This window comes from Pseudomonas cichorii, assembly GCF_019719005.1.
Classification (GTDB): domain Bacteria; phylum Pseudomonadota; class Gammaproteobacteria; order Pseudomonadales; family Pseudomonadaceae; genus Aquipseudomonas; species Aquipseudomonas cichorii_E.
Genome location: NZ_JAIGPJ010000034.1, coordinates 1 through 57,671 on the forward strand (window position 1 = coordinate 1; position 57,671 = coordinate 57,671).

At 56.4% G+C, this 57,671-nt stretch carries 49 protein-coding genes, 1 tRNA gene and 1 pseudogene; 23 read left to right on the plus strand and 28 right to left on the minus strand.

What is annotated here, in order from left to right:
- The 8 genes and pseudogenes from K5D32_RS20545 to K5D32_RS20580 all read left to right on the plus strand — a co-directional run.
- Positions 1 to 372: pseudogene (locus K5D32_RS20545) on the plus strand (type VI secretion system tip protein VgrG); the annotation flags it as partial.
- Complete coding sequence (locus tag K5D32_RS20550) at positions 362 to 1,105, plus strand: DUF4123 domain-containing protein (RefSeq protein WP_221601621.1); 744 nt, start codon at positions 362 to 364, stop codon at positions 1,103 to 1,105. The pseudogene K5D32_RS20545 and the gene K5D32_RS20550, both read left to right, overlap by 11 nt.
- Positions 1,102 to 6,006: an RHS repeat-associated core domain-containing protein gene (locus tag K5D32_RS20555; RefSeq protein ID WP_221601623.1), complete on the plus strand. Its 4,905-nt coding sequence runs from the start codon at positions 1,102 to 1,104 to the stop codon at positions 6,004 to 6,006. Before K5D32_RS20550 ends, K5D32_RS20555 begins: the two co-directional genes overlap by 4 nt.
- 1 nt (position 6,007) lies before the next feature.
- The gene (locus K5D32_RS20560; protein WP_221601625.1) at positions 6,008 to 6,352 is read left to right on the plus strand and encodes a hypothetical protein; all 345 of its coding nucleotides are present in this window, start codon (positions 6,008 to 6,010) and stop codon (positions 6,350 to 6,352) included.
- Positions 6,353 to 6,436: 84 nt separating this feature from the next.
- On the plus strand, positions 6,437 to 6,709 hold the full coding sequence (locus K5D32_RS20565) for a hypothetical protein (protein WP_221601627.1): 273 nt from the start codon (positions 6,437 to 6,439) through the stop codon (positions 6,707 to 6,709).
- Between the two features lie 465 nt (positions 6,710 to 7,174).
- Positions 7,175 to 7,645: a hypothetical protein gene (locus tag K5D32_RS20570; protein WP_221601629.1), complete on the plus strand. Its 471-nt coding sequence runs from the start codon at positions 7,175 to 7,177 to the stop codon at positions 7,643 to 7,645.
- A gap of 27 nt (positions 7,646 to 7,672) precedes the next feature.
- Complete coding sequence (locus K5D32_RS20575; RefSeq protein WP_221601631.1) at positions 7,673 to 8,143, plus strand: hypothetical protein; 471 nt, start codon at positions 7,673 to 7,675, stop codon at positions 8,141 to 8,143.
- A gap of 104 nt (positions 8,144 to 8,247) precedes the next feature.
- The gene (locus K5D32_RS20580) at positions 8,248 to 8,718 is read left to right on the plus strand and encodes a hypothetical protein (protein WP_221601633.1); all 471 of its coding nucleotides are present in this window, start codon (positions 8,248 to 8,250) and stop codon (positions 8,716 to 8,718) included.
- 715 nt (positions 8,719 to 9,433) lie between these two features.
- On the opposite strand, the gene K5D32_RS20585 is transcribed toward K5D32_RS20580, so the two are convergent.
- The 7 genes from K5D32_RS20585 to K5D32_RS20615 form a co-directional block, all read right to left on the minus strand.
- Positions 9,434 to 10,453 carry an ABC transporter substrate-binding protein gene (locus K5D32_RS20585; RefSeq protein ID WP_221601635.1) on the minus strand — a complete coding sequence of 340 codons (1,020 nt, stop codon included), beginning with the start codon at positions 10,451 to 10,453 and terminating at the stop codon, positions 9,434 to 9,436.
- A gap of 52 nt (positions 10,454 to 10,505) precedes the next feature.
- Positions 10,506 to 11,372 (minus strand): ABC transporter permease, encoded by an 867-nt coding sequence (locus K5D32_RS20590; RefSeq protein ID WP_216704654.1) that lies wholly within the window; start codon positions 11,370 to 11,372, stop codon positions 10,506 to 10,508.
- Positions 11,373 to 11,412: 40 nt separating this feature from the next.
- Positions 11,413 to 12,297, minus strand: a complete 885-nt coding sequence (locus tag K5D32_RS20595) for an ABC transporter ATP-binding protein (protein WP_253950537.1) — start codon at positions 12,295 to 12,297, stop codon at positions 11,413 to 11,415.
- 16 nt (positions 12,298 to 12,313) lie between these two features.
- Positions 12,314 to 13,210, minus strand: coding sequence for a TauD/TfdA family dioxygenase (locus K5D32_RS20600; protein ID WP_221601637.1), 897 nt, complete (start codon positions 13,208 to 13,210; stop codon positions 12,314 to 12,316).
- Positions 13,211 to 13,404: 194 nt separating this feature from the next.
- Positions 13,405 to 14,187 carry a MetQ/NlpA family ABC transporter substrate-binding protein gene (locus tag K5D32_RS20605; protein ID WP_216704652.1) on the minus strand — a complete coding sequence of 261 codons (783 nt, stop codon included), beginning with the start codon at positions 14,185 to 14,187 and terminating at the stop codon, positions 13,405 to 13,407.
- 221 nt (positions 14,188 to 14,408) lie between these two features.
- Complete coding sequence (locus tag K5D32_RS20610) at positions 14,409 to 15,341, minus strand: sigma 54-interacting transcriptional regulator (RefSeq protein WP_221575498.1); 933 nt, start codon at positions 15,339 to 15,341, stop codon at positions 14,409 to 14,411.
- Between the two features lie 97 nt (positions 15,342 to 15,438).
- Positions 15,439 to 16,020: an alpha/beta hydrolase gene (locus K5D32_RS20615; RefSeq protein ID WP_025258063.1), complete on the minus strand. Its 582-nt coding sequence runs from the start codon at positions 16,018 to 16,020 to the stop codon at positions 15,439 to 15,441.
- A 398-nt stretch (positions 16,021 to 16,418) separates the two neighbouring features.
- On the opposite strand from K5D32_RS20615, the gene K5D32_RS20620 reads away from it, so the two are divergent.
- Together K5D32_RS20620 and K5D32_RS20625 are read left to right on the plus strand one after the other, a co-directional pair.
- The gene (locus K5D32_RS20620; RefSeq protein ID WP_221601639.1) at positions 16,419 to 17,411 is read left to right on the plus strand and encodes an AraC family transcriptional regulator; all 993 of its coding nucleotides are present in this window, start codon (positions 16,419 to 16,421) and stop codon (positions 17,409 to 17,411) included.
- 242 nt (positions 17,412 to 17,653) lie between these two features.
- On the plus strand, positions 17,654 to 18,331 hold the full coding sequence (locus tag K5D32_RS20625) for an Abi family protein (RefSeq protein WP_221601641.1): 678 nt from the start codon (positions 17,654 to 17,656) through the stop codon (positions 18,329 to 18,331).
- A 7-nt stretch (positions 18,332 to 18,338) separates the two neighbouring features.
- Here K5D32_RS20625 and K5D32_RS20630 read toward each other — a convergent pair whose 3' ends face one another.
- Positions 18,339 to 19,049 (minus strand): Crp/Fnr family transcriptional regulator, encoded by a 711-nt coding sequence (locus tag K5D32_RS20630; protein WP_221575496.1) that lies wholly within the window; start codon positions 19,047 to 19,049, stop codon positions 18,339 to 18,341.
- A gap of 84 nt (positions 19,050 to 19,133) precedes the next feature.
- Between K5D32_RS20630 and K5D32_RS20635 the strand changes: the two genes are divergently transcribed.
- Positions 19,134 to 19,658: a DUF962 domain-containing protein gene (locus tag K5D32_RS20635; RefSeq protein ID WP_221594612.1), complete on the plus strand. Its 525-nt coding sequence runs from the start codon at positions 19,134 to 19,136 to the stop codon at positions 19,656 to 19,658.
- 48 nt (positions 19,659 to 19,706) lie between these two features.
- Here K5D32_RS20635 and K5D32_RS20640 read toward each other — a convergent pair whose 3' ends face one another.
- The 6 genes from K5D32_RS20640 to dibA form a co-directional block, all read right to left on the minus strand.
- Positions 19,707 to 20,693, minus strand: coding sequence for a sulfate/molybdate ABC transporter ATP-binding protein (locus K5D32_RS20640; protein WP_221575494.1), 987 nt, complete (start codon positions 20,691 to 20,693; stop codon positions 19,707 to 19,709).
- Between the two features lie 3 nt (positions 20,694 to 20,696).
- Positions 20,697 to 21,569: a sulfate ABC transporter permease subunit CysW gene (gene cysW / locus K5D32_RS20645; protein ID WP_117182584.1), complete on the minus strand. Its 873-nt coding sequence runs from the start codon at positions 21,567 to 21,569 to the stop codon at positions 20,697 to 20,699.
- A 10-nt stretch (positions 21,570 to 21,579) separates the two neighbouring features.
- Positions 21,580 to 22,401, minus strand: coding sequence for a sulfate ABC transporter permease subunit CysT (gene cysT, locus K5D32_RS20650; RefSeq protein WP_025258057.1), 822 nt, complete (start codon positions 22,399 to 22,401; stop codon positions 21,580 to 21,582).
- Positions 22,402 to 22,506: 105 nt separating this feature from the next.
- Entirely contained in the window at positions 22,507 to 23,514 is a 1,008-nt protein-coding gene (locus K5D32_RS20655) for a sulfate ABC transporter substrate-binding protein (RefSeq protein ID WP_025258056.1), read from the minus strand.
- A gap of 146 nt (positions 23,515 to 23,660) precedes the next feature.
- A complete protein-coding gene (oscA, locus tag K5D32_RS20660) occupies positions 23,661 to 23,843 on the minus strand; it encodes a sulfur starvation response protein OscA (protein ID WP_025258055.1) in 183 nt (60 codons plus the stop codon).
- A 207-nt stretch (positions 23,844 to 24,050) separates the two neighbouring features.
- Positions 24,051 to 25,985 (minus strand): phosphodiesterase DibA, encoded by a 1,935-nt coding sequence (dibA, locus tag K5D32_RS20665; protein WP_221601643.1) that lies wholly within the window; start codon positions 25,983 to 25,985, stop codon positions 24,051 to 24,053.
- 157 nt (positions 25,986 to 26,142) lie between these two features.
- Between dibA and desA the strand changes: the two genes are divergently transcribed.
- Both desA and K5D32_RS20675 read left to right on the plus strand, forming a co-directional pair.
- Positions 26,143 to 27,327, plus strand: coding sequence for a delta-9 fatty acid desaturase DesA (desA, locus tag K5D32_RS20670; RefSeq protein ID WP_025258053.1), 1,185 nt, complete (start codon positions 26,143 to 26,145; stop codon positions 27,325 to 27,327).
- Between the two features lie 136 nt (positions 27,328 to 27,463).
- Positions 27,464 to 28,465 (plus strand): sensor domain-containing diguanylate cyclase, encoded by a 1,002-nt coding sequence (locus tag K5D32_RS20675; protein WP_025258052.1) that lies wholly within the window; start codon positions 27,464 to 27,466, stop codon positions 28,463 to 28,465.
- Positions 28,466 to 28,498: 33 nt separating this feature from the next.
- Here the strand turns inward: K5D32_RS20675 and K5D32_RS20680 are convergent, their stop codons facing one another.
- The 4 genes from K5D32_RS20680 to K5D32_RS20695 all read right to left on the minus strand — a co-directional run bounded on the left by K5D32_RS20680 (position 28,499) and on the right by K5D32_RS20695 (position 33,451).
- Positions 28,499 to 29,884 carry a response regulator gene (locus K5D32_RS20680; RefSeq protein ID WP_221601645.1) on the minus strand — a complete coding sequence of 462 codons (1,386 nt, stop codon included), beginning with the start codon at positions 29,882 to 29,884 and terminating at the stop codon, positions 28,499 to 28,501.
- A 160-nt stretch (positions 29,885 to 30,044) separates the two neighbouring features.
- Positions 30,045 to 31,325: a 4-aminobutyrate--2-oxoglutarate transaminase gene (gene gabT / locus K5D32_RS20685; RefSeq protein ID WP_025258050.1), complete on the minus strand. Its 1,281-nt coding sequence runs from the start codon at positions 31,323 to 31,325 to the stop codon at positions 30,045 to 30,047.
- Between the two features lie 120 nt (positions 31,326 to 31,445).
- Positions 31,446 to 32,888, minus strand: coding sequence for an NADP-dependent succinate-semialdehyde dehydrogenase (gabD, locus tag K5D32_RS20690; protein WP_216704643.1), 1,443 nt, complete (start codon positions 32,886 to 32,888; stop codon positions 31,446 to 31,448).
- 242 nt (positions 32,889 to 33,130) lie between these two features.
- A complete protein-coding gene (locus tag K5D32_RS20695; RefSeq protein WP_409372886.1) occupies positions 33,131 to 33,451 on the minus strand; it encodes a RebB family R body protein in 321 nt (106 codons plus the stop codon).
- Between the two features lie 171 nt (positions 33,452 to 33,622).
- On the opposite strand from K5D32_RS20695, the gene K5D32_RS20700 reads away from it, so the two are divergent.
- Positions 33,623 to 33,699, plus strand: a tRNA-Arg gene (locus K5D32_RS20700).
- Positions 33,700 to 33,856: 157 nt separating this feature from the next.
- On the opposite strand, the gene K5D32_RS20705 is transcribed toward K5D32_RS20700, so the two are convergent.
- From K5D32_RS20705 to K5D32_RS20735, 7 genes are all read right to left on the minus strand, one after another.
- Positions 33,857 to 35,509 carry a hypothetical protein gene (locus K5D32_RS20705; protein ID WP_221601649.1) on the minus strand — a complete coding sequence of 551 codons (1,653 nt, stop codon included), beginning with the start codon at positions 35,507 to 35,509 and terminating at the stop codon, positions 33,857 to 33,859.
- A 66-nt stretch (positions 35,510 to 35,575) separates the two neighbouring features.
- Entirely contained in the window at positions 35,576 to 36,577 is a 1,002-nt protein-coding gene (locus K5D32_RS20710) for a glycosyltransferase family A protein (protein ID WP_221601651.1), read from the minus strand.
- Complete coding sequence (locus K5D32_RS20715) at positions 36,570 to 37,448, minus strand: hypothetical protein (RefSeq protein ID WP_221601653.1); 879 nt, start codon at positions 37,446 to 37,448, stop codon at positions 36,570 to 36,572. The genes K5D32_RS20710 and K5D32_RS20715 overlap by 8 nt, the downstream gene beginning before the upstream one ends.
- A 278-nt stretch (positions 37,449 to 37,726) precedes the next feature.
- Positions 37,727 to 39,487 (minus strand): ABC transporter ATP-binding protein, encoded by a 1,761-nt coding sequence (locus tag K5D32_RS20720; RefSeq protein ID WP_221601655.1) that lies wholly within the window; start codon positions 39,485 to 39,487, stop codon positions 37,727 to 37,729.
- A 4-nt stretch (positions 39,488 to 39,491) separates the two neighbouring features.
- Positions 39,492 to 40,616: a DegT/DnrJ/EryC1/StrS aminotransferase family protein gene (locus K5D32_RS20725; RefSeq protein WP_221601657.1), complete on the minus strand. Its 1,125-nt coding sequence runs from the start codon at positions 40,614 to 40,616 to the stop codon at positions 39,492 to 39,494.
- Entirely contained in the window at positions 40,613 to 41,077 is a 465-nt protein-coding gene (locus K5D32_RS20730; protein WP_025258042.1) for an acyltransferase, read from the minus strand. Before K5D32_RS20730 ends, K5D32_RS20725 begins: the two co-directional genes overlap by 4 nt.
- Entirely contained in the window at positions 41,070 to 41,474 is a 405-nt protein-coding gene (locus K5D32_RS20735) for an FdtA/QdtA family cupin domain-containing protein (RefSeq protein WP_260407481.1), read from the minus strand. The genes K5D32_RS20730 and K5D32_RS20735 overlap by 8 nt, the downstream gene beginning before the upstream one ends.
- A 397-nt stretch (positions 41,475 to 41,871) precedes the next feature.
- Here K5D32_RS20735 and K5D32_RS20740 point away from each other — a divergent pair, with 397 nt between their 5' ends.
- A complete protein-coding gene (locus K5D32_RS20740; protein ID WP_221575482.1) occupies positions 41,872 to 42,153 on the plus strand; it encodes a hypothetical protein in 282 nt (93 codons plus the stop codon).
- Between the two features lie 13 nt (positions 42,154 to 42,166).
- On the opposite strand, the gene K5D32_RS20745 is transcribed toward K5D32_RS20740, so the two are convergent.
- Entirely contained in the window at positions 42,167 to 43,750 is a 1,584-nt protein-coding gene (locus tag K5D32_RS20745) for a methyl-accepting chemotaxis protein (protein ID WP_221575481.1), read from the minus strand.
- 1,156 nt (positions 43,751 to 44,906) lie between these two features.
- Here K5D32_RS20745 and K5D32_RS20750 point away from each other — a divergent pair.
- From K5D32_RS20750 to K5D32_RS20785, 8 genes are all read left to right on the plus strand, one after another.
- Complete coding sequence (locus tag K5D32_RS20750; protein WP_221601661.1) at positions 44,907 to 45,734, plus strand: energy transducer TonB; 828 nt, start codon at positions 44,907 to 44,909, stop codon at positions 45,732 to 45,734.
- Between the two features lie 71 nt (positions 45,735 to 45,805).
- A complete protein-coding gene (locus K5D32_RS20755; RefSeq protein WP_038399729.1) occupies positions 45,806 to 46,492 on the plus strand; it encodes a MotA/TolQ/ExbB proton channel family protein in 687 nt (228 codons plus the stop codon).
- Entirely contained in the window at positions 46,492 to 46,893 is a 402-nt protein-coding gene (locus K5D32_RS20760; protein ID WP_198728112.1) for a biopolymer transporter ExbD, read from the plus strand. Before K5D32_RS20755 ends, K5D32_RS20760 begins: the two co-directional genes overlap by 1 nt.
- Positions 46,894 to 47,084: 191 nt before the next feature.
- The gene (locus tag K5D32_RS20765; protein WP_221601663.1) at positions 47,085 to 49,808 is read left to right on the plus strand and encodes a TonB-dependent receptor; all 2,724 of its coding nucleotides are present in this window, start codon (positions 47,085 to 47,087) and stop codon (positions 49,806 to 49,808) included.
- 147 nt (positions 49,809 to 49,955) lie between these two features.
- Positions 49,956 to 51,839, plus strand: coding sequence for an extracellular solute-binding protein (locus K5D32_RS20770; protein WP_221601665.1), 1,884 nt, complete (start codon positions 49,956 to 49,958; stop codon positions 51,837 to 51,839).
- A gap of 1 nt (position 51,840) precedes the next feature.
- Positions 51,841 to 52,908 carry a microcin C ABC transporter permease YejB gene (locus K5D32_RS20775; protein ID WP_221601667.1) on the plus strand — a complete coding sequence of 356 codons (1,068 nt, stop codon included), beginning with the start codon at positions 51,841 to 51,843 and terminating at the stop codon, positions 52,906 to 52,908.
- Positions 52,908 to 53,930 (plus strand): ABC transporter permease, encoded by a 1,023-nt coding sequence (locus K5D32_RS20780; RefSeq protein ID WP_221594619.1) that lies wholly within the window; start codon positions 52,908 to 52,910, stop codon positions 53,928 to 53,930. The genes K5D32_RS20775 and K5D32_RS20780 overlap by 1 nt, the downstream gene beginning before the upstream one ends.
- 1 nt (position 53,931) lies before the next feature.
- Complete coding sequence (locus K5D32_RS20785; RefSeq protein WP_221601669.1) at positions 53,932 to 55,515, plus strand: ABC transporter ATP-binding protein; 1,584 nt, start codon at positions 53,932 to 53,934, stop codon at positions 55,513 to 55,515.
- Positions 55,516 to 55,518: 3 nt separating this feature from the next.
- Here the strand turns inward: K5D32_RS20785 and K5D32_RS20790 are convergent, their stop codons facing one another.
- A complete protein-coding gene (locus K5D32_RS20790; RefSeq protein WP_221575475.1) occupies positions 55,519 to 57,015 on the minus strand; it encodes a methyl-accepting chemotaxis protein in 1,497 nt (498 codons plus the stop codon).
- A gap of 147 nt (positions 57,016 to 57,162) precedes the next feature.
- On the minus strand, positions 57,163 to 57,651 hold the full coding sequence (locus tag K5D32_RS20795) for an Lrp/AsnC family transcriptional regulator (protein ID WP_002555947.1): 489 nt from the start codon (positions 57,649 to 57,651) through the stop codon (positions 57,163 to 57,165).
- Positions 57,652 to 57,671: the final 20 nt, after the last annotated feature.

Sequence of the window (57,671 nt, forward strand, 5' to 3'; positions counted from 1 at the left end):
ACTGTTGCGACCAACCAGCACGTCAAGATCGGGACGGGGCAGTTCATTGAGGCCGGGCAGGAGATTCACCTCGACAGCGGCATCAAGATCGTCCTGGAAGCCGGTAGCGAGCTGACGTTCAAGGCGGGTGGCAGCTTCGTCAAAATCGACGCCAGTGGCGTGACAATCAGCGGGCCGGTGGTCAACGTCAATACCGGCGGCAGCCCGGGCGTCGGGTCTGGCATAGCGGCTTTGCTGCCCGGATTGTTGAAACAGGCCGATGCCGCCAGAGCCGGTGCAGTGCTGACACCCGCGCAAATCAATACGCTTAAACGCAACGCGCCGTTCTGTGAAGAATGCGAGAAGTGCAAGGACGGTGCCTGTGCAATCTGATCTTTTGAGCCCATCGGCATGGCTGGCAGAACAGCCGCTGCAACCAGGCGAGCGCCTGTACCTGATCATCAGTGCGGCCAGCGACGCCGAGCCCCTCAAGGCCTTCTACCAGCAAAGCCATGCGCCGCAGCTGATCCCGATCTGGAGCGGCACACCTTACGCCGACTGGCAGCCCGTGATGCCCTACCTTGTCGAGCTGAAACCCGATGCTGGCTTCATGCAATGGATCGCCGAAACCGACGCTCAGGATTGGGGCTGGCTCGCCGTATCGCGCTCGGAACCCGATACCGTATTCGAACACCTGCGCAGCCTGACCCAAGTGAAAATGCCCGACGAAACCGAGGTGTTTTTCCGGTTCTGGGATGGGCGGCATATCTATCCGATCCTGAAAGGGCTGGGTGATTCGGCGGGTGAACTGATGCCGATGTTCGAGCGCTATCTGATCAATGGCCGCAGTCTGGAAGTCGCGCCAAGGTCGGTGCCGAAAGCGAAGGACTGGCCGTGGTGGGAAGTGCCTCAGACACTGCTGGATGGCCTGATGGCTGAAAACCCGTCAACCATCATCGACAACATGATGCAGTGGTTGCTGGATGAACATGCCGAACTGTACTTCTCGTTCCCCGAATCCAACCTGCGAGAAAAAGTGGCGCGCTTCGTGAAGCGCACGCCGCTCAAGGAAGAAAACTTTACCGGGCTGTTGAAGGCTCATCTGGAAAATGAGGTGGCGGCATGAGCGTTTTGATGGGCGGATTCACCGGAGCCCTCACGGCCAAACAGCCTGATGCTCAGGCCATCATCAACGACTTCAAGAAATGCCTGGCCGATTACCGCGAACATGCCGAAGCCTGGTATGGCGGCGTGCTGGATGCCGAACAGCAGTTCAAGGTGGGCGACGAGGTCGACACCGCGGACAAGGACAGCAAACAGCCAAACACCCTGTATGCCAACTGCCCGGCCAACGGCAAACTGAAGCTTGTACACAGCTTCGAATCAGCGCGCTTTGTGCCGATTGGCAATACGCCGGTGCGTCTGGTGCCTGTGGAAGATGGAGTGGTCTACGGCAAAAACGAAGTGGGCCAGGCGATCGATCTGAAAATCGGCCCGAGCGGGATTCTGGAAGTCCCCGGCCTCAAGCCTAATCAGCAATACAAGATCACCTTTTTCCCGAACCCTACCCGTGCGCAGATCGACAGCCTGTTCAACTCTTATCAAGGCGTTATCGGTGATCTGAGCGGCTGGCTGCAAACCGAATGGAGCACCGACTTTCTGCCGCTGTGGCAAGCGCATAGCAGCGCGTCCATGGCCGGCAAGGCGATGCAACAACTGGAGTCTGCCTGGAAAGGCTTCCTCAAGGCGATCATGGGCCTGTGGGGCGATATCAAGGGTCTGTACGACCTGGTTGCTCATCCCCGCGAGAACTACGAAAAGCTCAAGAAGTTCTTCACCGAGGAAGAGATCAAGAAGATCTATAACGCCTCCAAGGGAGCGATTCAGACGGCCCTGCTGATCGCCAGCGACGAACCACTGATGTGGATCTACGTCGCGGCAATCGTGGCCTGGGTCAAGATGCTGCCGCCACAGACCTGCACGGAAGTGCTGGCGGAACTGACCACCGAAGTGCTGCTGAACATCCTGATCGGTATCGTCCTCACGGGCGGTATCGGCCTGGCTGTACGGGTCAGCGCCAAAGGCCTCAATGCTGCCAAAAACAGCGGCAAGGTCATGAAGCTGATCGAAGACTTCACGTCCATGCTGATGAAGATCAGCAAGAAGAACGCGACCGGCCACGCGGAAACCGCCAAGCCCCTGCTGCTCAATGGCAACTCGCCAATGAACCCGGCGCGCAAGACCAGCGTTGAAATCGCCGCGCCCAAACCTGCAGAAACCGCGACGGCCCCCAAGCGCAAAGCACCCGTTTCAGGCGGTGAAGTCGAAACCGATGCGCAGATTCATGCACGCGGCAAGAAAGAAAATGCAACGCGCATGGAACAGGCGGAAAAGACCGACGACGCTGCCAAGCAATCAGAAACGCCTGCCAAGCAGCCCGCCCAGTGCGCAGACAAGACCTGCACCAACGGCGAACCGGTATCGATGGTGACCGGCGAAGAACTGCTGACCCTGACCGATGGCGAGCTCGGTGGTTTGCTGCCTCTGGAGTGGACGCGCCTGTACCGCAGCAGTGCGGTCGAAATCGATAGCCGTCTGGGCCATGGCTGGAGCCATTCGCTGTCTCATCGTCTGCAACTGGACGATGAAGGCGTGCTCTGGACGGACAACGAAAACCGTCAGACCCGCTTCCCGATGCCGACCGAGCAACGTCCGGCCATCACCAACAGCCTTGCCCAGGCCGCCATTTACCTCGGGGATGCTCCTGGCGAACTGATCCTGACCCAGGCCGGGCCAAAAGCACGCTTCTATCACTTCCGTGCCGGTCGCCTGACCACCATCAGTGACCCGTACGACAATCAGGTTCACATCAGCTACGACCTGGTAGACCGGATTCAGCGCATCGACAACGGCGCTGGCCGCGCCCTGCTCTTGCGCTACGACGACCGGCATATCGTCGCCGTGGATCACCAGCAACAACGTCCGGAGTATGACGAGCGTGGCGAGCGTCAGGACCCGTGGCTGACCCTCCAGACCCTTGTCACCTACGGCTACAACGACAAGCACCAACTCGTCTCTGCCACCAATGCGGTGGGTGAAACCGAGCATTACCGCTACAACGACCAGCACGTCATTCTGGAACGGCAAATGGCCGGTGGTGCCAGCTTCTTCTGGGAATGGGAGCGCGAAGGCAAGCTCTCGCGCTGCGTGCATCACTGGGCCAACTACTCACAACTCGAAGCGCGTTATGAGTGGGACGACAAGGGCACGGTCAAAGTCCATAACGCCGACGGCAGCGAACAGATTTACGTGCATGACGAAAATGCACGCCTGATCAGCGAAACCACTCCCGATGGCGCACAAACCCAGAAAGCCTATGACGATAAAGGCCGCCTGATTGCCGTAAAAGATCCGCTGGGGGCCATTACCGAGTATCAGTACAACGACGCCGGGCGCCTGATCGCCGTGATCCCGCCGGAAGACGCGACGATCCGTTACAACTACTTCGACGGGCAACTGGTCGAGGTCCTGCGCGGTAAAGCCCGCTGGCAGTATGACCGCAACGAACAAGGCGACATTACCCGGCAGATCGATCCCCACGGCAACGAAACCCATTACAGCTACGACCGTCAGGGCCGCCTGCTGGAAATCCGTCATCCCGATGGCAGCCGTCATCAACTGGGCTGGAACGGTCTGGGCCAACTGCTGGAAGAACGTCTGCCTGACGGTGGCCAGCGCAAATACCGTTACGACGCACTCGGTCGGCAGATCACCCGTCAGGACGAAACCGGTGCCATCACCCATTACCAATGGGATGCGGTCAATCGCCTGAGCCAGGTCACCTTGCCCGGCGGTGCCACCCGCGCCTTCGCTTACAACCCGTATGGCCGCGTCACCGCCGAGCGCGATGAACTGGGCCGCATCACCCGTTACGAATACGCCGACAACCTGCACCTGGTCAGCCGCCGCATCAATCCCGACGGCAGCCAGTTGCGCTACCGCTACGACAACTCGCGCCTGCTGCTCACCGAAATCGAGAACGAGCGTGGCGAGCGTTACCACCTCGATTACTACTCGAATGGCCTGATCCAGCAGGAAACCGGTTTCGACGGTCGCCGCACCGCGTATGAATACGACCTCAACGGCCAGTTGCTGAAGAAAACCGAATTCGGCGACGACGAAAGCGAGTTAGTGACCGAGTACCAGCGCGATGCCGCAGGCCGCCTGCTGGTCAAAACCCTGCCCGACGGCGAAGAGATTCACTACAGCTACGACGCCCTTGGCCGCCTGGTCAATGTCGACGACGGCAACTGGCCGCTGGCCTACGAATACGACCTGCAAGACCGCCTCATCACCGAACACCAGGGCTGGGGCACGCTGCGCTACGAGTACGACAGCGTCGGCCAGCTCAAACACTGTCGCCTCCCGGACGGCAGCAAGCTGGATTACCACCACCATCGCGGCGGTCAACTGAGCAGCATCGACCTCAACGGTTCGCGCCTGACCGCCCACCAGTTCAGTGGCGGTCGGGAGCGGCAGCGTCAGCAGGGTCTGCTGCTCAGCCAGTATCAGTACGACGAACAAGGTCGCCTGCAGGCGCACAGTGTCAGCCAGCAGGACCGCAGCCTGTTCCAGCGTCGCTACGCCTACGATGCCAACGGCAACCTGGCGGGGATCGATGACAGCCGCAAGGGCAATCGCAGCTTCCATTACGACCCGCTGGACCGTCTGATCAACGTCCGTGGTGCCACGCCGGAAAGCTTCGCCCACGACCCGGCCGGTAACCTGCTGGGCCAGAGCGATTTGCCCACGGCAAACCTGGCCAACGTCAAAGGCAACCGCCTGCTGATGCAGGGCGACCGCCATTACGACTACGACGCCTACGGCAACCAGATCCGCGAACGTCGCGGCACCGGCCAGAAACTCGTCACCGAATACCGCTACGACGCCCAGCACCGCCTGATCGGTGTCAGCCTGCCGGGCGGCAGTACCGCCAGCTACAAATACGACGCCTTCGGCCGCCGCATCGCCAAGACCGTCGACGGCCACACCACCGAATTCCTCTGGCAAGGCGAACGCCTCGTCGCCGAAAGTGCCGAGAACCGCTACCGCAGCTACCTCTACGAACCCGGCAGCTTCCGCCCGCTGGCCATGCTCGACGGCGAAGGCCCACGCAAAGCCACGCCGTTCTACTACCAGCTCGACCACCTCGGCACGCCACAGGAACTCACCGACTACAGCGGCGAGATCATGTGGTCCGCCAAATACCGCGCCTACGGCAACCTCGCCGCCCTGGACATCGCCGAAATCGACAACCCGCTGCGGTTTCAAGGTCAGTATTTCGATGCGGAAACGGGCTTACATTACAACCGGCATCGCTACTACAATCCGGGGACCGGACGGTTTTTGACGCCTGACCCGATCAAGCTGGCGGGTGGGTTGAATAACTATCGGTATGCGCCTAACCCTACGGGGTGGGTGGATCCGTTGGGGTTGGAGACGTGTGCGGGAAATAAAGGATCTAATCCGCTTGCACCCGAAGATACTGCAACCAAACCTGCTGTAGATGAGGGGACTCCAGATGTACCAAGCTACGAAACGCCTTACAAACCGCTAAGCGGCCCTCAAAAAGAAGCATTGCAGGGAAAAGTTGAAAACAGGACGGCCACCCAAGATGAAGTTGCTCATTTAGATTGGGATAGGCGTTTCAGCCTGAGAAGACGCCAAGGCGTACGTGGCTTTTGGTCTGACGAAAGAGCAAGACTCAAGAGAGGGGAGCCGGGAACAAGAAACTGGTCCGACGCCCAAAAAGAAGATATTTTGAATAAAAAGACCCCGAAATTTAACGACAAGTCCATTGAGGGGCACCACATGTATAATGCTTTAGATTACCCTCAACTGGCGAATGATAGACTTAACATCTATCCTGCAACGAGAAGTGAACACCAATATCGCTGGCATGGTGGAAACTTTCAGAATGACACAATGGGCAAGCCGCTAAACCCACTAGTTCCCGAGGAGTTCTAAAATGCCTAAAATAAGTATTTCATGTAGTATTCCTGTAAAGGATATTGAAGCCACAAAATTCCTGCATAAAAATCTTGGATGGGGACTTAGCAGTGCCTCACGCATGTTAATGCTGGGTGAAAAAGGTTTTTTTTATACCTGCCAGCTTTATTTGAGCGATCATCTTGAACACGACAAAAAAATAAGAGCGATTATAAGTTTTTTTCATGAAAAAAAAATACCACTAACCATTTTAGAAATAGGTGACAATGACGACTGGGGCGAAATAGGTACCAATCTCGACCTATTGAAAATAACTGAGGAGCAGATGCTGAATGAGCTGAACAGCTCAGAGGTTTATGATTGATAAAACATAGCATGCCGAGCTCCAAGGCGCTCACCTTTGTGCATGCCACACCGCCCCTTTATAATTAAAGCCAAAGATATACAAATGAGACAATCTGACTTACATGGCATAGCAAGTCATTGCAACTTTAAAGTGACCGCTTTTTCAGATCACCCAGAATTCTTTTCGTCTTGGTCACTAACCATAAAAAAAGACGAGCAAAGGTACGTAATCGAACATGACGGCAGAGATAGCTGGCTGACATTTTTCAATGCAGCAGATGCGAACAACTTCATAGAGCTAGATATAAAAAACACATTTACAATGAGTGAAAACGCCATACTTAAACAGTGCGAACTTTGGCTTTCAAGCGTTTAACAGAAAGTTTACATTAAAACCAACCATAATAAATACGCTCGAAAAAGCAAAAAAAAACAAAACAGCAGGGTCTTTTGTCGTCATTGAAAAATGGATTACTGGCGCAAGACACTCCGCTCTTACTGAGCGAAATTTTGTTGGTTTGTCGTCTGAAATGAATAAAGTCGTAGATAAATATAGATCTTCCAATAACGCCTGGCGAGTACTCAATTAAGAGTTGAACTTAGGAGCAGAATATCTATCTGATACTGCAATTTATCTTGTACGAATAAAACCAGGTGATGTCCGATTTAAGTACGAAATGCCGAATGAAAGAAAAAATGGGGCTTACGCAGAAGAATGGGTCCCCGGTGGAGCAACGAAAAGTGGGACCAAAGAAGCGGCCCTGATAGGCGCTGAAAAAATCCATCACAACAAAAGTGTTGATACGCTACTAAGCCAATTTGAAGACTGAGAAAAGTTCCAATGAAAACAAAATTTCAGACTGCACTAGAAAAAAACGAATTCCCTGAATTCTTCAAAGGCCAAGGAGAATACTTTTCAAGGGATCCGGACTGGGGTGACCACCTGTATATAAATAACTGGCAAGGTTTATGTGGTTTCCTAAAACAGAAAGAACAGCCAAACAATATACTACTAAAAGCATTCAGCGAGTACTTGCAATCATTGCAAATCACCTACAAAGATGCAGATTCCGTATTACTCAATATAAGCTGCTACTATTCAATGCGAGTAGATACTAGCTTCATGCCTGCTGATGACTTCGACTTAATACTTGCTCTCGACTCTGGCAGCAAAAAAATAATAGGCGAACTGTTCAGACTGCTTCGTAGAGAATATGATGCACATAATGCCGGTAGCCCCGTAATCAGCTTCGATCAATTTCTCTCTGAAATAAAGGATAATGGCTGCAAGATAGACTTAGAGAAGCTGTAAAAAGACATCTCACTCTGGAGCATTTCCGTGACAACCTCTTTTGAAATGGCTTTAGACAGACATGAAATTTCGGAGTTCTTCAAAGGAAAGGGTATTTACTTTGCAAGAGGCTCAGACTGGGGCGACCATTTATACGTAAGTAATTGGCAAGAAATGTGCAGTATTCTCAAAAAGCAAAAGCCTGCACAGAGTCTATTGACAAACCTCTTCGAAGAGTACTTGAGGTATCTCGAAGAGTCATATAGTGATGCCGAGAGCTTGCTACGTAACATCTCGTCATACTACACACTTAGAAAGAAAGTCTCATTTTTATCTGACGACAACTACGACCTGATCGAAAGCGTCGATAGTGACAGTAAAAAAACCATTGGCAAGATTTTTCGTTTTTTGAGAAAAGAGTACGACATAAAAAACAAAGACCTGCCAAATTACACACTTGACCAAGAAATTGAAACATTTATAAAGAGAGGATGCACTACAGATCTTGAGGCTCTGTAAGCCACATGCAGCGTTCATCGTTATTGGTGAGTCCGCATTCAACTCTATCATGGGCTACAACAAGTCATAGAGTGCAAGAACGCTGACGACTGGAAAAAACCTCAATGAGAATTAATTTTGAAACCGCCTTAAACCGAAATGAATTCCCAGACTATTTCAGGGGGCTAAAAAATTATTTCTCCCCTGACACTGATTGGGGTACTCAGTTGCACGTTATAAACTGGGCGGGACTCTGCAGCTTTCTCAAAACACACAAAACGCCCGATCTAGTATTGAATAATGCTTTCAGCAAATACCTAGATACAGTGACCATCAGCTTGCAAGATGCAGAAGACCTATTTGAAAACATCGGCTGCTATTACTACATACGTAAAAAGCATCCTGCTTTATCCATAAATGGAATTGATCTGATTCTTGATTTATCTAGTGCACAAAAGCAAAAGATATCTGAAATCATGACTTTTCTACGCCAGGAGTTGGCCAAGGCCAATAAAACGCAGGACATCGAGCATTATAATCAACGTATAGCAAGGCTCATCAGTGATGGTGGCCCCAAGGATATAGAGAACCTTTAGAGGGCAATGCATTCGACTGACACTGCAGATTATCAGTCCTTTTGAGCTAGGCGACACGGGTGGAACAATGAAATGCTTAACGATGAGCAAGCGCGTGATTTGTTAAAGAATCTACTAATAAAACATCTGAAAGACAAAGACTCAGAGGCTGACCGACTTATAAAAATCGTGGTAGATCGTTCACGCCAAATCCCAATCAGAGGCGCACTGGAACGCATGAAGAATTACGACCACCCGCCATTTACCAAACAAGAGCTAGAGATAATCGAAGATATGTTGTACGCGTATGGCTAGTATATTTATTTCAAAGCGTCTCTTGAAGAACAGGTTCATGGCCTGTTTAAAAAAATTCTGATTTTTTTCAAAGGGAGTTGAAGGCGACAGCCTTGACGCAGGTTAGCAGACCGGTAGAGAACACAAGACCCGGTGCATCCGAAGATGCCCCACGCAAAGCTGTCATTTCAGTGACCGAATCAGCCTATGCGCCAGAATTCAGAGGCGCAAGGGCTTGGGCTTTTCCAGGAAAGTTCATACAGAAGAAAGAGCAAAATCGGCAGGCAAATGACTTCGCTGGCGGATTTGTTGAGAGCTGCGTAGGAGCGAATTCATTCGCGAGACATCATTGAAGGCGATACATTTTCTTTGAATGTACAGGCCTATCGCGAATGAATTCGCTCCTACCACTAATGCCAACTAATTAAGCTTGTGGGATTTATCAACTACCCGACCCACCATGAGCTTCTTCAAAGAAGTAATCCTTCCAGCTCGCAGCCTTGTTTTTCAACACACCCAGCTCATGCAGTTTTTCGGCGTAGATAAAGGTGCGTTGCGGGGTGATGGTGAAGTCGATTTCCGGGTCGGTGACGATTTTCTCTACAAACGGCAGTGATAGTTTGGACTGCTCGACGCGGATGTAGGTCTTGGCCGCTTCCGGTTTGTCGGCCTTGATGATTTTCTCGGCCTCGGCCAGCGCGTCGTAGAACGCCTTGTAGGTCTTGGGGTTTTCGTCGTGGAATTTTTCGGTGGTGTAGAGCACGTTGAAGGTGGCCTGGCCACCCAGTACGTCGTAGCTGCTCAGCACTTTATGCACGTTGGGGTTTTCCAGCGCCTGGTACTGGAACGGCGGGCTGGAGAAGTGCGAGTTGATTTCCGAACCACCGGCAATCAGCGCCGAGGTGGCGTCAGGGTGTGCGAGGCTGACGGAGATGTTGTCGAATTTCTTGAAGTTCTCGTTTCCGAACTGTTTGGCCGTCTCGATCTGCAAGGTACGCGACTGGAAGCCTACACCTGCCGCTGGCACTGCGATGCGGTCCTTGTCGGTGAAGTCTTTCAGGGTTTTGACGTTCGGGTTGTTGGTCAGCAGGTAGTTGGGCATGGAGCCCAGCGAGGCAATGGCCTTGACGTTCTGCTTGCCCTTGGTGCGGTCCCAGATGGTCAACATCGGTGGTACGCCTGCCGACACCACGTCCAGCGCACCGGCCAGCAGCGCTTCGTTCATGGCGGTAGCGCCGGAAATGCTGTTCCAGTCGACCTTGATGTCCAGGCCTTGCTCTTTACCGTGCTTTTCGATCAGTTTCTGATCACGCACTACATCCAGAATCAGATAGCCGATGCCGAACTGCTGGGCGATGCTGATCTTGCCTTCGGCTTGTGCGCCACCGCTGAGCAGTGCGCCTGCAAGCCCCAATGCTGCTGCCAGTGCGGTAAGTGCCGGGCGTTTGAAAGAAGTAACCATGAAACCCTCACAGAAATTCGAAAGACGATAAGAAACCAAGCGTTCCATGCACTTAACGCTGCATGCCCCAGCGCTTGACTGTCAGGCGCTCGATGTTGGCAAACAGCAGGTTTTCCACCAGCAGGCCGATAAGAATCACCGCCGCCAGCCCCGCAAACACTTTGTCGGTATACAGCTCGTTACGGTTCTGGAAGATGTACCAGCCCAGACCGCCCTTGCCTGAGGACGCGCCGAAGACCAGTTCGGCCGCGATCAGGGTGCGCCAGGCGAAGGCCCAGCCGATTTTCAGGCCGGCGAGAATCGAAGGCAGCGCCGCCGGAATCAGGATGTGCCAGACAAAGCGCAACCCCTTGAGGCCATAGTTGCGACCGGCCATGCGCTGGGTTTCCGAAACGCCCAGGAAACCGGCGTAGGTATTGAGCGCCAGCGCCCAGAGCACCGAATGCACCAGCACGAAGATAAGGCTGTTCTGTCCAAGCCCGAACCACAGCAATGCCAGCGGCAACAGGGCAATGGCAGGCAGCGGGTTGAACATCGCGGTCAGGGTGCTGAGCAGGTCACGGCCCAGTTGGGTCGAAACCGCGAGGGTCGTCAGGCCGAACGCGAGGACAATGCCGATCACATACCCCTGGATCAGTACCTTCAGGGAGATCCAGACTTTGCCGGGCAATTCACCGGTGATGATGCCGTCGTAGAACGCCGTGGCGGTCTGCAGAAAGCTGGGCAGCAGAAGGTCATTGTTCTGGATACGTGCGGCGACTTCCCAGAGCACGGCCAGCAGGACCATGATCACGCTCTTGCGGACCCAGCCCAGTTGCCAGATGCGTTGGGCCAGGGGGATATCGCGCACCAGATCCTTCTGGGTGAAGGGCTCCAGCGCGACTTCGTATTCTTCACGAACGGGGGGTGAAAGACTCATGTCGGGTTCTCTGTTGTCATGTTGAGGCGCTTAACAGGCCTCAATAAGCGATGCGGATATCCTGGAAATTCAGCTCGGACTCGGCCTGGCCACCAGCTTCGTTTTCATCGAACAGCAAGCGGTGAATACGCTGTGCCGTTTGCTGAAAACCGACGCCACCGAGGCTTTTCAGGTCGTACTGATGGCTGTTGATTTCCGCCCGCACACGGCCCGGATGAGGTGACAGCAAGAGGATGCGATTGCCGACCACCAGCGCTTCTTCGATGGAGTGGGTCACGAACAGCAACGTGAAACGCACTTCTTCCCACAACTCCAGCAGTTCTTCCTGCATCTTGCGGCGAGTCAGGGCATCGAGCGCCGCAAAGGGCTCATCCATCAGCAGGATTTTCGGTTGCATCGCCAGGGCACGGGCAATAGCCACCCGGGCTTTCATGCCGCCGGACAAGGTGTGCGGGTAGGCGTCGGCAAAGGCACTGAGGCCGACCTTTTCCAGGTAGTAACGCGCACGCTCCAGGGCTTCGGGACGCTTGAGGGTGCGCGAAGCCAGCAGCGGAAAGATCACGTTTTCGATCACGGTCTTCCAGGGTGGCAACTGGTCGAACTCCTGGAACACCACGATCCGGTCCGGGCCAGGCTCTTTGACCTGAACGCCCGCCAGACGAATCTGCCCTTCGCTGGGCTGAATGAACCCGGCCACGGCCTTGAGCAAGGTGGACTTGCCGCAACCGGAAGGGCCGAGCAGTACGAAGCGATCCGCCGGATCGACTTCAAAACTGACTTGGTGGGTGGCCCGCACGACCCGCTCGGGGGTGCGGTATTCAAGGCTCACGTCCTGAACCTTCAACAAGGCCTCAGTAGCATGCTGAGTGGCCTGTTGCGTGTTTGTACCTTCGCTAGCCGTATGGCTTTGCACTACAGCATTCATGACCAATTCCCCTGAATCAAAACGGCGCATCGCCTTGAATGGTGGTGCGATACAACTTGCGTCGCAGATGTGCCGGGCAACCGGCTGCCAGATGGATCAGGGAGCGGTTGTCCCAGAAGACCATGTCGTGCGGCTGCCATTGGTGACGGTATATATGTTCGGGACGGGCGCAGTGGGCATAGATCTCGGTCAGAAGCTGGCGGCTTTCGTCTTCCGGCAGACCCACGATGCGGGTCGTGAAGTTCTCACTGACGAACAATGCCTTGCGGCCGTTTTCCGGGTGGGTGCGCACGATCGGGTGCGTCACTTCCGCGACCTGGGCCAACTGCTCTGGCGTCAGGGTCGGACGCCAGCTGGCGGCGTTATCACCATCCAGATAGCGGGAGGTGTAGCTGTGAACGGCTGAACGCCCTTGGACCGCCTCGCGCAGATGCTGCGGCAGGGTTTCCCAGGCCAGGTGCATGTCCGCGAACAGAGTGTCGCCACCTTCGCTTGGCAGTTCCTGGGCATACAGCATCGAGCCCAGGCTTGGCAGTTCCTTGTAGGACAGGTCCGAATGCCAGTACTTGCCAGCATCGCCCAGCCCCACAGGCTGGCCATTCTCGACAATGTTGGAAACGATAAGGATTTCCGGGTGGTTGGCCAGCAGGAACTGCTTGAGCACATGGATCTGCAACACGCCGAAACGGCGGCTGAAATCGATCTGTTGCTGCGGGGTGATGTGCTGGTCACGGAAAACGATCAGGTGGTAATCAAGATGCGCTTTGTGCACACGAGCGAAATCGGCGTCATTGAGGGTTTTGGACAAGTCCAGCCCGACGATTTCCGCGCCCACCTTGCCGGTGAATGGACGCACCTCGAACTGTTGCTCTGCGGCTTGGGTAGACGATGAAGCGAGGGCGGCTGCGGACATATAGGCTCCGACTCCAAAACATGTAGATGAATATAGAGACAGAACTTTATAGGTATAAGAAACTAAATTTAAATACCGTTATGGCATATTCATAGCGCGGAATGAGCTAGCAGGCTTCGCGGCTGAAGCCGCTCCCACAGAAAACTCCGTAGAAGCGGCAGCCGGGAAAGGGTATTACCGTATCCGGTCGACAATCAGAACGCTGGCAATACCGCGCCGTCGTACTTCTTGTTGATGAATTCCTTCACTTCAGGGCTGGTCAACGCCTTGGACAGCTTCTGGATAGCGTCGCTATTGGCGTTGTCTTCACGAGTTACCAGGTAGTTCACGTATGGCGAATCGGAGCCTTCGATGATCAGCGCATCCTTGCGTGGGCTCAGCTTGGCTTCCAGCGCGTAGTTGGTGTTGATCAGAGCAAGGTCAACCTGGCCCAGCGAGCGCGGCAGCAAAGCCGATTCCAGTTCGCGGAACTTCAGTTTTTTCGGGTTGGTCGCGATGTCTTTCAGCGTCGACAGCGCGTTGGTCGGATCCTTGAGGGTAATCAGGCCGCCCTTCTGCAGCAGAAGCAGCGCACGGCCGCCGTTGCTGGCCTCGTTCGGAATGGCAACGGTTGCGCCTTCAGGCAGGTCGGCCAGCTTCTTGTACTTGGAGGAGTAAGCACCGAAAGGTTCTACGTGAACGCCGACGCCGGTCACCAGTTTGGCGCCCTTGCCCTTGTTGAAGCCATCCAGATAAGGCTTGGTCTGGAAGTAGTTGGCGTCCAGACGCTTCTCGTTGAGCTGCACGTTAGGCTGCACGTAATCGGTGAAGACCTTGACTTCCAGATCCACGCCTTCCTTGGCCAGGGTTGGCTTGATCAGCTCCAGAATTTCAGCGTGTGGGACAGGTGTCGCGCCAACCACCAGTTTTTCGCCAGCCTGAGCCAGGCCAATGGAAAGCGCAGCCGCCAGAGCGGTCAACAACAAGGTCTTTTTCATGCAATGTCCTTAGGAAAATCAAAGTCGTGGAAAACGACAGCTCACCAATGTGTTGCCCGCGATGCAGAGGCTATCGGGGGCATGGAGCGGACATTACCGGGCTTTCTTATTCCTAGAAAAGATTTTTTTGATAAGTCCTTATACCTGTTTGATTTCACCCACCGTCTCGCAAGCAAAAAAAACGCCCCATAAGGGGCGCAGGACAAAAACAGGGCGACGTTTCAATCCTTGGACTGAATACGCTCCAGCAGGCGTTTTACGGCCAGAAGCTGTTCTTCCTTGGCATCCACCAGTATCTGCCCCACCAGCCGCTCGACCTCAGCAACCGGATTGGTGCTTTGCGGCAGATTCAGGTGTTCCGGCAGAATCTCTTCGCCACTGCTGACCAGCAGCGCAAAGTGAATGACGTTTTCCAGCTCCCGTGTATTGCCAGGCCAGCTATGGGATTGCAGGGCATGCTGCGCCTCATCGCTGAGCAACTGCACCGGCAGGTTCAGACGCTGGCTGTAGATGCCCACGAAGTATTCCGCCAATGGCAGGATGTTGCCGGGCTGTTCGCGCAAGGCCGGCAGATCGAGCCGCCCTTCGCTCAGGTAGTGATAAAGCCGCTCGTGAAACTTCCCGGCTTCCACAGCCTGTGCCAGGTCGATACTGGTTGCAGCCACCAGCCGCACATCTACAGGACTGGGTTGATTTGCGCCGACGCGGGTGACTTCATGGTTTTCCAGCGCCGACAGCAGCTTGATCTGAATCGGCAGCGGCAAGTCGCCGATTTCATCCAGATACAGAGTGCCACCATTGGCCGACCCGAACCAGCCGGCCCGGCTGCTCCCCGAAACGCTGTGGACGCCTGCGGCATAACCGAACAACTCTGCATCGGCGTAAGACGGGCTGATGGCACCGCAGTTGACCGATACGAACAGCCCGGAGCGATCACTGCCACGGTGAATGTGCCGCGCCAGCAATTCCTTGCCGGTGCCGGACTCGCCGCGAATCAGAACCGGCAACGAGCGCGGGGCCAGTTGCTCCATTTCTTCGCGCAACTGACGAGAACGTGGATCGATGAAAACCAGTGCTTTGGCGCGGATACTGAGGGGACTCTTGTCCGCTTCAGGGAACGTCAGCAGCGGCTGACCAAAATTTTCAAGGCTCATGACAAACTCCCGCCTGAGCCTTGCCAGACTCAAGCGTTAAAAACAGGCAGACCCGAAATGGCCCGACGAAAACGTGATATGGCAGCCAGGTATGAACTCATGCCCGACGACGTGCGTGCTGTTCCAAACGGTTCTGCAGGCGGTACAGGTAAGCGAAACCCTGCTCCCAGCGTTGATGACCCGACTTGACGTTGATATGCCCCGCCTGACTCAGGAACCCGACTTCCGCGCCCCAGTTGCGAGCCATTTCCAGGGCACGCTGGGAGCTGACGGCAGGATCGTTGTCCGAGCTGACGATCTGCGTCGGGAACGGCAGGAGGTCCTGGGGAATCGGTGCAAAATTACGTAATGCAGGAGGGCAGTTGGGGCGCTCCACATCAGCGGGGGCCACCAGCAGCGCACCATGCACCTGACGCAAGGACTCCAGCGGAGCCAGTTGCGCCCAATGTGCAACGGTGATGCAACCCAGGCTATGAGCGATCAGGATCACCGGCGTGTCTTGCGCAGAAATCATGCGCTGCAACTCGCCAACCCAATCCTCACGGCGCGGCTTGAGCCAGTCGTACTGCTCGACGCGCGCGCTGTTGGGGAGACTGGCCTGCCAGTGACTTTGCCAATGATCCTCAGGCGACCCTTGCCAGCCTGGCACGATCAGGTAACGGATCGACTCGTTATGCATGGGTTCGCCTCCTGCATGTGGGCACTCATGGAACGAGTATAGGGAGGAAACTTATATCCGATAAGGAATAAGTAGCTATTTATTAATAACCAAAATAAATATAAGGCACAAAAAAAAGGAACCGCCCCCTGTCTCAAGGACGATCCCTCTAAAAATTGCTTTCAGGAAGGAAGATAAACCCGACGGGTTACAGGAAAGCTACAGAGGATGCACATCACAACGTGGCTCGATCACCAGCGTCTTCATATGACTCGTTATGCATTCAGTCAGCCAGCACTTGCACAATTGTCATAAATGCTTCCATGCTCTGACTTCGGTATCGGGCAAAGGAGTTGCGATCGATACCTGTCGGCACCGCCCGACGTGAGTAACAATCGATGACAGGAAGGGTCGTTCATATGCCCGAGTCAAACAGCTTTGCCACCTGGACCCGCGCCTTGCGCAAACAACTCGATGTTCTGGGCCTGGACAGCTTTGCGCTGTGCAAGGACGCCGGACTTGATCCCCACCTCATTGACGCTCCCAACGCCGAATACTCACCAGACGCAACCCATCGGCTCTGGCAACTGGCGGTTGACGCCAGCCATGATCCGGCGCTGGGCTTGCGAGTCTCGCGCTTCGTCAGCCCTACCACCTTTCATGCACTGGGCTACACCCTGGTGGCCAGCGAGTCCTTGCGGGAAGTATTCGAGCGCATCGTGCGCTATCACTCGATGGCCGATGACGCACTGGCCTTGAGCTTCAAGCGAGTCGATGAGCACTACGAGCTTCGCTTCAATGCACCGGCAGGTTCTGCGGCACCCGCCCATGAAGTGCTGGATGCGTTTGCCGCCATTTATGTGCGCACCTGCCGTAACCGGCTGGGCCGCAACTATGCCCCGCTGAGCGTCCACTTGCAGCGACCCGCACCCGCCAATCCCCAACCCTGGCAGGACTTCTTCCGTGCGCGACTGTACTTCTCGGCAACAGAAAACCTGCTGACATTCGCGTGCGCCGACTTCGACAGCCATCTGGACGACAACCCCTCGCAACTGAGCGAGCCACCTCCCAACGGCGAGCAGCTCCAGCCGCTGATCTGGGAACAGCGCGTACGCTCGGCCATCGAGAACCTGCTACCGGAAGGTGAACCCTCCGCCGAAAGCATTGCCCAGGCCTTGAACCTGAGCCCGCGCAGCCTGCAACGGCACCTGGCCGACGAAGGCTGTCGTTATGACCTGCTGCTCAAGCAATGTCGCCAGAACCTGGCACTGCTGCACATGAGCGACCCGCAGGTCTCACTGAGCGAAGCCGCCTACCTGCTGGGCTTTGCCAATATCGACAGCCTGAACCGCGCCTTCAAACGCTGGACGGGGCAGACACCTGAGCAATATCGCAATGAGTTGACGAGGTGATTGGCGGGCTCTAGATCACCTGCATCCAGCCTGATCAGCCCAATGACAAAACCATGCAAACCTCATAGTGCATCACAGCGATCAGGCGTGGAGGCGTTGAAAATTTGCTGGTAAATTCAGCGCCGAAAACGAAAAACCCACCGTGAGGTGGGTTTTTCGTGAACTACTTTCATATGTCCGCGGGTGGAGGCTTTCGCCCTCGTTTCCCTCGGCTAGTGAAGGCAATATAAGGATATTCACCATTGTCGTCAACGCTTGCTCCACCTATCGCGCCCGCTATCCGGCTTGCTTTATCGCCAGCAAGATTTGCAACTTATGAGGCCGCTGCCAAGGTAGCAGGACTCTCCTGCGAAGATGCAGTGACGCTCTATGCCTGGAATGCACACGTTTCTGGTGCCTTGCTGACGCCACTCCACATTTGTGAGGTGGCTGTACGTAATGCTGTATCGGATGCCCTGAAGTCGGTTTATGGGGATCATTGGCCTTGGGACAAAAACTTTGAGAACAGCCTGCCTGTTTCCAAAGGCTATGGTTACCAACAGCGCCAAGACCTGATCGACACCCGTACGCGTTTTCGCACCACAGACCGCATTATTGTCGAGCTCAAATTCGTGTTCTGGGAAAAGATGCTTACGAGCCGCCATGATCAACGGATCTGGAACACACACCTCTTTTCCCTGTTCCCGAATCTGGACCAGACAAAGACGGTATCCGATCATCGATTGAGGCTGGCAACGGATCTGGAAGCAATCCGCCTGCTACGTAACCGGATTGCGCACCATGAGCCGATATTCAAACGTAATCTGATCGATGAATTTTCAAAGGTGCATGATCTGGTCAAGGCTCGCTGCCAAGTATCGGCCACATGGATGATGGAAGAACAACTGGCCCTTGCAGCTATCCAGGCAAAGCCGTTTTAGACTGGAATCAGATCAACACCCTGCCCCTCGAAAAATTGGCCACCTTACGCAAACCGACCACGTCGAAGACTTCCACCAGTTCATCGCCAAGACGCACGATCTTGCGTTGATGCAGATCGTCGAGGGCTTCGAGTACGTCAGGTCGGGACAGCGACAAGGTGTCCGTGGCCAGGATGTCGTCCAGCGTGACAAGGCGTCGTGCGTGGCTCAAGTGACCATAGCCTTCGCACAGCAACAACAAGCGCCAGGCCACTCGGGCACGGGCGGGCAGTTGTTTCATCTTCTCGGTGCCAGGCAAGGCCAGGCCCAGCTTGTGGCTGAGCAATGACTCGAAATAACGCCAGTGTTGCGGGTTCTTTTCGAGCCACTGGACGAGTGTTTCATGGGGAATCTGCAGGAAGATCGTCTGATCCACCGAGTAGGCATCCAGCATGCGGGGCATGCCGTCAAACAGTGAGACCTCGCCAAACCAGTAAGGCGGCCGGACCTCCTTGAGCCGTGGCGCAAGGCGCTGTTCGTCAATGCCACCCATGCGCACAGAACCTTCGAGCAGGACATAAAGCCCGCACGGAGGGTCGCCTTTTTCAAACAGCAGTTTGCCGGGTGTCTTGCGCCGCTGCCGAGCAGCGTCAAGCAAGCTATCCTGCAAGTCGGCTGGTAAATAGCTAAACCAGTAATCGGACAGTAATCGTGACCGCCATCCCGCTCCATTTGTCATGTTTGCTCCCTTTTTTTCCAAACGCTCGTATTGCAAAAGCGATACGGTAGCCCAACCCGATAATCGTCTCAGGCAGGAATAATAATGAAAAACCTTGTCGATCATCTCAGCCAATACGCGGCGTATCACCGCGATTCGCGCAATATCGTGACCCACTTCGTGGGAATACCCCTGATCGTGCTGGCTGTGGCGGTATTGCTGTCGCGTCCGGGCTGGGACGTGGGCGGGTTCTGGTTATCGCCTGCGGCGCTCGTTGCGCTGGCCTCGACCGTGTTCTATCTCAAGCTGGATCGGGCGCTGGGGCTGGTGATGGCCGTGATGCTCGGGCTTTGCATCTGGGCAGGTGCGAATCTGGCGCAACAGACCACCATGGTCTGGCTGAGTGCGGGAGTCGGGTTGTTTGTAATCGGCTGGATCATCCAGTTCATCGGCCATTACTACGAAGGCCGCAAGCCGGCATTCATCGACGACGTGACAGGCCTGATCATCGGTCCATTATTCGTCGTGGCAGAACTGGCGTTTCTGGCGGGGATGCGCAAGCCATTGCAGCATGCGATCGAAGAGCGTGCAGGGCCGGTGCGGCGCAACACACCAAAAGCCGCCGTGTAACGCGGTAGGAGCGAATTCATTCGCGAATGAATTCGCTCCTACCGGGTACTAGACGCCCGAAACCTTCTGCCAGACCTTCGGCTTGAAGAACAACGTCTCGCCCCGCGCCAGACCGACCAGGCTGTCGTGATCTTTCACCACTTCAACTTCGATCAGATCGCTCTGACCTTCGGCCTTGAGGGTCACTCGCGTGGTCGCACCCAGCGGACGGATATCGCGGACTTCAGCAGCGTGATGGTCTTCCAGCTCCTGACGCGACAGCGATACTTCGTGGGGACGGAACAGCACGTGGCCGTCGCCCAGACTCAGGCGGTTCGAATCACCCAGGAAGTGATAGACGAAGTCGTTGGATGGCGCCTCGTACACTTCACCCGGCGAACCGATCTGCTCGATCACGCCCTTGTTCATCACCACGATGCGGTCTGCCACTTCCATGGCTTCTTCCTGGTCGTGGGTCACGAAGACCGACGTCAGGTTGATGTCTTCGTGCAGACGCGCCAGCCAGCGGCGCAGTTCTTTACGAACCTTGGCATCCAGCGCACCGAACGGCTCGTCCAGCAGCAGCACCTTGGGCTCGACCGCCAGGGCACGCGCCAGGGCGATACGCTGACGCTGACCACCGGAAAGCTGCTCGGGGTAACGGTCGGCCAGCCAGTCCAGTTGCACCATGTTCAACAGCTCGTGAACCTTGGCAGCGATCTGGGTTTCGTTCGGGCGCTGATTCTTGGGCTTCATGCGCAAGCCAAAGGCGACGTTGTCGAACACGGTCATGTGCCGGAACAGCGCATAGTGCTGGAATACGAACCCGACATTACGGTCGCGGACATCATGACCGGATACATCTTCACCGTGGAACACGATGCTGCCTGCATCCGGGGTTTCCAGACCGGCAATGATGCGCAGCAAGGTGGTCTTGCCGCAGCCTGACGGGCCGAGCAAGGCAACCAGCTCGCCACTCTGGATATCCAGATTGATAGCGTTCAGGGCCTTGAAGGCGTTGAAGTTCTTGCTGACGTTACGGACTTCGATCGACATGATTTATTCCTCCGCCGCGCTTTGGCGCAGACGGTTAATGCGGGATTCGCTCCACTGCTTGAGCAGCAGGATGAACAGCGCCAGGATCAGCAACAAGCTCGCCACGGCAAAAGCTGCCACGTGGTTGTACTCGTTGTAGAGGATTTCGACGTGCAGCGGCAGGGTATTGGTAACGCCGCGGATGTGGCCGGACACCACCGACACCGCACCGAACTCACCCATGGCCCGTGCGGTACAGAGCACCACGCCGTAGATCAGACCCCATTTGATATTGGGTACCGTGACGTGCCAGAACATCTGCCAGCCATTGGCGCCCAGAAGGCGTGCGGCCTCTTCTTCCTGGGTGCCCTGCTCCTGCATCAGCGGGATCAGTTCACGGGCCACGAAAGGCACGGTCACGAAAATGGTCGCCAGCACAATGCCCGGCAGGGCAAAGACGATCTGGATGTCATGGTCCTGCAACCACGGCCCGAACAGGCCCTGGGCACCGAACATCAGCACATAGACCAGACCGGCGATGACCGGCGATACCGAGAACGGCAGGTCGATCAGGGTCACCAGAATGCTCTTGCCCCGGAACGAGTACTTGCTCACGCACCAGGCGGCGCTGACGCCGAAGATCAGGTTCAGCGGGACCGAGATCAGCACCGCAATCACCGTCAACTTGAGGGCCGACAGCGCATCGGGCTCAAGAATCGCGGAGAAGAACGCACCCAGACCGTTTTTCAGCCCCTGGGAAACCACGATGAACAGCGGCAGGCCCAGAAACAGGGCAAAGATCAGCCAGCCAAGGCCGATCAGGACCCGGCGCGCTGTGGAGTTACCACGGCGTGCAGCGTTGGCATCGGCGGCGGCAGAAACAGATGAATAAGACATGCGCGCCTCCTCAGGATGGGGTTTCGATGCGTCGCTGCAACAAGTTGATCAGCAGCAACAGAATGAAGGAAACCACCAGCATCATCACGCCGATAGCCGTCGCACCGGTGTAGTCGTACTGGTCCAGCTTGACCATGATCAACAGCGGCAGGATTTCGGTTTTCATCGGCATGTTACCGGCGATGAAGATCACCGAGCCGTACTCACCGACGCCACGGGCAAAGGCCAGGGCAAACCCGGTCAGCCACGCGGGCAACAAGGCAGGCACCAGAATGTAGCGAAACACCTGCAACGGGCGAGCGCCCAGACAGGCCGCCGCTTCTTCGACCTCACGGGGAATATCAGCCAGTACGGGTTGCACGGTACGCACCACAAACGGCATGGTCACGAACGTCAGCGCCAGGGTGATACCCAGCGGGGTGTAGGCGATCTTGAAACCCAGATCCGTGGCGAACTGCCCGACCAGACCATTGGGTGCGTAAAGCGCGGTCAGCGCGATACCGGCAACGGCGGTGGGCAAGGCGAACGGCAGATCGATCATCGCATCGATGATCTTGCGGCCGGGGAAGGTATAGCGCACCAGCACCCAGGCCAGCAGCGTACCGATGACGCCATTGATCAGGGCTGCGTAGAACGCGGTACCGAAACTCAGCTTCAAGGCAGCGATCACGCGCGGAGCGGTGATGATGGTCCAGAACTGATCCCAGGTGAGCTGCGCGGCATGAACGAACATGGCCGCCAGCGGTATGAGCACAATGAGACTGAGGTACACCAAGGTGTAGCCCAGCGTCAGCCCGAAGCCGGGTATGACGGGGGAGATACGACGCGACATAAAAGTCCTTGGTTGCGCTTGCACAAAGCCCGGAAACGAATCCGGGCTCATGAACGTGTCCTGGGCGACACTGCTTGATCGAGCAATGCCGCCTGGCTGCACAGATTACTGCGCTTGGTAGATCTGGTCGAACACACCGCCGTCATTGAAAAATTTCGGCTGCGCAGTTTTCCAGCCGCCAAAGTCTTTGTCGATAGTTACCAGCTCCAGTTTCGGGAATTGCTTCTCGTATTTGGCGGCAACTTCCGGATCACGCGGGCGGTAGAAGTTCTTGGCTGCGATTTCCTGACCTGCCTTGCTGTACAGGTGCTTCAGGTATTCGGTAGCGATTTCGGTGTTGCCTTTCTTCTCGGCGTTCTTGTCGACGACCGCAACAGGCGGCTCGGCCAGGATCGACAGGGAAGGTACGACGATATCGAACTTGTCGTTGCCGCCATCTTCCTTCAGAGCCAGGAACGCTTCGTTTTCCCAGGCCAGCAACACGTCACCCTGACCGTTGTTGACGAAGGTAATGGTCGAACCGCGAGCACCGGTGTCCAGGATCGGCACATGCTTGAACAGGGTCTGTACGTACTCCTTGGCCTTGGCTTCGCTGCCACCGGACTTCAGGCCATAGGCCCATGCCGCCAGGAAGTTCCAGCGCGCACCGCCGCTGGTTTTGGGGTTCGGAGTGATAACCGAGACATCCTTCTTGATCAGGTCGCCCCAATCCTTGATGCCTTTAGGGTTGCCCTTGCGCACCAGGAACACGATGGTCGAGGTGTAAGGCGTGCTGGCATCTGGCAGGCGAGTCTGCCAGTTCTCTGGCAGGGTCTTGCCCAGCTTGGCGATTTCGTCGATGTCACCGGCCAAAGCCAGGGTCACGACGTCAGCGCGCAGGCCGTCGATGACAGCACGGCCTTGCTTGCCCGAACCACCGTGGGACTGCTTGACGGTGACGGTGTCGTCCGGATGAGCCTTTTTCCAGTAGCTGGCGAACTCTGCGTTGTACTCCTGATACAGCTCGCGTGTCGGATCATAGGACACGTTGAGCAATTCATAATCCTTTGCAACAGCGGAACCTGCAAAAACAGCGCTGGCCAGAGCAGCCAAAGCGAAACGGCGAATTGACATAAGGTGGAGCTCCTGGAAATTCTAAGTGTTGGCTTTTTTTGGATTCTTCTTGGCGCTTCAAAACCGCATTCGGAATGGAGCGCTGCTGTTCACGGGTGTATCAGGAGTCAAAGTGAAGCCCTCCGGTTAACCAGTCGGGTATGCAATCAGCTCGGCTTGGCGCCAGAGTTCTGCAAACGAAACTTTTCCTTACGCTCGATCTGAACCACTTGGGCGTTATGCACAGTGATTTCGACGGCGCCAAAACGCAGGTCACGCAGCGCACTCTGAATTTCACGCAGAATTGCTGCTTCGTCCTGACCGTCAACACTACGTAGAGATGCGCTCATAATCGTATTCCTTGAAATTTGAGATGCCTGCCTGTCGCGACTGGGGGCGATGGCTTGTGGCGGTGAGGCAATATTAGATACGCAGAGTTATTCTTAAAAAGACTATTTAAGAATGCAGATATAACCAAAAGTCATTTGGCGTTGCAGCATGCAGCCGGAGCGCGTTGCACGCCCCCGGCGGGCCTGGATTGCACAGATAAAAATTATTCAGATAACGGGCTGGCGAAAGTCCGGCGCTCGCAACCAGTCGATCTTTTCAGCAGGCATCGGCCGAGCGAACCAATAGCCTTGCCCCAACTGACAGCCATTTTCCAACAGGAAACCCGCCTGCTCGGCCTGCTCGATGCCTTCAGCCAGCACCCGCATCCCCATACTCCTTGCCAGGGCAATGATGATGCGCACAATCGCGATATCGTCCTCATCGACAGGCAAGCCGGCAACGAACCCCTGATCGATCTTCAGCTTTTGCACCGGCATGCGCTTGAGCCGCAGCAGCGATGAATAACCGGTGCCGAAATCATCGATGGCCAGGCTCAGGCCCAGATTGCGCAATCTATGCAGTTGTTCAATGGCCTGCTCGGGGTCGTCCATTACCGCGCTTTCGGTGACCTCCAGTTCCAGAAAGCCAGGGTCGAGCCCGGTATCGCGCAGCACCTGAGCCACTTGTAAGTCCAGATCACCATGGCTGAACAGCCGGCTGGAGATATTCACCGCCACAAAGGAAAGGTCAACGCCCTCCTCCAGCCAGGTGCGCATCTGGCGGCAGGCCGTGTTCAGCACCCAGGCATCGATATCGGCAATCAGGCCGCTCTGTTCGGCGATCGGAATGAATTCTCCCGGCGACACCATGCCACGCCTTGGATGTTCCCAGCGCACCAGAGCCTCAACCCCCTTGATACGGCTGTTCTGCAGGTCATGAATCGGCTGGTAGAACACCCGCAATTCCTGCTGCTCGATGGCCCGGTGCAATTCACTGGCCAGTTCAACCCGCTGCTGGGCATGCGCCGTGAGTTCTTCGGTATACAGCGCATAACCTTCGCGCCCGTCGCTCTTGGCCTTGAACAAGGCAGAATCTGCATTGCGCAGCAATTGCACAACCGTCAGCGCGTCGCCGGGGAACAGGCTGATACCGATACTGGCGGTCATGAACAGCTCGTGATCATCGAGCAGAAAAGGCTTCTTGAAACTGTCGATGATCTGCTGGGCCAGGGCGGCGGCCTGCACGCTCTGCTGGCAATTCTTCACCAGCAGCGCAAACTCGTCGCCGCCCAGTCGCGCCAGGGTCAGTTCGCTGTCGAACAGGCTCTTCAGGCGCTCGGCCACTGCCTTGAGCACCTGATCGCCAACGCTGTGGCCCAGGCTGTCATTGATGTTCTTGAAGTGGTCGAGGTCGATGAGCAGCAAGGCACAACCGCGTTTGCTGGAGCGGGCATGGGCCAGCGCCTGAGTGGCACGATCAGTGAACAGCAGCCGATTGGGCAGGTCTGTCAGGGCGTCGTAATGAGCCAGTTGGGCCAGTTCCTGCTCGGAGCGCTTGATGGCCGTGATGTCCGAGAACACCGCCACGAAGTGCCTGATCTGGCCATCCTGATCCTTGATGCCACGAATACTCTGCCACTGTGGATAAATGTCGCCGCTCTTGCGCCGGTTCCAGATTTCGCCACTCCATTGCCCGGCACTGAGAATGGAACGGTACATCTGCCGATAGAACTCGGGGCCGTGGCGCCCGGACTTGAATTTGCTCGGGTTGAAGCCCAGCACTTCATCGGCCTGATAGCCGGTGATTTCCATGAAGGCGCGGTTCACATGAACGATCAGGCCCTTTTCATCGGTTACCAATACCCCTTCGCGGGTGCTGTCGAAGACCGCCGAAGCCAGCCGCAGGCGCTCCTGATCTTCCTCCTGCTGGCGACGCAACTGCGCATCGATGCCTATGAACCTGATCAATCGGCCACGGGCGATAAACACCATGACCGCGCTGAGCACTACCCAGAGATAGACTCCAACCTGCTGCCAGAAGGCCAATCGAGCCGGTTCTTCGATCCAATGTGGCAGCAGCTCGTCGCACGCCACAAACCACAAAACAGAGGACAACCCGTACAAAAGCGCGGTCCGCAGGGCCTCATAAGAAGAATTGTTCATAAGAATGCATAAAGCCTTACAAAATGACCGGATTATAAAGCAAGAAACATCCTGCGACTCTTATCTAAAAGAGCGACTGGTTTTCTGTGAAAGCTAAGTGATAATGCGCTTGTTACTTTGTTTTTCACACGCGTCTCTACCGAGGGCCAAACAGCCTATGTGGTACAACGGTTTGCTCGACCTTTCCGTCTGGCAGTTAATAGCAGTCACGCTGGTAATGACCCACGTGACCATCGTCGGCGTTACGGTTTACCTGCATCGCTACTCCGCTCACCGCTCCCTGGAACTCAACGCCGGGCTCAAACACTTCTTCCGTTTCTGGCTGTGGCTGACCACGGCGCAGAACACCCGCGAGTGGACAGCCATCCACCGCAAGCACCACGCAAAATGCGAAACCGCCGATGACCCGCACAGTCCGGTCGTCAAGGGCCTCTCCACCGTTCTGCGCAAAGGTGCCGAACTGTACCGTGCCGAGGCGCAGAATCAGGACACCCTGCGCATCTACGGCAAGAACTGTCCCGAAGACTGGATCGAGCGCAACCTCTATTCGCGCTACAAGATGCTGGGCATCGCCCTGATGGCCGTCATCGATCTGGCGCTGTTCGGCGTGCTCGGTATCACCGTCTGGGCCGTGCAGATGATGTGGATTCCGTTCTGGGCCGCTGGCGTGGTCAACGGTCTGGGTCATGCCGTGGGCTATCGCAACTTCGAGTGCCGCGATGCGGCGACCAATCTGGTGCCATGGGGCATCGTGATCGGTGGTGAAGAGCTGCACAACAACCATCACACCTACCCAAACTCGGCCAAGCTGTCGGTCAAGCCATGGGAGTTCGACATGGGCTGGGCCTGGATCAAGCTGTTCAGCGCACTGCGCCTGGCCAAGGTCCAGCGGGTCGCGCCGATTGCCCACCGGGTCGAAGGCAAGGGCCATATGGACATGGACACCGCCATGGCGATCCTCAACAACCGCTTCCAGATCATGGCTCAGTACCGCAAGCTGGTCATCGGCCCGCTGGTTGCACAGGAGCTGGCCAAGGCCGACGCCTCGGTGCGTCACCAGTTCCACCGCGCCAAACGCCTGCTTTCCCGGGAAACCAGCCTGCTGGAGGACAAGCATCACGTACGCATCCAGGCCATGCTCGAACACAGTCATGCCCTGAAAGTGATCTACGAGAAACGCCTTGCCCTGCAACAGATCTGGCTCAAGACCAGCAGCAACGGTCATGACATGCTCAGCGCCATCAAGGACTGGGTACAGGAAGCCGAGGCCAGCGGTATTCAGTCACTGCGCGACTTTGCAGATCAGCTGAAAACCTACTCCCTGCGCCCCGCTCAAGCCTGACACCGTTGATCGGCGTGCCCACCTGGGCGCGCCGATACCGGAACTTCCCTCCTGAAAATCAATCTCAAAGGCTTCCCCATAATCCGTTTGGGTGGATGCTGCGGCCTTGGCCGCACGTCATTTGAGATGCCGCACGATGGAAAAGCAGACAGCAATCGCCCTACCCACGGCCACGCAAATAGCCGAGATGCCCGCGGCAGCAGAAACCCTGCTGGCCCTGATGCATGCCCAGGCAGAAGTAGCTCGCCTGAGCGAGCGCGAACAACTCTTCAGTTCACTGCTGGTGAGCGTCAATGCCGTACTGTGGGCATTCGACTGGGAAACCCAGCGCATGGTCTATGTCAGCCCTGCTTACGAGAAGATATTCGGACGCTCGGCAGGCCTGCTGCTGGCTGACTTCGCGGAATGGCGCGACAGTATCTATCCCGATGACCTGAACTATGCCGAACGCAGCCTGAGCGACGTCATCGAAAAAGGCTCCATCGAAGATCGCGAATACCGGATCATCCGGGCCGATGGCGAGATCCGCTGGCTGAGCGACAAATGCTTCGTCAGCCACCGCACCGATCCCAGCCAGCGCCTGATAGTGGTCGGCATCGCCGAAGACATCACCGAGAAAAAACACCTCGAAGACGAACTGCAGCGCCTGGCCACCACCGACGTACTGACCCAGAGCAGCAACCGTCGTCACTTCTTCGAGTGCGCCCAGCGCGAGTTCGAGCTGGCACGGCTCAATGACACACCATTGGCCTTTCTGCTGCTGGACGTCGATGACTTCAAACTGGTCAACGATACTTACGGCCACCAGGAGGGTGATGTGGTGCTGCAGCGTATCGCCGAAAGCGGCCGCTCTGCGTTACGTCGCGGTGATCTGTTCGGGCGTATTGGCGGGGAAGAGTTTGCAGCGGTATTTCCTGGCTGTGCTCCTGAGATGGCCATGCAGATCGCCGAGCGCCTGCAACGTGAAATCCAGCGCCAGAGCTTCCAGTGCAATAACACGACGTTCGGCATCACTGCCAGCCAGGGCCTGACTAACCTGGGCCCGGAAGACACCAGCCTGGAAGCGCTCTATGCACGAGCGGATGCAGCCATGTATCAGGCAAAGCGTCAGGGCAAGAACCAGATTGTTCTGGTGTGAGGCCTTCGCGAATGAATTCATTCGCGAAAAACCTCACCCCTTCGGCAACTCCTGAACCCCGACGCCCGGGTCTTCGGTACTGGCAACTCCCGGATCCACAGGCTCTGACGTAATATCCAGCAGATCCGTATCAGCCTCCTGTTCAGGCTCAGACTCTGCCACTTCAGCCACCACCGGCGCCAGCAGGCTTGGGTCGGTTACGCCCGTGAGCTTCTTGCGCAGGCGCTGCAAGTCGCCAACGCTCAGTTTCAGCAACTTGGCAGACTTGGTCTTGACCAGCGTCGTCACGCTTTCATGCTCCCCCAGACGGGCCATCTGCCCGGCGAGGTTCATGGCCAGCACTTCGCGGGTATAGATGCCGGTGTTGTACTGATACACCGCAGCAATCAGCTCACGCAGCTCAAGCGGCAGACGCCAGCGAGTGCGCAAGGCTGAGCCGTAGGCAGCAGAGTATTGTTCCAGAGATTGCCTGATCACCTCTTCGTCCAGATGGCCACCCGCCAGCAGCCACTCCTGCAGACAGCCCAGCACCGCCAGATCCCCCAGCGACTGCAGCAGACCCGCGCAGAAGCATCGCTCGACATCGAGTTCCAGCATGCCACCCAGAATGCGTGCGTAATCCGCTGTGCGTTGCGACATTGTCCAGAACTTGCTGGCCTCGACCAGCAGTGCATCGTTTGTCAGCACCGCCATGCGCTTCTTGGCAAGGGCGGTCACAATACTCGCACTCTGTACCGCGCCCAGCACGCCAATGGCCAACCCCAGGGTCTGGACAGGCTTGCCCAGATGCTGCGCCGCGCTATTGGCGGCCGCGATCAGTACCGCCGTAATGTGAGGGTCGTTGCGCAACTCCTGCTCGAGCAAGGCAGCATCGATGCTACCGCCACTCTGGCTGAGCTTGAGCGCGGTGGCGACATCCACAAACAGTGGCGCGCCATCAGCCACATCACGTCTTTTTTCGAGAAATCTGGTCAGGGTCAACCCTGGCGTCAGTGCAGGCATCTCACCCGGCACGGGGGCACGACGCTCCAGCAACAGGCCTTCAAGGCGCTGACGCAGCCCTTCGGTATTCAGAGGTTTGGTCAGGTAAGCCGTAGGCGCAAGCGGCAGGACTTCGCGCACGCTGGCGCTGTCGCTACGGTTGCTGAGCAGAATAAAGGGAATGGGAGGCTGACGACGCAAGGCGCGGATGCCCCGCAGCAGACTCAAACCGTCGATAACCGGCAACTCTCTGGCCGCTACCACCAGGTCCGGCAGATGTTTCTTGATCCATTCGACGGCCTGCTTGCCGTCGCTGCACATCTCCAATTCGACGTCAGCCCGCACGCTCAACACCAGATCACTGAGGGTTTCACGAACCCACGGATCCGATTCAGCAATCAATACGCGAGGCATCGCAGTCAAATCTACAGCAGTCATCAGAACTCTCCGACATCGATTCGCTCACCTTAGCCAAAGCCTTCGTCCGGATATATAGCTGTAAGCGATAAATCCTGTTCTCAAGACGAAAAAACCCTGCCGAGGCAGGGTTTTTTCTGTCTGTCTGGTCACAAATCACTCAATCTGTAACCGCACTTTTTCAGGCCAGCTCTGCGAAACACTCTTCCAGAATAGCCAGACCTTTGTTCAGCAGCTCATCCTCGGCCGTCAGAGGCACCAGAACGCGCAGGACGTTGCCATAAGTACCGCACGACAGCAGGATCAGCCCCTTGTCACGGGCCTTGGCCACAACCTGAGCGACAGCAGCAGCGTTTGGCTTGTGGCTGTCACCGTCTTCAAAAAGCTCGACAGCGATCATTGCGCCCAGGGCACGAACTTCGCCGATGACCGGGTATTTGGCCTGGATGGCTTTCAGACCGGAAACCAGGTGCTCACCCACTGTGTTGCAGCGCGCCAGCAGGTTTTCCTCTTCAAACACTTCCAGAACAGCCAGGGCCGCGGCACAGGCTACGGGGCTGCCGGCATAAGTGCCGCCCAGACCGCCTGGAGCGATGGCATCCATGTACTCGGCCTTGCCGCAAACGCCCGCCAGCGGGAAACCGCCTGCGATGGACTTGGCAAAAGTGGTCAGATCGGCAGCAACGCCCATCTGCTCCATGGCGAAGAAGGTGCCGGTACGGCCAGCGCCAGTCTGCACTTCGTCAGCGATCAGCAGAATGCCGTGCTTGTCGCACAACTCGCGCAGACGCAGCATGAACGCCTTCGGTGCCACATAGAAACCACCTTCGCCCTGCACAGGCTCGATGATGATGGCAGCAATATCCTTGGGCTCTGCATCGTTCTTGAAGATGCGCTCGATGCTGGCGATGGAGTCATCAACGCTCACGCCATGCAGTTCGCACGGGTAAAGGGCGCGGAACACACCGCCCGGCATCAGGCCCATGCCGGCCGAGTAAGGCACGACTTTACCAGTCAGCCCCAGGGTCATCATGGTACGACCGTGATAGGCACCGGTGAAGGCAATCACGCCTGCGCGGCCAGTCGCTGCGCGAGCGATCTTGACGGCGTTTTCCACGGCCTCGGAGCCTGTGGTCACCAGCAGGGTTTTCTTGGCGAAATCACCAGGAACCCGTGCGTTGATTTTTTCGCACAGCTCTACATACGGCTCGTAAGCCAGTACCTGGAAGCAGGTGTGAGACAGCTTGGTCAGTTGCTCTTGCACGGCGGCGATGATTTTCGGGTGCAGGTGACCGGTGTTCAGTACCGCGATACCGCCCGCGAAGTCGATGAACTCACGACCTTCGACGTCGGTAACGGTGGCGTTCTTTGCCGATGCGGCAAAGATCGGGTGGATCTGACCAACGCCACGTGGGACAGCGTTCTGGCGGCGTTGCATCAAGGATTCGTTTGTATTGCTCATGTATTCCTCATTCGCCGCTCATCGGTCGGCGTAGTTCAAGGATTAAGCAGCCGGGGTGAGCTGCAGCAGCATACGATGATCGACTGCTGCAACGCCCGGCTACCGGTCAAGCCCGCAGCGTCAAACGCTCAGGCAAAGGTATTTGATTTCCAGGTAGTCTTCGATGCCGTACTTGGAGCCTTCCCGGCCCAGGCCCGAAGACTTGATGCCACCGAACGGAGCCAGCTCGTTGGAGATCAGGCCGGTGTTGATACCCACCATGCCGTACTCCAGCGCTTCGGCTACACGGAACACGCGGCTCATGTTCTGGGCATAGAAGTAGGAAGCCAGACCGAACTCGGTATCGTTGGCCATTGCAATCACTTCGGCCTCGTCCTTGAAGCGGAACAGCGGCGCCAGCGGGCCGAAGGTTTCTTCCTTCGCCACAGCGGCATCCTTGGGCACATTGACCAGAATGGTCGGCTCAAAGAAGGTCCCTTCCAGGCTATTGCCGCCGAACAGCACTTTCGCGCCTTTGCCGACAGCATCGGCAATATGCTCTTTAACCTTGGCAACGGCCTTCTCGTCGATCAGCGGGCCAGTGGTAATGCCTTCTTCCAGACCGTTACCGATCTTGAGCTTGGCAACTGCGGCCTGGAGCTTCTCGGCGAACGCATCGTAAACGGCGTCCTGCACATAGATACGGTTGGCGCAGACGCAGGTCTGGCCGTTGTTGCGGTACTTGGAGATGATCGCGCCATCGACTGCCTTGTCCAGGTCAGCATCGTCGAACACGATGAAGGGCGCGTTACCGCCCAGCTCCAGCGACACTTTCTTGATGTCCTGCGCACATTCAGCCATCAACTGGCGACCGATTTCGGTCGAGCCGGTAAAGGACAGCTTGCGCACGATCGGGTTGCCAGTCAGCTCGCTGCCGATATCGCCAGCGCTGCCCGTCACCACGCTGAACACGCCAGCAGGGATGCCAGCACGTTCAGCCAGCTCAGCCAGGGCCAGTGCAGAATAAGGGGTCTGCGAAGCGGGCTTGAGCACCATGGTGCAGCCGGCAGCCAGGGCAGGACCGGCCTTGCGGGTGATCATCGCCGCCGGGAAGTTCCACGGGGTAATGGCAGCGGTTACACCAATCGGCTGCTTGAGCACGATCAGGCGCTTGTCTGGCTGATGGCCCGGAATCACGTCGCCATAGACACGCTTGGCTTCTTCGGCAAACCACTCGATGAAGGAAGCTGCATAAGCGATCTCGCCTTTGGCCTCGGCCAGTGGCTTGCCTTGCTCCAGGGTCATCAGACGGCCCAGGTCATCCTGGTTCTCAATCATCAACTCGAACCAGCGGCGCAGCTTGTTGCCACGCTCTTTAGCGGTCAGAGCACGCCAGGCCGGCAGCGCCTTGTCGGCGGCCTCGATGGCACGACGGGTTTCGGCAGCACCCATCTTGGGCACGGTGCCGAGAATTTCATTGGTTGCCGGGTTGTTGACCTTGATCGTCTGACCACCGTCCGCATCCAGCCACTGGCCGTTGATATAGGCTTGCTGGCGGAACAGTTTGGAATCTTTGAGCTGCATGTCGGCCTCCTAAACAGCACCGCACAAGGGCGGAGCGAACAATTGAATATCGATGTGCCTCATTTGGAAGCCATCGCCAGGAAAACATTCCATCGGTCCCAGCGACGCACATCGCGAAAAAACGGGAAGACCGAACAAGAGCGTTTGAAATCTCAAACGAATCCTAGGGACTGCCGGGATAAAGGACAATAGCCTGTTCAAAAAAAAGAACAGGCTGACAATGGAAAGATGAACGTCCCTGGCTATTGGAAGCTCTTGAGCACCGTCAGCAGGCTTGCAAGGTTGTCAGGCGCTCCGGACTGGCCAACCGCCTCGGTCGCCTTGGCAGCGCAGGTGTCGACGTTATAGATCTGCATGATCCCCTGATTGGCAGCAGCCTGAGACAGGGTGTTCTGTTGCTGCTGCGCGGACACAGCGTTCTGAAACAGAATCGCCGTTGCCTGGGACATGGATTGGTACAGAGTGCTCATGGCCATGGGCGGAGACTCACCCAGCACCTTGACGTTGGCCTGGGTGACAGCATCGGTAATCTGCGCGTTTACGATTGAGTCGGGCATGGACATCTCCTGGGAAACCGCTGCCACATCAGGGCCTTCGCCACTTGGCGCATTACACCCCGGGCCGCCAAAAAAGCATAGATGTGAAACCACAGAAGCAAAAGTCGCGATTTCCCGCCAGAAGCTAAAGCCAGCATGGACGCCCGCCCGTCAGATGAGTATCATGGCGCCCGCGTTGCACTCGTAGCTCAGCTGGATAGAGTACTGCCCTCCGAAGGCAGGGGTCGTGGGTTCGAATCCCGCCGAGTGCGCCATCTTCCTTTCCCTTGGTCCCAAGGGTTGCCGCTTCAGCCGAAAACTCTCTTGCACCTCAATCACCGCCCAGGCTGACGGACTGTTTTCCTGCTCGTGATTTGCAAGCGCAAACCCCACCTTGAAACCGGTGGGGTATGAAGTCACTTGATACGAACTCTAGACTTGCTGGGCCGCGCTCACTTCAGTGAAGCCTTGAGCATGCCGGACAGCGGTACGACGCCTGTGAAAAATATAGAGCGCCGTGAGTATCCAGAACGAAATCATGGTTTCCAGAAAGCTGAAAATCTGATTATTCGCCGGGATATACAGGAACATGATGGCAAATAACGGCAGCAGCATCTTCGCAAAGAAGTCATCATCATTGACCACGGCAAGGTAAACGTTTGCGAAATACCAGCCCAGGATCAACATGACAATCGACACGCCAAAGAAGCCGACATCATTTGCCATGTAGCTGTAGAACGAATGCCAGTAAACATTCTCGTCCCACCGTGCGGTAATTTTGCGCTGGAACGTTCTGTCCCTTACATCAATGCCAAGGTGCTCGGCGAAAACACGCTGCAGGAATACCGAATGCCCGATGCCATATGAGCTATCGAATTTCTCTCCAAGCGCAATGGATACGCCCTGGTAGCCCTGAACCAGATAGACGGTCAGCTTCTCATAGAAGTCGGTAAGGTTGGACTTCTCAGGTACGACTGCGACTGCGACCTGGGCAGGCACATCTGCCACTTTGGCAATCTGTGGCAGGGCTACAGTTTCAATCTTCGCAGGCAACTCCGGAGTCATCGCCTTTGTCGGCAAAGGTGCTGTATTGCTCTTCGGTGTAGCCCCCTTGTCATCAACCGTCGCTGGCAAGGCCACAACATTGGTCTTGGCAGGCCGCACAGTAATATCGACGCTTTCCGGTACGGCTGGAGCAGTGTCTTTCACAGGCAAGCCTGCATCCTTGGCTTTCTCAGCCGGATCCAGATCGCTTTTGAACACACTTCCCGTTTCATTCAAATAGCTGAACGAAATTGGCTTTTCGTCTTCAAAGAAAACTTTGTAAGGCGACACTCCGGATTTGACGCTATAAAACTGCCAGAACGAGAACAGGAATATAAAGACCAGGAAGAACAGAAAGGTCTTGCGCCGTCCGAGTTCGACAAAAAATCCGGCAGACTTATTCGAAATAACAACACCAAACAAGCAAACCGACACAACAAAAAGGTAATAAAAATTGATTGCGCTCAGACTGGAGATGATGCCCGTGCACAACGGAAGCATGACCACCAGAAAGCCCACAATTTTGCGCGTGGTACTCAGCCGGTCCCAGAAGAACACCAGGCCTGGTAACAGGACGTACTTGAACACTCCGAACAACAGGAGCATCCCTGTGACATAGGCATTCCCCGAAAACCCTTCTCTTGAGGCAGCAGAAGCATAAAAACTCCTCACCTCGGCAGGCGCCAATAACCCCTTAAGCAACTCCGAGAAAAAACCGGTGGGGAAATATGATCTGGAAAGCGTCGTATTACGATGAAGGATAACCATCGCAATGAAAGCGAAGACGATAATAATCCAGTAATATCTCAAAAACAGATTATCACCTCTCGGCTCAACAGCCCTGACCGGCTGTTTTAGCGAAAAACGGCAAGACAGAAGATACCCGGCGATAAAAAACGCGTGATACAGGGATACGACAAAAAGGAATTCTTTTTTGTTTTCGACGGGCCAGATCACCGGGCCGAAAAAAAACAGCCACAGCGTGAAGAGCAGGTAGCTTTCCACAAGTAAAAGCGGTATGTAAAATTTAGCAGTTTTCATCCAGCCCACCGAAGAAGTTTAAACCTTTTCCAACATCCAGAAACTTCAAGTTCATCCGCTGCTTAATCATGCCTGGCTGTGCCCTGCATGAAAATCAGACGCCCTTTTGCTGACCAGCTCATAGTGGGACTTGTGGCGAGCTACATCGGGAGTCGACTCGGAATACCGCTTCAAGGTTGGCACGAGTCGTGTCACCAATCGAAGCAGATAAACATAGTAGTTCAGATTGAGCAGCTTTTTCAAAAACCCATTATCCAGGTTGTAGCAATACAGGCGATTCTTCAAGAGAATACGTCCGAACCAGCCTTTCTCCAGAGAGAGCAGGTGGTTGAAAATATTCAGCTTGTCCTTGTCGAAGTCCGACCCCCTGACAAGATACGTCGATCCTGATGTGCGCCGGTAGTACACATACACTTTACTGGACTGGTGAAAACTGACATTTCCATAAAGCTCGGCAGTCTTTACCAACATAGGAAAATCTTCAGTAACACTGTAGCTATTGATGAACTGGCAAAGCTCATCATTCAGCAGAAGCTTTTTATTGCAGAAGAGATTGGGCGTATTGATGCTGCTGATGTTTTTCAGACGCGCCATGAACGGTTTGTCTTTATAGAGAGTATCAGAAGCCAGGATATGGAACAGGGTCGAAGGTGAATTGATAATCTCACCATCGATCAACAGCAGCGGCAGACCTGAATAATAGTCATGAGTGCTTAACTGTTCGGCCTCTTCAAAAAGATTCACACACGAATAGACATCATCGCCAGCGGTAATTTTGAAAAGTTCACCCTCAACATGGGGCCAGATACGGGTGTAGTTAAAGCAGGTACCATTGTTTTTTGAATGGTCCAGAACCTTGACATCATGAAACAGATGACCATGAACAGACAGCCAGCGATTTACCAGCTCAATGGTTTTATCCCGGGAACAGTCATCCGCGATAACCAGACAAAAATCGTAGTCGGCACCGAAGCTTTCTATCAGAAATCTTATGCTTTCGAGGTGCTCGACAATATAAAGCTCGTGATTAAACGTCAAAACACCAAATGTAAATTTCTTCTTAGCCACGAGAAACACCTTCACTCAATTTCTTTGCCAACACTCTGTACAAGAAGATGAAAGCCTTAAAACCAACCATCTTGAAGCCGAGTACAAAAAAATCGACTTTCCATTTCAAGCTGTACTTTCCATCCGACAAAGACTCACTTGCCACACCCCTTTTATTGATGTCAATCGGCAAATCATACTTCTTCAGTACAGGTGTAATAACGCTAGGCACCCACTTCCCTCGACGGATCGCGCCGCCAAGCGTGTAGTTGTAGACAAACGTATCTTCCTTGCCGATCTGGGCACAGTAAAAAGTGTCGCCGCCGCCATATGTCCGCGCGCTACCGAAAAATTCCCACGCCCAAGGCGAGTCAACTTCACCGGTAAACTCGACAAGCTTACGGGTTCTCCAGAGAGCAGGCGCAGAATTCAAGCGGTAGTCATCTCGCGCTCCTACCACTTCAAAACCATCAAACTCGCCTTCAACCCTGTTCACGCCAGGAATATTGCTGAAATAAAAAACAGCGATTTCGGAGCGTTCTTTCATGGCCCGGATGCAGTCAGCTATTTTCGACTGATTGACGGGAGACTCCAGGATGAAATCATCAAACAGAGTGATAACAAATTCCGTTTCCACCAGGGCCAGAGCTTTGCGTAACCGCCAGCCCCAAGGTCGCTTGGCTTCATCAGCCGACAGTTTCAGTGTACGTACCTGAAACCCGTCAAACTCGAAACTTTTACGCTCCGTGTTCAATATGACCCGACAGTCACAGTCAGGCCACATCTCCTTGAGTGAGTAGAAAAAAGGGAGCCACACATCTTCATAACTGTCGCAGGAGTTAACAATGATTGTGCAATCCTTCCCACTCACCCTGCCAACGTTATCACTCATGACCCACTCCAACGTAAACCGCCGGGGGAGAGCCTGAAATAGCCATGCATTTCTGACTGCTGCCCCCTGATTCTCAAAGCAGTAAACCCATCCATTTGGATAGACTTCCACTCAATTCTGTTTTTCAGCTATCAGGCGCATCTTGCAGCGGCCACTTCCCACCTTGCAGATGCACCTGCGCCCTGCTTCAAAGCAGGGCGCATGAATGTTTCTAACATCGACGATATGCGTAGCGAGGTCTTGCCGGACAAAAGCCCATGCCCCTCGCTCATTTAAAACTAACGAACGACGCCGCACACAGACTCATAAGAGCCATACCTTACCACTGTTCCACCTTCGACCTCGATAACAGTATCACAGGTCTCCAGCGTATTAAGACGGTGCGCAATGACGATCAACGTCGTGCCATCCCCCAGATCATCAACAGCGCGCATGACTTCCTGCTCGGTTTTACTGTCCAGCGCACTGGTCGCTTCATCCAGAATGATAACGCTGGCTTCTTTATAGAAAGCACGCGCTATCGCAATGCGCTGGCGCTGTCCGCCGGAGAGAAAGACACCTCGCTCTCCCACCGGAGTCTCATAACCAGCAGACCACGATTCGATGACATCGGAAATTTGCGCCTTGGCGGCGGCTCGCTTCACGCGATCGAAATCGATATTTTCGTAAGGCACCCCGAAGGCGATGTTTTCAGCCACTGAAGCGTCAGACAGAAATATCTGCTGTGGCACGTGGGCAATATTCCCCTGCCAGTTGCGACTGTTGTCCGTATTCACCTCGACACCGTCGACCGCAAAGACACCGTCCGTTGGAGTCAGCAACCCCATCAGAATATCGATCAGGGTACTTTTTCCACTGCCCGTGGCCCCCATCAGACCTACACGCGAACCTTTGGGAATATTCAGGCTGATGTTTTTCAACACCCACGGCGCATCGTTCCCATAGCGATACGAGACATTCTCCAGCGACAGACGATCGTTGAAATCCAGAGGAATGCGCGTCGTTTCGATTTCGACGTCATTACGCTCTTCTGGCAGAAGGTCCAATACATCTCGCAAGGAATCCTGCGCACCGCTGATACAGGCCCAGGCAGCATAGGATTGCTGCAGCACCGGAAGCAGGCGTTGCGCCGCCAGAGCCAGCGCGCCCAGCATAGGGATGGATGCAAGCAGTCCACCAGGCAACTGCGCAAGCCAATAGGCAAAAATCGCAATCATCAGCATGCCGAACGACTCGATAGCGAATCGAGGTGAGTTCGCGATGATCTGGATATTGGCCTTGGCCCGACGCAGCTTGTAATCGGCGCTATCGAAGTCCTTGCGATAGGTACGCTGAGACGAGTCGATGATCACGTCCCGAATACCTTCAAGACTTTCACTCATCAACTTCAACAGCCGATCGGAAGTGACGCTCACCACCAGACTGTCTTTTCTCAACTGCTTCCTGGTCACCAGTACAACCGCCAGGTAAACCCCGCCAAAACTTGCAAAGGCGAGAAAGGCGACAACCGGCTGGATGGCCAGGACGATCACAAGAATTGCCAACATCATGAAAGCCGAGCTGACAATGGTCAGGGAGGGAAAAAGAAACTCCCGCACCACGGTATCGACCTTGTTGAAAATGGCAGTGATCACTTCACTGCTGTTTCTGGAGATGTGCTTGCTGTAAGGCTGATGAATAACCGTCTTGTATATATCGCCTGCCAGATCGCCACCGACGGCCGAACTCAGCCTGTTCTGCGCCCACATCAGCACAAAACGACTGACACCGGAGAATATGGCCGCGGCAGCAAAAATGACGGTCAACGGCAATAAAAGCCCGTTGGCAGAGTCGATTCCCATGGCGGCAAAGAGATCACCCACCAGCGGCTGGCTCAGTAGCTTCTCGGGATTGATCAGGACAGCCAGAAAGGGAACGATGGCTCCGATGCTGACTATTTCCGCAAGCGATGCAACCACCATGAGCCCGAGGATCACAAAGAACTGCAGCTTTCTTTTGAGTGTAAAACACTTCCAAAGACGGCCTAGCAACTGAATCATTGAGTCACTCTTCGCAAGAAAAATTATTAACGGCTGCGATGACCAGTTCGACTTCAGCCGATGTCATTTCAGGACTCATTGGCAAACTCAGGACTTGCTGATGGATCTTCTCGGTCACTGGATAGCTGTGGCCATTGAGCTCTTTGTAAGCCTGCTGCTGATGGACAGGAATCGGGTAGTGAATGATGGTTTGAATACCTTGCGCGGCCAGATGCTGCTGCAACACATCACGCTGTCGGCATTGAACGACAAACAGATGCCACACATGGCTGTGCAGTGACAACGGGCAAGTGCCGGTGGCAAGTGGCAGTTCTACGGCAGGGTTGTTGATACCCTCCATGTACATTCTGGCAATTTCCCTGCGGCGCGCTGTCTGGTCATCCAGATACTTGAGCTTGACGCTGAGCATGGCTGCCTGAATCTCATCCAGACGGCTGTTCACGCCCTGGTAGAGATTCTTGTACTTTTCATGGGAGCCATAGTTGCGCAGTGCGCGCAGGACTTTCGCCAGCTCGTCGTCGTCGGTGGTAACAGCGCCCGCATCGCCCAGAGCACCCAGGTTTTTTCCTGGATAAAAGCTGAAGCCCGAAGCATCGCCCCAGCTCCCTGCCCTTCGGCCATTGAAGCTCGCGCCATGAGCCTGGGCTGAGTCTTCCAGAACCAGAAGTCCCTTTTCCTCAGCCAGCGCCATCAATGCCGTCATGTCGGACAATTGCCCGTACAGGTGGACTGGCATGAGCACACGGGTTCTGGAAGTCACCGCAGCCCGGGCATTGGCAGGGCACAGGTTGTAAGTGCTCGCATCGGGTTCGACCAGAACCGGCACCAGGCGATTTTCGGTGATAGCCAGGACACTGGCGATGTAGGTGTTAGCCGGCACGATGACTTCATCGCCATCCTTGAGTTTCCCCAGCTCTTTCCAGGCACGCAACGTCAGGTTCAGCGCATCAAGGCCGTTGGCAACGCCAATGCAATGCCGGCTACCGCTGTAGGCTGCAAAACTTTCTTCAAAAGCCGACAGTTCATTACCGCCGATGTACCAGCCCGAATCAATGACACGGGTGCACGACTCGATCAATTCGTCACGCATCGTCGAATTGATTTTTTTCAAATCCAGAAAGCTGATCATTTGTCCAGGTACCTGATAATTCTTGCCGGGTTGCCTACTACAACAGCGCTGTCGGGCACATCTTTAGTGACCACAGAACCTGCCCCTACCATTGCATTACTACCGATGGTAATACCCGGCAGCAATGTTGCATTGGCCCCAATACTTGCCCCGGCCTTGACCGTTATGCCTTGAAACGCATCGGGATATACTTTCGATCTGGGCATTGGATCGTTGGTAAAAGTTGCGTTGGGACCAATAAAAACGTTGTCTTCCACGCGAGTGCCGCTCCACAGGAAAACACCCGATTTGACAGTCACATTGTCGCCCACGATGACATCGCCTTCGATCAGCGTATGGGCACAGATATTACAGTTGCGACCGATAACCGCGCCCTCCAGAACCACGGAGTATTGCCAGATACGCGTCGAACTACCAATGCTTGAGCTTTTGACATCGGCCAGAGCGTGAATCTCAGACATTATTTATCTCCGTGAGAAAGCGATCATAATTTCTGATGTAATCCGACTCGTCATAATGCTCGCTGGCCAGCACCAGAAGTATGCAGTCGTCACTGAAGTCATGCATTTCGCGCCAGACCATACTTTCGATCAGCAGCCCTCTGGTAGGGCTGTCCATCACGGTTTCTTCACGGACTTTGCCGTTGTCCAGCACCATCCGGCACTGTCCGGCAACACAGATAGCAACTTGTTTCAGGTTACGGTGAGCATGATACCCGCGACTGACACCTTCGCCGGTCCGATAGATGTAATAAACGCGTTTAATATCAAAAGGTATTGCTTTTTCCATACCAATTTCCAGAGCGACCAACCCTCCTCGTTCATCGCCCAGACTGGGAAAGTCAATCCATTTCATCATGCTCACTTCACATGCTCCGCTATATTTTCTGATTGGCGCTGTATAAGAATTCATCGAGATCGGCAATCGCTACGAAAAACGAATGGCTCAGCACTTACCCTGCGTTCTGCACTGAGGTGCTGAAATGCCTTTTTGAGCCCCATCTGCATGTGCTAAATCCTCGAGAGATTGTACACCGAGGCTCTGCAGGTCCGCTCATCGACTCAAACCCACGATAATACGCAGGGCAGGCCACCAGTTATACCTTTATGAGCCCTGACCGATGAAAACATCTGTGTATTCCACGCCATGCCGCAGACGCGCTTCGTATCATGGCTATGAAAAAAACGATCCCAGTGTAGGCACGAGGGAGCACAGCGCAAGACAATGCCCCGCCCAGACCACGGATGGACATGCAATGAAGGTAAAAAAACGATCAGCCCGATCCCAACGCATACGCGAGCAGCAGCGGCTGAACCTGCAACGCTATTGGCTGGACTTCTATCGCGCCCGTTACCGGGCCAAGGTCATGGGGGCCGTTTCGATGATGGTGCTGATGGCCGGGGTATCGCTGTACACGAAAAGCATGATGCCTATCTATCTGATGACACCGATTGCAGTAATCGGTGTGCTGATGCTGACCTGGTTCTGGCGCAAACGGATCGGGCTGGTTGCCGACGATCCGGCCCAGCCCGAATAAGACGCCTTTCATCTCAAAATCTGAATCGCCCGACACTCGCCTGCAAGCTGCCGCCCAGCCTTGCCAGCTCGGTGCTGGACATGGCGGTTTCGCCGCTGGCGACATAGGTCTGTTCCGAGATCACTCGCACGTTCACCACCCGGCGGTTGATTTCATCGGCGACGATGCTCTGTTGCTCGGCGGCTGCGGCGATCTGAGTGTTCATCTGTTCGACGGTGGAAACCGAACGGCTGATGCTCATCAATGAGGTTCCGGCCCGGCGAGTCAGCTCCACACTGCTTTTGCTCAATGACAGGCTGTTGCCGAGGAACGCGGCGACTTTCTGAGTGCCATTCTGCAGGCTGCTGACCAGCCCTTCGATTTCCTCAGTGGATGCCTGGGTGCGCTGGGCGAGGCTTCGGACTTCGTCGGCGACCACGGCAAAGCCACGACCGGCAGCACCTGCCCGCGCCGCTTCGATGGCGGCGTTGAGGGCCAGGAGATTGGTCTGCTGGGCGACCGACTTGATCACGTCCAGCACTGTGCCGATCTTGTCGCTTTCGCGGCTCAGGTCGTTCATGGCGTCGGTCGAGTGATTGACCTCTTCAGCCAGACGCCCGATCTGGTCGATGGCCTGAAGCACGACCTCATCGCTCTTGCGGGCTTCGTCGTGAGCGGCGATAGCGGCGTGGGAAGCGTCTTCGGCGTTGCGAGCCACTTCCTGAACAGTAGCGGCCATCTGGTTCATGGCGACCGCAACCTGATCCGTCTCGCTCTTCTGGCTGCTAACCCCTGCGGTGGTTTGCTCGGTGACTGCCGAGAGCTGTTCGGAAGCACTGGCCAATTGAACGACACCGTCACGAATCCCGCCAATCAGGTCGCGCAGGTTGACGGTCATGCGCTGCATGCTGGCTTGCAGAAGGCCCAGTTCGTCCTTGCGATTGACCGGAATGTCGGCACTCAGGTCACCGGCGGCCACCCTTTCGGCAGCACGCAGGGTTTCCATCAGCGGCCCCACAATTGATCGGGTGATGAGCCAGGCCGCCAATGTGCCGAGAATGAGTGCGAAAGCCGTCGCAGCGATCAGCAGGACCCTGGCCTCGGCAATATCTTCGTCGCGCTTGGACGTCTGACTGATCAGCAGTTGCCCGCCTGCGTCGAAGAGGCTGGCCACTTCGGTGTCCAGACCGCTCTGGGCTTGCCTGAGCTTTGACTCGTCCTGGATCTCGGTAGCCCGGACAAAATCCTGAAAATGACTGCGGTAGCGCTGGGTCGTCTCCATGGCCCGGTAAATCAGGGCCAGATCCTGCGGATGACTGAGCAGAGCCCTGACTTCTTCGTAATGGGTTTCAAGATTATCGTTAGCCTTGAGCACGGCTGTCGCTCGATCCGCACTGGGCTGGACGGCGTAGGTCAACCGCGCAATACGCATGTCCCGCACCATTTCGTTGAGCTGGGAAATGGACGTCAGCTTCTGGCCCCGATCACGCAGGATACCGATTTCCACCCAACTGAAAGCAGCGATCAGGGTCGTCAGCAGCAGAACGCTGATAAACCCCAGAATCAATTTCGATCTGACACTGATATTGCCCAGCATACCTGCGAACCAGTTGACCATCTCAGAGCGCTCCGTGCACGTTTAGGTGCTGGTGAGTGTCCTCAAGGTCGTTCGGGTTCCGTCGCCTGCCTCGTGAGTGATCCTTTGGTATCCCGTTTGCGACGATCTGTATGTCCACGGTTACAAACAGACACAAGTTGGCACATTTCTTCCTAGTGGAACACTCGTACCAGAAAATCACTGGTTTTGCTGCATGGAAAACGCCTATCGCGCACCACAGTGCAGTCACCGGATGTCACAGCGTCCATAAACAGTGCAAAGACCCGATCAAAAGTCGTGTCTCTATCAGATAAGGAGATCCACTCGTGCCCCATAAGCGCTCGCTGTCTTTTCTACCCCGCCGCTCGCTCTACGACCGAGCCCGTCCTTGCAAGGACCTTCTGTCGCCCTGAGCGACCTGTCTTTTTCCTGGATCATCAGGCTTTGTACGAAATGTATCGGCGCTCGATGATGCTGCGTTAAATTTTGACTCATGCACTTTTTATCAGCGATCTATCGCAGGTTCAGACAAGAACAATTATTCAACTAGATAAAGTGAATGTCGTCCGACAATCCATCAATTAGCTCCAAATAGCCACCACTCTTTCAGAGTGAGCGCCCGGACTTTGCCTGCCTTTTATAAAGATTCTCAAAACACATCATCTTTCACTAAGGAGAATATTCTGTGAGCCCTTGATTATTAACTGCACCAACTTGACTCGACTCATACAAGATTGGTGCATGCCGTCAGCCGGATTTTAACTAGTGTCTTTTTGATATCGTCTGAAAAAACAGAGGGTATTCTTTCGCCCTCAACTTGATGGCCTCGCCCCTTGATAAACAGTGGGCACAGCTCAAACTTTCCGGGGATTCGATAAAAAATTACATGAATGCGACATCCGCTCTATTTCAGCCATTACAGACCACTTCCTGATAGTTTCTGGCATAGCGGTTGCTAACTAGCCCTCAGGAACCATCGCTACCTTCAGGTACGTGATCAGAAAAAGGACGCTCAATGCCATCTTCATAATCCGTAAACCGTTTTTACCCGATTGAGCCTGACTTGCGGCTCCACGGAATCGTGCGCCTGTTAAATGTGCAGCCCTCCAGTATTTGAACATTCGCGAAATGTTTGAACGGACTTTTATTGCCCTTCAACTATTCCGAGGGAGCTTTAATGAATGATGCGGCAACCCTGAAGTCGGTCCCTGATCCATTGCCCGGTGAAGTTCACACGGCATGGCAGAGTATTCCGTTTACAGCCAATACCTCACGACCTGGCAGTCTGAATAAACCACAGGCTTTCTTGTTGATTGCCGCGTCGGTGCTTATTCACGGTGCGGTCTGGTGGTACATGCAGACCGCCAAAGCCGAGCTTGCGGAAGTTGCACCCCAAGTTCCGGAAATGACGATTGAGCTGACCAGTCCGACACCTCCGACACCGCAAGCGCCGCCTCCGGAGCCACCTCCACCTGCGCCGCCACCTCCGCCCCCTGAACCAGAGCCAGAAAAACCGGTTGAGGACCCGGATGCGGTCAAGCCACCGCCCAAACCGGTGGAAAAGCCGAAAGTTGAAAAACCCAAGCCGGTCAAGAAACCGGAGCCCGTACAAAAGCCAAGGCCACCCGCGCCGCCGACACCGCCTGCGCCCAGTGCCCCGAGTACCCCGGCACCGCCGACACCTTCGCCCGCACCTCCAGCACCTGCGGCGCCGGTCAAGGAAAGTGCGGCCGTTTCAGGGCTAGCCAGCCTTGGCAATCCGCCGCCCGAGTATCCGGGGCTGGCGTTACGACGCAGTTGGGAAGGGCGCGTGATTCTACGCATCAAGGTTCTGGCCAATGGCCGGGCCGGCAGTGTCGAGGTGACTCAATCCAGCGGCAAACCGGTACTGGACGAAGCCGCCGTGGAAGCCGTGCGCAACTGGAAGTTCATCCCGGCCAAACGTGGTGACACGCCTATCGAAGGCTTCGCGACACAGACCATCGACTTCAAGCTTCCGGAATGATCCGGCGCATAACAACCGACAACTTTATTCAAGCTGGTGAGGTGTAAACCATGAACGCATCGCTTTCCTCCATGATTGTCCCCGCCGTGCTCTGGGCACTGATTCTGTTTTCCGTATTGAGCTGGGCCCTGTTGCTGATCAAGTCGGCGCAGTACATGAGGCAGAAATCCCAGAACAAACAGTTCACCCAGGCCTTCTGGAGTGCCCCGGACCTACTGACGGCAGCCGAACACGCTTCCCAGTACCCGGGCGCACTGGCCCGTATCGCCAACAGCGGCTTTGAAGCGATGGCGGTCGAAGATGCACCTCGTACCACCCAGCAACTGGCCCATACCATCAACCGTTCCGACCGCCTGGAACGCAATCTACGCCAACAGATCCAGAAAGAACGCCGGGCACTGGAAAACGGCCAGGCCATTCTGGCCAGTATCGGCAGCACCGCACCGTTCATAGGCCTGTTCGGTACGGTCTGGGGCATCATGGAGGCACTGCAAAGTATCGGTCTCACTGGTTCGGCCAGCCTTGAAGCGGTGGCAGGCCCCATCGGCCACGCGCTGGTTGCCACCGGGGTCGGGATCGCCGTCGCGGTGCCAGCGGTACTGATCTACAACTTCTTCCTGCGCCGCCTGAAGCTGGCCGTTGCCGACATGGACGACTTCGCCCACGACTTCGACTCGCTCGCCCAGCGCAGCGCCTTCGCCGTCACGCGCCAACCCATCGCCACCCGCCACAACCACTCCGTTCGGGAGGCAAGCTAATGGCCTTTTCCAACCAGGACAGCGATGAAGTGCTCAGCGAAATGAACGTCACGCCATTGGTGGATGTGATGCTCGTGCTGCTGGTGGTGTTCATCGTCACCACACCGCTGATGACCAATGCGATCAAGGTCAACCTGCCCAAGACCGACTCGGTGGCACCGGCCGAAAAGAAAGACCCGGTGGTGGTCAGCGTCGATCAGGACGGCAAGTTCTATCTGGCCAAATCTGAAATTGCCCCCGAACTGCTGGAAAAAAGCCTGCAGGACGAAAAAGCCAAAGACCCGGAAATCCGCGTCCAGTTGCAGGCCGACACGGCCGTGAACTATGGCCAGGTGGCCAAGGCAATGGCCTCGATCGAGCGATCGGGCATTACGAAGATATCCGTCATGACCTCGAAATGACATGAGGGCTTCGCCGCGCGAAGCCTGCTGACTGCATTCCGTAAGCACGCTCGTCCGTGGGTAGCAAAGCCCCTGGAGGGGAGCGGCTTGCCGGAAAGGAAGAAGTGAAACTCCTGATGGGCACAACCGCATCGGGAAAAGAGGGCTCACAAGGCCATTTCAATAACGTCTGGAATAAGTCGGAAATTACCATGCTGATGAATCTTCCCGGTTGCACCCTCAAACCCCTCGCTATTGCGGTACGGCGCCATCCCCGTGTGCTGCTCTGCGCACTGGCCATGGGCATGAGTGGTGCCCAGGCGGCCGATGCCGTCGATGCGGACACAAGCAGTACAAGCGTATCCTCCAGCGCCGCCGTCGTACCCGCCACGACCCAGTTGCAACGTGTCGAAGTCACCGGTTCGGCGATCCGCAGGGTCGATGCCGAGACGGCCGTGCCCATCACCATCCTGCGTGCTGATGACCTGAAGAAACAGGGCGTGACCACCACTCAGGAAATGGTCCAGCGCATCACCGGCAGCCAGTCGATCAACAACAGTGCCGGTTCGGTCGGCGCAGGAACGGGGGGCGCGTCCTACGCCGACATGCGCGGGATTGGTGCAAACAAGACGCTGGTTCTGCTCAATGGTCGCCGTCTGGCGAACAACGCCCTGTCGGGTGTCGGCACGCCCAACGGCAGTGCCATCGACCTGAACATGATCCCGTTTGCCGCCATCGACCGGGTGGAAGTGCTGCGTGACGGCGCCTCTGCGCTGTACGGCACCGACGCCATCGGCGGGGTCATCAACTTCATCACCAGAAAATCCATGACCGACGGCACTTTGAGCCTGGGCGGCGAAACCCCCACCAACAGTGGCGGCGGAGCCACCAAGGACATGAGCGCCAGTTGGGGCTTCGGTGACCTTGAAGAAGACCGCTTCAATGTCATGGGTGTCTTCAACTACAACAAGCAGCAGAATCTGGATGCCAACGATCGCTCATTCGCCAGGGATTATGTGCCGGGACGCGGTCTTAACCAGACCTCCGGGACCGCCTTCCCCGGCAACTATTACCAGGGCAACAATGGCACGAATCCGCTGGCAGGCGGTAACTGCAACGGGCCCAGCCTGATCGCCAGCAACGGCATCTGCCGTTTCAGCACCCGCGAATACATCGACCTGATTCCGCAGACCGAGAAGACTTCCTTTTTCGGCAAGGCCACCGGCAAGCTGGCGGACGACCACAACGTCAACCTCGAATACTTCTGGGCCCGCAACAATAACCACACCGACATCGGCCCGGCCCCCCTGACCGGCCTGTCGCTGGACGCTTCGTCGCCCTACTACCCCGGCAACGGCATCACACCCTTGCCGACCAGTTTCGTGCTCGACCCGACACAGCCCATCGATACCGCATGGCGGGAAACCGCAGCCGGGCCAAGGGGTTCCAGCGACCAGAACACCAGTCAGCGCTTTCTGCTGAGCTTCGATGGCATGGTCAGCGGCTGGGACTACAACGTCGGCGCGTCATACAACCAGAACAAGGTCATTTCCTCACTCACCAACGGCTATATCAGCGATGCGGCCATGATCGCCGGTCTGGCCAACGGCATTATCAACCCGTTCGGTCCGCAGACCGCGGCAGGTCAGGCATTGATCGATGCCAACGAATACCATGGCAAGTACTCAAGTGCCGTGGGCCGGGTGGCCGGTATCGACGCCCGCATCAGCCGGGAAATCGGTGACTGGTTTGGTGCCGGACCGGCCGGCCTGGCGCTGGGCGGTGAATACCGCAAGGAGAAAATGCATCAGGAGTACGAAGCCTTCGTCAATGACGTCAGCAGCCTGGGGGCAGACGCGGCGGGCAGTGTTTCGGGCGAACGCAGCGTAAAGGCCCAATACGCCGAATTGAACGTTCCGGTCCTCGACAGCCTGGAACTGAGCGCTGCCATTCGTCACGACAAATACAGCGACTTCGGCAGTACGACCAACCCCAAGTACTCGTTCCGCTTCCAGCCGTTCAAGCAACTGGTGGTCAGAGGTGCCTACAGCGAGGGCTTCCGCGCACCTTCTCTGTATGAGCTTTATGCGCCGCGCAGCCTGAGCTTCACCCAGGGTTACTACAACGACCCGACCCTGTGCGCAGGCGGCACCGTGCAGCCTGGCGGTAATGCCGGACGCGACTGCAATCAGCAGTTTCTCAACAACAGTGGCGGCAATACCGAGCTGGCTCCCGAAAAAGCCCGCAACGTGACGCTGGGCTTCGTCTACCAGCCGGTCAGCAACCTTTCCATGGGCCTGGATTTATGGTGGATTCACATCTCCAACCAGATCCAGTCGTTCCCTGAATCGACCGTCTTCGACGACCCCACCACCTACGCCGACCGCTTCATCCGCAATCCGGATGGTTCGATCGCCAATATCGTGACCGGCAACGCGAACCTGGGCATCGTCAAGACCAGCGGTGTGGACGTCACCCTGGACTATCGCTTTCCGAACACGCCGTACGGCCAGTTCGGTCTGGGCATGACCGGTACCTATGTGACCCGCTACGACTACCAGAACATCATCGACGGCCCTTACACCGACAAGGTCGGGGACTTTCAGGGCGATGGCGTAATCTCGCGCTGGAAACATGTCCTGACCGGCACATGGTCACTGGGCAACAGCCGCGCTTCCCTCACCAACCGCTTCACCAGCGGTTACAACGATTATGACCGCACCACCAACGCCCGGGTGGCGTCGTATACGCTCTGGGACCTTTCGGTCGGGCATACCTTCGACAAGGTGCTGGATGTGGATGCCGGGGTCCGCAACCTGTTCGACCGCGATCCGCCGTTCTCCAATCAGGCCTACAACTTCCAGTCCGGCTACGACCCTCGCTATGCCGATCCGCTGGGCCGCACGCTGTTCGCCCGCATGACCTATCACTTCTGAGGTGGTGGCGTGGCTCATACCCGCTCCGTGAGCCACGCCTTGGGTTGCGCTTCGCCCCTCCGGCCCTACAGGTTTCATCCACCTTCCCCGGCCGGAGGTCTTTTTCGCAGTGCATGAGTATTCAGCGCGTAGAAGGACAGCCCCATCATGTTGCGTACCTCCCGTTTTCTAAGGCGCCTGCTGCTGGGCGTTGCTCTGTACGGTTATGGGCAGGCACTGCTGGCCGCGCCGACCCACGCCTTGACGGTCTATGGCGAAGCCCCGAAATACCCTGTGGGCTTTCAGCACTTCGCTTACGTCAACCCGGACGCCCCCAAGGGCGGCTCGCTGACACGCTCGGCCGAAGAAATCGGCCAGTTCAATTACCTGAATCCGTATGTCGATCAAGGCATCAACGTGGTTCAACTCGACACCTGGGTCTATTCCCCGCTGGCCTATCGCTCACTGGATGAGCCCTACACGGTGTACGGCCTGATCGCGGAAAAAATGGAAATGGACCCCAATGGCCTCTGGATTCGTTTCTTCATCAACCCCAAGGCGCGCTTCGAGGACGGCACACCCGTCACCGCCAATGATGTGCGCTACACCTTTGAACTGATGACCACCAAGGCCAGCTTCAGCTACCGGCCCATGTATGCGGACGTCAAGGATGTGGTCATGGAGGGACCGCTACAGATTCGCTTCGACTTCAAGAACAACCTCAACCGCATGCTGGCTCTGGATATCGCCAGCATGCGCATCCTTCCCGAACATTGGTGGAAGGACAGAGACTTTGCCAACGGTGGAGGTTTCGAGGCACCGCTGGGCAACGGGCCTTACCGGGTCGCGAAAGTCGACGCCGGACGCAGTGTGGTCTTTGAGCGGGTCAAGGACTGGTGGGCCAAAGACCTGCCGGTCAGCCGCGGGCTGTATAACTTCGATACCCTGACCGTGAATTTCTACGGCGACACGGAAATCGCCCGGCAACTGCTGCAGGCCGGAGCCTTTGACTACAACCGGGAGTTCTCATCGGCGGGCTACACCGTCGGCTACAGCGGCCCGGCCATCGACGACGGACGTCTGCAAAAACACATCCTGGCCCGGCAACGCCCCGTTTCGGCACAGGGTTTTGTCTTCAATCTGGACAACCCCGTCTTTCAGGATCGACGGGTTCGCGAAGCGTTATCGTTGCTGTGGGATTTCGAGTGGCTGAATCGTCGGGTCATGCGCAGTTTCTACGTGCGCGAACAGAGCTACTTCCCCAAGAGCGAGATGGCCGCCACGCAATTGCCGGACGCTGCCGAACTGAAGATTCTCGAGCCCCTGCGCGGTCAGGTCCCGGATGAGGTATTCACACAGGTCTACCAGCCACCCAGCACCGACGGCAGCGGCTATATCCGCGACAAGCAGCTACAGGCCCTGAAGCTGCTGGCCGAGGCTGGCTGGCATCCGCGCAACAACAAGCTGGTCAACGCGGCGGGCGAGCCACTGACTTTCAGCTTTCTCGACGGCCAGGGCGGCTTCGACCGGTTGATCTTGCCGTTCAAACGCACCCTGGCGCAGATCGGCATCACCCTGAATTTCATGCGCATCGATTCGGCGCAGTACATCAACCGGCTCAACGCCCGGGACTACGACATGATCGTGGTCAGTCTGCCGAAAAACGGCAATCCGCTGATTTCCCCGGGCCGTGAACTGTACAACCTGTTTGGCTCGCAAAGCGCCACACAAGTGGGCAGCTCCAACGCCATGGTCTTGCGCAATCCCGCTGTGGACAGGTTGATCGATGGCCTGGTCGCCGCCAACAGCCGTCAGGACATGGTGCTTTATGCCCGCGCCCTGGATCGGGTCCTGCAATGGGGCTACTACATGATTCCCAACTACTACTCCAAAGGAACGCCGCTGGTGTTCGCCAATCGTTTTGGCAGGCCCGAGATCGAGCCCGTCTACGACATTGGTCTGGAAACCTGGTGGCAGATCAGCCCGACAGCACTGACCAATGCCCAGGCTTCTGCCCTGACAGGCAAGCCCACCGCCGCGAAGGAGCCGTAACATGCTGGCTTATATGATTCGACGCCTGTTGCTGATCATCCCCACGCTGCTGGCCATTCTGATTGTGAACTTCCTGATCGTACAGGCGGCGCCCGGCGGCCCGGTCGAGCAGGCCATCGCCCGCATTCAGGGCTTCAGTCCCAACGGGGTCGGCGGTGGCGGGGGCGAAGTGGCGGCCTCCGGCACGGCAAGCCGCAGCACTCGCGGGCTGGACCCGGCACTGATCGAGGCGATCAAGGAGCATTACGGCTTCGACAAGCCCATGCACGAACGTCTGTGGCTGATGCTCAAGAATTATGCACAGCTGGATTTCGGCACCAGCTTCTTTCGTGGTGCCGAAGTGACGGAACTGATTGCCCAGAAACTGCCGGTATCACTGTCCCTGGGACTATGGGCAACGCTGATTACCTACCTGATCTCCATACCGCTGGGCATCCGTAAGGCCGTGCGGCATGGCAGTGCGTTCGATGTCTGGAGCAGCACGCTGGTCATCATCGGCTATGCCACGCCCGCGTTTCTGTTCGCCATTCTGTTGATCGTGGTCTTTGCCGGGGGCAGTTACCTCAGCTGGTTTCCGGCGCAAGGCCTGCTCTCGGACAACTTCGACAGCCTCAGTGCCTGGGGCAAGGTCAAGGACTACCTCTGGCATCTGGTGCTGCCGGTCAGTGCCCTGGTGATCGGCGGTTTTGCCACGCTGACCATCCTCACCAAGAACAGCTTTCTCAACGAGATCAGTCGTCAGTATGTGGTCACGGCACGAGCCAAGGGCCTCACGGAGCACCGGGTTCTGTATGGCCATGTGTTCCGCAACGCCATGCTGTTGGTGGTCGCCGGGATTCCGCAGGCCTTGATCGATGTGTTTTTCGCCGGCTCCCTGCTGATCGAAACCATCTTCGGCCTCGATGGGCTGGGGCGCATGAGCTACGAGGCGGCGGTGTCGCGGGACTATCCGGTGGTGTTCGGCACGCTGTTTCTGTTCACGCTGTTCGGCCTGCTGATCAAGCTGGTGGGCGACCTGTGCTACACGCTGGTCGACCCGCGCATCGACTTTTCCGCGAGGAGCGCCTGATGTTCGAGTTTTCTCCCCAGAGCAAACGCCGCATGGCGCTGTTCAAGGCCAACCGGCGGGGCTGGTGGTCGCTGTGGATCTTCCTCGCACTGATGCTGGTCTGTCTGTGTGGCGAGCTGATCGCCAACGACAAGCCGCTGGTGCTGAGCTACGAAGGCACGCTGTATTACCCTGCCCTGCACACCTACATGGAAACCGATTTCGGTGGCGAACTGCCCTTCGAGCCGGACTACTCCAGTGACTACGTACGCCAACTGATAGCCGCCAAAAACGGCTGGATGCTGTTTGCGCCGATCCCTTTCAGTTACGACACCATCAACTATGACCTGCAAGCCCCATCGCCCAGCCCGCCAGACAGCCACAACTGGCTGGGCACCGACGAGCAGGCCCGGGATGTGCTGGCGCGGGTGCTGTTCGGTGCCCGGATTTCCATCCTCTTCGCCCTGCTGCTGACCGCGATCAGTACCGTGATCGGGGTCTGTGCCGGCGCGATCCAGGGCTACTACGGCGGCATGACCGACCTGATCGGCCAGCGGATTCAGGAAATCTGGTCAGGTTTGCCGGTGCTGTATCTGCTGATCATTCTGTCCGGCTTCGTTTCACCGAATTTCTGGTGGTTGCTGGGCATCATGGCGTTGTTCTCCTGGCTGGCGCTGGTGGATGTGGTACGGGCCGAATTCCTGCGCGGCCGCAGCCTGGAATATGTCAAGGCGGCCCGCGCCCTGGGCCTGACCGATACTGCGCTGATGTGGCGGCACATCCTGCCCAACGCCATGACCAGCACCCTGACCTATCTGCCCTTCATCGTCACGGGTGCCATCGCCACCCTGACCGCGCTGGACTTTCTCGGCTTCGGCATGCCCGCAGGCAGCGCCTCGCTGGGTGAACTGATCAGTGAAGCCAAGCGCAATCTGCAAGCCCCCTGGCTGGGGCTGACCGCCTTTGTGGTACTGGCGCTGATTCTTTCCCTGTTGGTGTTCATCGGCGAAGCCTGCCGCGACGCTTTCGATCCCCGGAGCTGACATGCAAGAGACCCTGATTGAAATACGCGACCTGCGCGTCGCCTTCAACGGCCACGAAGTGGTGCATGGTGTCAGCCTCGATATCCGGCGCGGCGAATGCCTGGCGCTGGTGGGTGAATCCGGCTCGGGCAAATCCGTCACGGCCCACTCGATCCTGCGCCTGCTGCCGGCAAAGACCGTCAGCACCCAGGGTACGATCCGCTACGACGGCGTGGACCTGGTGAGTGCCAGTGACAAGCAACTGCGCAGCCTGCGCGGCAACCGGGTGGCGATGATCTTTCAAGAGCCCATGAGTTCGTTGAACCCGCTGCATACGGTCGAGAAACAGATTGGCGAAATCCTGATCACCCACAAGGGCCTCAAGGGCAAGGCCGCCCGGAATCGGACGCTTGAACTGCTGGACCTGGTGGGCATCCGTGACCCGCTCGCGCGACTCAAGGCTTACCCTCATCAGCTTTCCGGCGGTCAGCGCCAGCGCATCATGATCGCCATGGCGTTGGCCAACGAGCCTGACCTGCTGATTGCCGATGAACCCACCACGGCGCTGGATGTGACGGTGCAGGTGAAGATCCTCGAACTGCTCAAGTCCCTGCAAAAGCGCCTGGGCATGTCATTGCTGCTCATCAGCCACGACCTCAATCTGGTCCGCCGCATAGCCCAGAGGGTCTGTGTGATGCGTGAAGGGCAGATCGTCGAGCAGGCTGACTGCCAGGCCCTGTTCGACCACCCGCAGCACCCTTACAGTCGCCTGTTGATCAACGCCGAGCCTGACGGCGAGCCGGTGCCTTCTACCCATCGCAACACCCTGCTGTCGGTACAGGACCTGAAAGTCTGGTTCCCGTTGAACAAAGGCTGGTTCAAACGCGACCCTCGCTACATCAAGGCTGTGGATGGGGTGAGTTTTGAACTGCTCAAAGGCAAGACGCTGGGCATCGTCGGCGAGTCCGGTTCGGGCAAATCGACCCTGGGCCAGGCGATCCTGCGCCTGGTCGATTCCGAAGGCAGCATCCGCTTCGGCACCAAGGAACTGAGCCTGCATAGTCAGCACCTGATGCGCCCCTTGCGGCGCCAGTTGCAAGTGGTCTTTCAAGATCCGTTCGGCAGCCTCAGCCCACGCATGACCGTGAAACAGATCATTGCCGAAGGACTGGTCACCCACAGGATCGGCACTGCCGAGGAACGCGAGCAGACGGTCATCCGGGTCCTGCAGGAAGTCGGGCTCGACCCGGCCACCCGCCATCGTTATCCCCATGAATTCTCCGGCGGTCAGCGCCAGCGCATCTCGATTGCCCGGGCGCTGGTGCTTGAACCGGATCTGATTCTGCTGGACGAACCCACCTCGGCACTGGATCGCACGGTGCAGAAACAGATCGTCGCCTTGCTGCGCGACCTGCAGATTCGCCACGGCCTGACTTATCTGTTCATCAGCCATGACCTGGCAGTGGTTCATGCGCTGGCGCATGACCTGATCGTCATCAAGGACGGCAAGGTGGTCGAGCAAGGCCCTTCGCGGGAGATATTCGCCAGGCCGCAGCAGCCCTATACACAGGAACTGCTGCAGTCATCGGGACTGGTCTTCGCATGAAACCTATCGGTTGAAGGTCTTGCCCAACGCCTCAAGCCGCATGGCCAGCGGTGGCAGGCGTTGGCTGCTTTGGGTCAGCACGTCGATATTGGCTGCGGTGTCTTCGGCGATGTTCTGTACCGAGCGCAGTTGATCGGCGATTTCCCGGCTTGCCGTGGACTGCTCGTCAGTGGTGGTGGCAATCAGGCCGTTGAGTTGCGTGATATAGCCGATCCCGTCGCCCACGGCGCGCAGCGATTCGGAGGCGCGCTGGCTGTTCTCGACGCAGCGCCCGACATCTTCGCGGCTGTCCTGCATGGCCGTGGCAGCCTGGCGGCTGCCTTGTTGCAGATCATGAATAATGACTTGGATTTCCTTGGTGGACGAAGCCGTGCGCTGAGCCAGGTTACGGACCTCATCGGCCACGACGGCAAAACCACGGCCCTGCTCGCCAGCCCGGGCGGCTTCGATGGCGGCATTGAGTGCCAGCAGGTTGGTCTGCTCGGCGATGCTGCCGATCACATCCAGCACCCTGCCAACCTGCTCCGATTGCTCGGCAAGGGCCTGCACCGTTTCATCGGTGGTGTTGATACGCTCGGCAAGGCGGGTGATTTCAGTTTGCGCCCGACCGACGCTTTCACGCCCGTGCGCCACCTGTTCGTGGGCATCGCCAGCACGCTGGACAGCCTGGGCGACATGCCCGGAAATGTCGTTCATGGCACCGCCCATGCGCTGCATCGCATCGCTCATGCGGGCGATTTCAGTCAACTGATGCTGCGCTCCGGCCTCCAGTGTGCCGCTGGCCCTGGCCAGATCATGTCCCAGCTCGCCAAGGCCGCGAGTGTCACGCACCACGCCATCCACCAGTCCGGTGATCTGCGCCAGAAAGCTCTCGAAACGCTGGGTCAGGGAAACATGCTTGCCTGCCCGTTCATCAACCCGTGCATCGGTGGTCAACTGCGAGGCGGTGGCGAGCATTTTGTCGAGCATGTCCTGATTCTCGACAGCTTCGGCCTGGTTCTGAACGGCGAGGTACATGAGGATCGCAGTTTCTACCACCACATAGACGGCATGCACCATCACCATGCCCCAGCCACCGGCATGGTGCATGACATACACCGGGAAGCCCGAATGCTGCAGGACGTGGAACACAACGTGATGGACAGCGATGACAGCGGCTGCCACCAGGATCGGCAGCCAGTCCCGGTAGAAGGTCAGTACCGCCAGGAATACAAAGATGCCGAAGTGGATTTCCACCACTCCCTGAGCCTGATTGATATGCAGGGCCGCCATGAGCATCAGGCCGACGCCAAAGCAGCAGCGCATCAAACGGCTGCCGCCTATGGCTCGATACAGTGCAGTCAGCACCAATGCAGTGCCACCGCCCACCAGCATTGCCTGGGTAAAGGTGTCGTGCCAGAACGCCAACCCGATCGAATACACAAACAGCAGCCAGATCAGGCCGAGCATGATGCGATCGGCCTTGCGGTAATGCTCAAGAAAACGAGGAGTAGAAGACATCGGACACTTCCTTATGGGGACAAGCGACAGGCAGCCTTGCCCCTTGGCCGAGCAAAAGCCTGGCCAGGTCATAGGATGACTTGAAGAGCCGTAAGAGAATGTGTCAAACCGAGGGTAGTGTGCAACTCTCTTATTGGCCTTTAGCCATCAATGACGCAAAAGCTTGCGTAAAGGCACACCGTCTTTCATGACAGGGGACTTGATGACGATGTAGCTGAAGTACTTGGAGATGCCGATATTCTTGTCCAGCAACTCCTCGATCACTTCCTGATAGTGCTGGATGCTGCGGGTCATGAAGCGCACCAGATAGTCGTAGCCGCCACTGATGAGATGGCATTCGAGCACTTCATCCACGTGCCGGATGTTGGCCTCGAACTTGGCAAAGTCTTCGCGTTTGTGGTCGCTGAGGGAGATTTCGGTGAACACCGTGACCGATTCGGTGATCTTCGCGAGGTTCAGGTGAGCCTTGTAGCTGGAGATATAACCGGCCGACTCCAGGCGCTTGACCCGTTGCAGGCAAGGGCTGGCTGACAGGCCTACAGCATCTGCGAGGCTGACGTTGGTCATGCGACCGTCTTTCTGAAGCTCGACCAGGATATTGATATCAATACGATCCAGTTTGACCAGGCCTTCCATCAGCTACCTCTTGATTGCCG

Coding starts and splice junctions, on each gene's coding strand:
- K5D32_RS20555 (WP_221601623.1), top strand. CDS start 1,102: ATGAGCGTTTTGATGGGCGGATTCACCGGAGCCCTCACGGCCAAACAG.
- K5D32_RS20560 (WP_221601625.1), top strand. CDS start 6,008: ATGCCTAAAATAAGTATTTCATGTAGTATTCCTGTAAAGGATATTGAA.
- K5D32_RS20565 (WP_221601627.1), top strand. CDS start 6,437: ATGAGACAATCTGACTTACATGGCATAGCAAGTCATTGCAACTTTAAA.
- K5D32_RS20570 (WP_221601629.1), top strand. CDS start 7,175: ATGAAAACAAAATTTCAGACTGCACTAGAAAAAAACGAATTCCCTGAA.
- K5D32_RS20580 (WP_221601633.1), top strand. CDS start 8,248: ATGAGAATTAATTTTGAAACCGCCTTAAACCGAAATGAATTCCCAGAC.
- K5D32_RS20585 (WP_221601635.1), bottom strand. CDS start 10,453: ATGGTTACTTCTTTCAAACGCCCGGCACTTACCGCACTGGCAGCAGCA.
- K5D32_RS20590 (WP_216704654.1), bottom strand. CDS start 11,372: ATGAGTCTTTCACCCCCCGTTCGTGAAGAATACGAAGTCGCGCTGGAG.
- K5D32_RS20595 (WP_253950537.1), bottom strand. CDS start 12,297: ATGAATGCTGTAGTGCAAAGCCATACGGCTAGCGAAGGTACAAACACG.
- K5D32_RS20600 (WP_221601637.1), bottom strand. CDS start 13,210: ATGTCCGCAGCCGCCCTCGCTTCATCGTCTACCCAAGCCGCAGAGCAA.
- K5D32_RS20605 (WP_216704652.1), bottom strand. CDS start 14,187: ATGAAAAAGACCTTGTTGTTGACCGCTCTGGCGGCTGCGCTTTCCATT.
- K5D32_RS20610 (WP_221575498.1), bottom strand. CDS start 15,341: ATGAGCCTTGAAAATTTTGGTCAGCCGCTGCTGACGTTCCCTGAAGCG.
- K5D32_RS20615 (WP_025258063.1), bottom strand. CDS start 16,020: ATGCATAACGAGTCGATCCGTTACCTGATCGTGCCAGGCTGGCAAGGG.
- K5D32_RS20620 (WP_221601639.1), top strand. CDS start 16,419: ATGCCCGAGTCAAACAGCTTTGCCACCTGGACCCGCGCCTTGCGCAAA.
- K5D32_RS20630 (WP_221575496.1), bottom strand. CDS start 19,049: ATGACAAATGGAGCGGGATGGCGGTCACGATTACTGTCCGATTACTGG.
- K5D32_RS20635 (WP_221594612.1), top strand. CDS start 19,134: ATGAAAAACCTTGTCGATCATCTCAGCCAATACGCGGCGTATCACCGC.
- K5D32_RS20640 (WP_221575494.1), bottom strand. CDS start 20,693: ATGTCGATCGAAGTCCGTAACGTCAGCAAGAACTTCAACGCCTTCAAG.
- cysW (WP_117182584.1), bottom strand. CDS start 21,569: ATGTCTTATTCATCTGTTTCTGCCGCCGCCGATGCCAACGCTGCACGC.
- cysT (WP_025258057.1), bottom strand. CDS start 22,401: ATGTCGCGTCGTATCTCCCCCGTCATACCCGGCTTCGGGCTGACGCTG.
- K5D32_RS20655 (WP_025258056.1), bottom strand. CDS start 23,514: ATGTCAATTCGCCGTTTCGCTTTGGCTGCTCTGGCCAGCGCTGTTTTT.
- oscA (WP_025258055.1), bottom strand. CDS start 23,843: ATGAGCGCATCTCTACGTAGTGTTGACGGTCAGGACGAAGCAGCAATT.
- dibA (WP_221601643.1), bottom strand. CDS start 25,985: ATGAACAATTCTTCTTATGAGGCCCTGCGGACCGCGCTTTTGTACGGG.
- desA (WP_025258053.1), top strand. CDS start 26,143: ATGTGGTACAACGGTTTGCTCGACCTTTCCGTCTGGCAGTTAATAGCA.
- K5D32_RS20675 (WP_025258052.1), top strand. CDS start 27,464: ATGGAAAAGCAGACAGCAATCGCCCTACCCACGGCCACGCAAATAGCC.
- K5D32_RS20680 (WP_221601645.1), bottom strand. CDS start 29,884: ATGACTGCTGTAGATTTGACTGCGATGCCTCGCGTATTGATTGCTGAA.
- gabT (WP_025258050.1), bottom strand. CDS start 31,325: ATGAGCAATACAAACGAATCCTTGATGCAACGCCGCCAGAACGCTGTC.
- gabD (WP_216704643.1), bottom strand. CDS start 32,888: ATGCAGCTCAAAGATTCCAAACTGTTCCGCCAGCAAGCCTATATCAAC.
- K5D32_RS20695 (WP_409372886.1), bottom strand. CDS start 33,451: ATGTCCATGCCCGACTCAATCGTAAACGCGCAGATTACCGATGCTGTC.
- K5D32_RS20705 (WP_221601649.1), bottom strand. CDS start 35,509: ATGAAAACTGCTAAATTTTACATACCGCTTTTACTTGTGGAAAGCTAC.
- K5D32_RS20715 (WP_221601653.1), bottom strand. CDS start 37,448: ATGAGTGATAACGTTGGCAGGGTGAGTGGGAAGGATTGCACAATCATT.
- K5D32_RS20720 (WP_221601655.1), bottom strand. CDS start 39,487: ATGATTCAGTTGCTAGGCCGTCTTTGGAAGTGTTTTACACTCAAAAGA.
- K5D32_RS20725 (WP_221601657.1), bottom strand. CDS start 40,616: ATGATCAGCTTTCTGGATTTGAAAAAAATCAATTCGACGATGCGTGAC.
- K5D32_RS20730 (WP_025258042.1), bottom strand. CDS start 41,077: ATGTCTGAGATTCACGCTCTGGCCGATGTCAAAAGCTCAAGCATTGGT.
- K5D32_RS20735 (WP_260407481.1), bottom strand. CDS start 41,474: ATGATGAAATGGATTGACTTTCCCAGTCTGGGCGATGAACGAGGAGGG.
- K5D32_RS20740 (WP_221575482.1), top strand. CDS start 41,872: ATGAAGGTAAAAAAACGATCAGCCCGATCCCAACGCATACGCGAGCAG.
- K5D32_RS20745 (WP_221575481.1), bottom strand. CDS start 43,750: ATGGTCAACTGGTTCGCAGGTATGCTGGGCAATATCAGTGTCAGATCG.
- K5D32_RS20750 (WP_221601661.1), top strand. CDS start 44,907: ATGAATGATGCGGCAACCCTGAAGTCGGTCCCTGATCCATTGCCCGGT.
- K5D32_RS20755 (WP_038399729.1), top strand. CDS start 45,806: ATGATTGTCCCCGCCGTGCTCTGGGCACTGATTCTGTTTTCCGTATTG.
- K5D32_RS20760 (WP_198728112.1), top strand. CDS start 46,492: ATGGCCTTTTCCAACCAGGACAGCGATGAAGTGCTCAGCGAAATGAAC.
- K5D32_RS20765 (WP_221601663.1), top strand. CDS start 47,085: ATGCTGATGAATCTTCCCGGTTGCACCCTCAAACCCCTCGCTATTGCG.
- K5D32_RS20770 (WP_221601665.1), top strand. CDS start 49,956: ATGTTGCGTACCTCCCGTTTTCTAAGGCGCCTGCTGCTGGGCGTTGCT.
- K5D32_RS20775 (WP_221601667.1), top strand. CDS start 51,841: ATGCTGGCTTATATGATTCGACGCCTGTTGCTGATCATCCCCACGCTG.
- K5D32_RS20780 (WP_221594619.1), top strand. CDS start 52,908: ATGTTCGAGTTTTCTCCCCAGAGCAAACGCCGCATGGCGCTGTTCAAG.
- K5D32_RS20785 (WP_221601669.1), top strand. CDS start 53,932: ATGCAAGAGACCCTGATTGAAATACGCGACCTGCGCGTCGCCTTCAAC.
- K5D32_RS20790 (WP_221575475.1), bottom strand. CDS start 57,015: ATGTCTTCTACTCCTCGTTTTCTTGAGCATTACCGCAAGGCCGATCGC.
- K5D32_RS20795 (WP_002555947.1), bottom strand. CDS start 57,651: ATGGAAGGCCTGGTCAAACTGGATCGTATTGATATCAATATCCTGGTC.